Annotated in this window: 49 protein-coding genes and 1 tRNA gene (1 of these 50 cut by a window edge); 29 read left to right on the top strand and 21 right to left on the bottom strand. The window is 37.1% G+C overall.

Annotated elements, in window-relative coordinates; translation table 11 throughout:
- Together ACFO3O_RS04800 and gyrA are read right to left on the bottom strand one after the other, a co-directional pair.
- A protein-coding gene (locus tag ACFO3O_RS04800; RefSeq protein ID WP_379977406.1) for a tetratricopeptide repeat protein crosses the window boundary here: on the bottom strand, nucleotides 1-1,252 show its 5' portion. 23 nt of this gene lie to the left of the window's left edge; only the first 1,252 of its 1,275 coding nucleotides appear in the window; it begins with the start codon at nucleotides 1,250-1,252; its stop codon lies off the left edge, out of view.
- 60 nt (nucleotides 1,253-1,312) lie between these two features.
- A complete protein-coding gene (gene gyrA / locus ACFO3O_RS04795) occupies nucleotides 1,313-3,859 on the bottom strand; it encodes a DNA gyrase subunit A (RefSeq protein WP_379977405.1) in 2,547 nt (848 codons plus the stop codon).
- Nucleotides 3,860-4,114: 255 nt separating this feature from the next.
- Here gyrA and ACFO3O_RS04790 point away from each other — a divergent pair, with 255 nt between their 5' ends.
- The gene (locus tag ACFO3O_RS04790) at nucleotides 4,115-6,667 is read left to right on the top strand and encodes an ATP-dependent Clp protease ATP-binding subunit (protein ID WP_379977404.1); all 2,553 of its coding nucleotides are present in this window, start codon (nucleotides 4,115-4,117) and stop codon (nucleotides 6,665-6,667) included.
- Between the two features lie 246 nt (nucleotides 6,668-6,913).
- Nucleotides 6,914-7,285 carry a DUF7793 family protein gene (locus tag ACFO3O_RS04785; RefSeq protein WP_379977403.1) on the top strand — a complete coding sequence of 124 codons (372 nt, stop codon included), beginning with the start codon at nucleotides 6,914-6,916 and terminating at the stop codon, nucleotides 7,283-7,285.
- On the opposite strand, the gene hutH is transcribed toward ACFO3O_RS04785, so the two are convergent.
- The 4 genes from hutH to ACFO3O_RS04765 form a co-directional block, all read right to left on the bottom strand.
- Entirely contained in the window at nucleotides 7,278-8,789 is a 1,512-nt protein-coding gene (gene hutH / locus ACFO3O_RS04780) for a histidine ammonia-lyase (protein ID WP_379977402.1), read from the bottom strand. The two genes, ACFO3O_RS04785 and hutH, sit on opposite strands and share 8 nt — an antisense overlap.
- 166 nt (nucleotides 8,790-8,955) lie before the next feature.
- Nucleotides 8,956-10,254, bottom strand: coding sequence for an amidohydrolase family protein (locus tag ACFO3O_RS04775; protein WP_379977401.1), 1,299 nt, complete (start codon nucleotides 10,252-10,254; stop codon nucleotides 8,956-8,958).
- Nucleotide 10,255: 1 nt separating this feature from the next.
- Entirely contained in the window at nucleotides 10,256-13,231 is a 2,976-nt protein-coding gene (locus ACFO3O_RS04770; protein WP_379977400.1) for an amidohydrolase family protein, read from the bottom strand.
- 142 nt (nucleotides 13,232-13,373) lie between these two features.
- Nucleotides 13,374-14,450 (bottom strand): DUF3810 domain-containing protein, encoded by a 1,077-nt coding sequence (locus ACFO3O_RS04765; protein ID WP_379977399.1) that lies wholly within the window; start codon nucleotides 14,448-14,450, stop codon nucleotides 13,374-13,376.
- On the opposite strand from ACFO3O_RS04765, the gene ACFO3O_RS04760 reads away from it, so the two are divergent.
- The 3 genes from ACFO3O_RS04760 (at nucleotide 14,442) to ACFO3O_RS04750 (ending at nucleotide 17,608) form a co-directional block, all read left to right on the top strand.
- Nucleotides 14,442-14,600 (top strand): hypothetical protein, encoded by a 159-nt coding sequence (locus tag ACFO3O_RS04760; protein WP_379977398.1) that lies wholly within the window; start codon nucleotides 14,442-14,444, stop codon nucleotides 14,598-14,600. The two genes, ACFO3O_RS04765 and ACFO3O_RS04760, sit on opposite strands and share 9 nt — an antisense overlap.
- A gap of 634 nt (nucleotides 14,601-15,234) precedes the next feature.
- Nucleotides 15,235-16,041, top strand: coding sequence for a class I SAM-dependent methyltransferase (locus tag ACFO3O_RS04755; protein WP_379977397.1), 807 nt, complete (start codon nucleotides 15,235-15,237; stop codon nucleotides 16,039-16,041).
- Nucleotides 16,042-16,144: 103 nt separating this feature from the next.
- On the top strand, nucleotides 16,145-17,608 hold the full coding sequence (locus tag ACFO3O_RS04750) for a sodium:solute symporter (protein ID WP_379977395.1): 1,464 nt from the start codon (nucleotides 16,145-16,147) through the stop codon (nucleotides 17,606-17,608).
- Here ACFO3O_RS04750 and ACFO3O_RS04745 read toward each other — a convergent pair.
- The 3 genes from ACFO3O_RS04745 to ACFO3O_RS04735 form a co-directional block, all read right to left on the bottom strand.
- Nucleotides 17,579-17,983 (bottom strand): CoA-binding protein, encoded by a 405-nt coding sequence (locus ACFO3O_RS04745; RefSeq protein ID WP_379977734.1) that lies wholly within the window; start codon nucleotides 17,981-17,983, stop codon nucleotides 17,579-17,581. The genes ACFO3O_RS04750 and ACFO3O_RS04745 overlap by 30 nt on opposite strands.
- Nucleotides 17,984-18,670: 687 nt before the next feature.
- Nucleotides 18,671-19,291 carry a trimeric intracellular cation channel family protein gene (locus ACFO3O_RS04740; RefSeq protein ID WP_379977393.1) on the bottom strand — a complete coding sequence of 207 codons (621 nt, stop codon included), beginning with the start codon at nucleotides 19,289-19,291 and terminating at the stop codon, nucleotides 18,671-18,673.
- On the bottom strand, nucleotides 19,291-20,004 hold the full coding sequence (locus tag ACFO3O_RS04735) for an RDD family protein (RefSeq protein ID WP_379977392.1): 714 nt from the start codon (nucleotides 20,002-20,004) through the stop codon (nucleotides 19,291-19,293). Before ACFO3O_RS04735 ends, ACFO3O_RS04740 begins: the two co-directional genes overlap by 1 nt.
- 35 nt (nucleotides 20,005-20,039) lie before the next feature.
- On the opposite strand from ACFO3O_RS04735, the gene ACFO3O_RS04730 reads away from it, so the two are divergent.
- The 12 genes from ACFO3O_RS04730 to ACFO3O_RS04675 all read left to right on the top strand — a co-directional run bounded on the left by ACFO3O_RS04730 (nucleotide 20,040) and on the right by ACFO3O_RS04675 (nucleotide 33,242).
- The gene (locus ACFO3O_RS04730) at nucleotides 20,040-21,032 is read left to right on the top strand and encodes a stage II sporulation protein M (protein WP_379977391.1); all 993 of its coding nucleotides are present in this window, start codon (nucleotides 20,040-20,042) and stop codon (nucleotides 21,030-21,032) included.
- Nucleotides 21,033-21,968: a hypothetical protein gene (locus ACFO3O_RS04725; RefSeq protein ID WP_379977390.1), complete on the top strand. Its 936-nt coding sequence runs from the start codon at nucleotides 21,033-21,035 to the stop codon at nucleotides 21,966-21,968.
- On the top strand, nucleotides 21,958-22,734 hold the full coding sequence (locus ACFO3O_RS04720; RefSeq protein WP_379977389.1) for a DUF4129 domain-containing protein: 777 nt from the start codon (nucleotides 21,958-21,960) through the stop codon (nucleotides 22,732-22,734). Before ACFO3O_RS04725 ends, ACFO3O_RS04720 begins: the two co-directional genes overlap by 11 nt.
- Nucleotides 22,731-23,948: a DUF4350 domain-containing protein gene (locus ACFO3O_RS04715; RefSeq protein WP_379977388.1), complete on the top strand. Its 1,218-nt coding sequence runs from the start codon at nucleotides 22,731-22,733 to the stop codon at nucleotides 23,946-23,948. Before ACFO3O_RS04720 ends, ACFO3O_RS04715 begins: the two co-directional genes overlap by 4 nt.
- Before the next feature lies 1 nt (nucleotide 23,949).
- Nucleotides 23,950-25,041: an AAA family ATPase gene (locus tag ACFO3O_RS04710; RefSeq protein WP_379977387.1), complete on the top strand. Its 1,092-nt coding sequence runs from the start codon at nucleotides 23,950-23,952 to the stop codon at nucleotides 25,039-25,041.
- 1 nt (nucleotide 25,042) lies between these two features.
- Nucleotides 25,043-26,383, top strand: a complete 1,341-nt coding sequence (locus ACFO3O_RS04705) for a DUF58 domain-containing protein (protein WP_379977386.1) — start codon at nucleotides 25,043-25,045, stop codon at nucleotides 26,381-26,383.
- A gap of 99 nt (nucleotides 26,384-26,482) precedes the next feature.
- On the top strand, nucleotides 26,483-27,928 hold the full coding sequence (locus tag ACFO3O_RS04700; protein ID WP_379977385.1) for a Kelch repeat-containing protein: 1,446 nt from the start codon (nucleotides 26,483-26,485) through the stop codon (nucleotides 27,926-27,928).
- 212 nt (nucleotides 27,929-28,140) lie between these two features.
- A complete protein-coding gene (locus tag ACFO3O_RS04695; protein WP_379977384.1) occupies nucleotides 28,141-29,583 on the top strand; it encodes a Kelch repeat-containing protein in 1,443 nt (480 codons plus the stop codon).
- 187 nt (nucleotides 29,584-29,770) lie between these two features.
- Entirely contained in the window at nucleotides 29,771-31,114 is a 1,344-nt protein-coding gene (gene purB / locus ACFO3O_RS04690; RefSeq protein WP_379977383.1) for an adenylosuccinate lyase, read from the top strand.
- Nucleotides 31,114-31,353, top strand: coding sequence for a hypothetical protein (locus tag ACFO3O_RS04685; RefSeq protein WP_379977382.1), 240 nt, complete (start codon nucleotides 31,114-31,116; stop codon nucleotides 31,351-31,353). The genes purB and ACFO3O_RS04685 overlap by 1 nt, the downstream gene beginning before the upstream one ends.
- A gap of 76 nt (nucleotides 31,354-31,429) precedes the next feature.
- On the top strand, nucleotides 31,430-31,942 hold the full coding sequence (locus ACFO3O_RS04680) for an OmpH/Skp family outer membrane protein (RefSeq protein WP_379977381.1): 513 nt from the start codon (nucleotides 31,430-31,432) through the stop codon (nucleotides 31,940-31,942).
- A gap of 136 nt (nucleotides 31,943-32,078) precedes the next feature.
- The gene (locus ACFO3O_RS04675; protein WP_379977380.1) at nucleotides 32,079-33,242 is read left to right on the top strand and encodes a TolB-like translocation protein; all 1,164 of its coding nucleotides are present in this window, start codon (nucleotides 32,079-32,081) and stop codon (nucleotides 33,240-33,242) included.
- Nucleotides 33,243-33,547: 305 nt separating this feature from the next.
- Here the strand turns inward: ACFO3O_RS04675 and ACFO3O_RS04670 are convergent, their stop codons facing one another.
- Nucleotides 33,548-33,934, bottom strand: a complete 387-nt coding sequence (locus tag ACFO3O_RS04670; protein WP_379977379.1) for a pyrophosphohydrolase domain-containing protein — start codon at nucleotides 33,932-33,934, stop codon at nucleotides 33,548-33,550.
- A 328-nt stretch (nucleotides 33,935-34,262) separates the two neighbouring features.
- Between ACFO3O_RS04670 and ACFO3O_RS04665 the strand changes: the two genes are divergently transcribed.
- The 7 genes from ACFO3O_RS04665 (at nucleotide 34,263) to ACFO3O_RS04635 (ending at nucleotide 40,154) form a co-directional block, all read left to right on the top strand.
- Nucleotides 34,263-34,451: a hypothetical protein gene (locus tag ACFO3O_RS04665; RefSeq protein WP_379977378.1), complete on the top strand. Its 189-nt coding sequence runs from the start codon at nucleotides 34,263-34,265 to the stop codon at nucleotides 34,449-34,451.
- A 234-nt stretch (nucleotides 34,452-34,685) separates the two neighbouring features.
- Nucleotides 34,686-35,891, top strand: coding sequence for a hypothetical protein (locus ACFO3O_RS04660; RefSeq protein WP_379977377.1), 1,206 nt, complete (start codon nucleotides 34,686-34,688; stop codon nucleotides 35,889-35,891).
- A gap of 15 nt (nucleotides 35,892-35,906) precedes the next feature.
- The gene (locus tag ACFO3O_RS04655) at nucleotides 35,907-36,353 is read left to right on the top strand and encodes a hypothetical protein (protein ID WP_379977376.1); all 447 of its coding nucleotides are present in this window, start codon (nucleotides 35,907-35,909) and stop codon (nucleotides 36,351-36,353) included.
- A 29-nt stretch (nucleotides 36,354-36,382) separates the two neighbouring features.
- Nucleotides 36,383-38,158: an ATP-binding protein gene (locus ACFO3O_RS04650; RefSeq protein ID WP_379977375.1), complete on the top strand. Its 1,776-nt coding sequence runs from the start codon at nucleotides 36,383-36,385 to the stop codon at nucleotides 38,156-38,158.
- Nucleotides 38,159-38,319: 161 nt separating this feature from the next.
- Complete coding sequence (locus tag ACFO3O_RS04645; protein ID WP_379977373.1) at nucleotides 38,320-38,994, top strand: response regulator; 675 nt, start codon at nucleotides 38,320-38,322, stop codon at nucleotides 38,992-38,994.
- A 229-nt stretch (nucleotides 38,995-39,223) separates the two neighbouring features.
- Nucleotides 39,224-39,640 carry a hypothetical protein gene (locus ACFO3O_RS04640; protein WP_379977372.1) on the top strand — a complete coding sequence of 139 codons (417 nt, stop codon included), beginning with the start codon at nucleotides 39,224-39,226 and terminating at the stop codon, nucleotides 39,638-39,640.
- Between the two features lie 130 nt (nucleotides 39,641-39,770).
- Nucleotides 39,771-40,154, top strand: a complete 384-nt coding sequence (locus ACFO3O_RS04635; protein ID WP_379977371.1) for a response regulator transcription factor — start codon at nucleotides 39,771-39,773, stop codon at nucleotides 40,152-40,154.
- Nucleotides 40,155-40,198: 44 nt separating this feature from the next.
- Here ACFO3O_RS04635 and ACFO3O_RS04630 read toward each other — a convergent pair whose 3' ends face one another.
- A complete protein-coding gene (locus ACFO3O_RS04630; protein ID WP_379977370.1) occupies nucleotides 40,199-40,366 on the bottom strand; it encodes a hypothetical protein in 168 nt (55 codons plus the stop codon).
- A 70-nt stretch (nucleotides 40,367-40,436) separates the two neighbouring features.
- Here ACFO3O_RS04630 and ACFO3O_RS04625 point away from each other — a divergent pair, with 70 nt between their 5' ends.
- The gene (locus tag ACFO3O_RS04625; protein WP_379977369.1) at nucleotides 40,437-41,501 is read left to right on the top strand and encodes a vWA domain-containing protein; all 1,065 of its coding nucleotides are present in this window, start codon (nucleotides 40,437-40,439) and stop codon (nucleotides 41,499-41,501) included.
- Between the two features lie 67 nt (nucleotides 41,502-41,568).
- On the opposite strand, the gene glyA is transcribed toward ACFO3O_RS04625, so the two are convergent.
- A complete protein-coding gene (gene glyA / locus ACFO3O_RS04620; protein WP_379977368.1) occupies nucleotides 41,569-42,843 on the bottom strand; it encodes a serine hydroxymethyltransferase in 1,275 nt (424 codons plus the stop codon).
- 112 nt (nucleotides 42,844-42,955) lie between these two features.
- On the opposite strand from glyA, the gene fahA reads away from it, so the two are divergent.
- Entirely contained in the window at nucleotides 42,956-44,248 is a 1,293-nt protein-coding gene (gene fahA, locus ACFO3O_RS04615; RefSeq protein ID WP_379977367.1) for a fumarylacetoacetase, read from the top strand.
- Nucleotides 44,249-44,623: 375 nt separating this feature from the next.
- Here fahA and ACFO3O_RS04610 read toward each other — a convergent pair whose 3' ends face one another.
- From ACFO3O_RS04610 to ACFO3O_RS04575, 8 genes are all read right to left on the bottom strand, one after another.
- A complete protein-coding gene (locus ACFO3O_RS04610) occupies nucleotides 44,624-45,031 on the bottom strand; it encodes a hypothetical protein (RefSeq protein WP_379977366.1) in 408 nt (135 codons plus the stop codon).
- A 393-nt stretch (nucleotides 45,032-45,424) separates the two neighbouring features.
- Nucleotides 45,425-46,174: a LytR/AlgR family response regulator transcription factor gene (locus ACFO3O_RS04605; protein ID WP_379977365.1), complete on the bottom strand. Its 750-nt coding sequence runs from the start codon at nucleotides 46,172-46,174 to the stop codon at nucleotides 45,425-45,427.
- Nucleotides 46,167-47,909 (bottom strand): tetratricopeptide repeat-containing sensor histidine kinase, encoded by a 1,743-nt coding sequence (locus ACFO3O_RS04600; RefSeq protein ID WP_379977364.1) that lies wholly within the window; start codon nucleotides 47,907-47,909, stop codon nucleotides 46,167-46,169. The genes ACFO3O_RS04605 and ACFO3O_RS04600 overlap by 8 nt, the downstream gene beginning before the upstream one ends.
- Before the next feature lie 207 nt (nucleotides 47,910-48,116).
- A complete protein-coding gene (locus ACFO3O_RS04595; RefSeq protein WP_379977363.1) occupies nucleotides 48,117-48,566 on the bottom strand; it encodes a hypothetical protein in 450 nt (149 codons plus the stop codon).
- 328 nt (nucleotides 48,567-48,894) lie between these two features.
- Nucleotides 48,895-49,353 carry a hypothetical protein gene (locus ACFO3O_RS04590; RefSeq protein WP_379977362.1) on the bottom strand — a complete coding sequence of 153 codons (459 nt, stop codon included), beginning with the start codon at nucleotides 49,351-49,353 and terminating at the stop codon, nucleotides 48,895-48,897.
- Nucleotides 49,354-49,709: 356 nt separating this feature from the next.
- Nucleotides 49,710-50,264 (bottom strand): hypothetical protein, encoded by a 555-nt coding sequence (locus ACFO3O_RS04585; protein WP_379977361.1) that lies wholly within the window; start codon nucleotides 50,262-50,264, stop codon nucleotides 49,710-49,712.
- Nucleotides 50,245-50,568, bottom strand: coding sequence for an STAS-like domain-containing protein (locus ACFO3O_RS04580; protein ID WP_379977360.1), 324 nt, complete (start codon nucleotides 50,566-50,568; stop codon nucleotides 50,245-50,247). The genes ACFO3O_RS04585 and ACFO3O_RS04580 overlap by 20 nt, the downstream gene beginning before the upstream one ends.
- Nucleotides 50,565-51,587 (bottom strand): hypothetical protein, encoded by a 1,023-nt coding sequence (locus ACFO3O_RS04575; protein WP_379977359.1) that lies wholly within the window; start codon nucleotides 51,585-51,587, stop codon nucleotides 50,565-50,567. Before ACFO3O_RS04575 ends, ACFO3O_RS04580 begins: the two co-directional genes overlap by 4 nt.
- Nucleotides 51,588-52,040: 453 nt before the next feature.
- On the opposite strand from ACFO3O_RS04575, the gene ACFO3O_RS04570 reads away from it, so the two are divergent.
- Nucleotides 52,041-53,648: a M14 family metallopeptidase gene (locus ACFO3O_RS04570; protein WP_379977358.1), complete on the top strand. Its 1,608-nt coding sequence runs from the start codon at nucleotides 52,041-52,043 to the stop codon at nucleotides 53,646-53,648.
- 9 nt (nucleotides 53,649-53,657) lie between these two features.
- Nucleotides 53,658-55,391: a M14 family metallopeptidase gene (locus tag ACFO3O_RS04565; protein ID WP_379977357.1), complete on the top strand. Its 1,734-nt coding sequence runs from the start codon at nucleotides 53,658-53,660 to the stop codon at nucleotides 55,389-55,391.
- A 1,289-nt stretch (nucleotides 55,392-56,680) separates the two neighbouring features.
- On the opposite strand, the gene ACFO3O_RS04560 is transcribed toward ACFO3O_RS04565, so the two are convergent.
- A complete protein-coding gene (locus ACFO3O_RS04560) occupies nucleotides 56,681-57,193 on the bottom strand; it encodes an adenine phosphoribosyltransferase (protein WP_379977356.1) in 513 nt (170 codons plus the stop codon).
- A 95-nt stretch (nucleotides 57,194-57,288) separates the two neighbouring features.
- Here ACFO3O_RS04560 and ACFO3O_RS04555 point away from each other — a divergent pair.
- Nucleotides 57,289-57,362: transfer RNA gene (locus ACFO3O_RS04555), tRNA-Arg, on the top strand.
- The last annotated feature ends 309 nt before the right edge of the window (nucleotides 57,363-57,671 follow it).

The raw sequence follows: 57,671 nt of genomic DNA, 5'->3' as shown, positions 1-57,671 counted from the left end.
CTATTTTAGCTTTCATGGCATCTGCCTTTGAGGTTTCCCCTAATTGCTGATAGATTCCATATAATGTTCTTGATAACTCTAGAGAACGAGCTGGATTATCCTCTCCTGTTCTATTTTCTAATGCTTTTTCTAGATAGGGAGCTGCACTTCTGTATAATCCTTTGCGCTTTTCTTTAAGAACCTCATATTTATCATAATCTGCATTTGATGTCCCAAGACTATTCATTTCATCAACAATAGCTCTCTCTTCACTTAAGATTAATGCTCCAATGTTATTGTAAGCAGCAGCATATTTAGGGTTTAGAGAAATAGCCTTTTCATAATTTTTAATGGCTTCTTCCTTATTACCAAGCTTGTCTTCTCCTACACCTAAATTGTAATATATTTCAGGATTGTTAGGGTCTTTTTCAAGAACTTCGTTCATGGTTGCTTTATACTTATCAAGTTGTTCCATTTCTAAGTATATGTTTGCCTCAGAACGTATTAACATAATATCATCAGGGTTTTCAGCACGAGCAGAAGCCATTGCTTCTAATGCTTTTTCATTATTCCCTTGAGACATGTAGATTAATGCAATATTCTTTGCAATCTCTCCACGCTTAGATTCACTTTTTTTCTCTGTTGGGTTGATGTGCGTTTTAGTTAATACGGCTACGTCTCTATCTTGTATAGATGGAAATTTTTCTTCTTTGTTAGTAGTTGCATTAGTTGCATAATACAACGTCTCTATACCAGAAAATTTAAGTCCTGTAAGTTGATTATAATACTTTAATGCAGTATCATAATCTTTACCATTTACAGCATTAGACGCTGCATAATATAAATATATGGTGTCTTTTTTACTATAGTTATAGGCATCGGCAAGTTTGGATACGGCACTTTTATAATTTTGAGTATTTTGATCATCTATTGCTGAGTTTATCATTGCTACAACCACATTAGAAATACCTTTCTCTGCTTCTTCATCATATTTAGAACCTTTTAGCTCATTATAAGCTGCGGCGGCTACTTTTAAATCTGCTGCGTCTTTATTATCGACACCTAGATAAGCTTGTGCTTTTGCTAATAAAAAGTTTTCTTTTGTCTTCTCATCCATAGATCCTATTAAAGCTTCTGCTGCTCCAACAAGATTTTTTGCTTCTCCATAACTACCGCTTTTTATTGCTTTCTGTATGGCTTTTACTTCTTTCTTTTGTGCAAATGCTGAGATACCAAAAGCAAGCGCTATTACAAATAAAAATTTAGTCTTCATTATCTATTATTTAAAATTAAGGGTTTACAAAATTAATTAAAATTTACTCAACCCCATTATTTATTCTTCTTCTTCAGAAGCCTCATTGTTTGGAGTTGAATCAGTTTGTTGTTCAGTCGGTTTTGCTGCGTCTGTAACACCTTCTATATCATCTTCATCTATTTCGTCTTCATCGTGTTTTACTTTCGCGACAGCGGCAATAGAATCATTTCCTTTTAAGTTAATAAGTCGCACCCCTTGTGTGGCTCTTCCCATTACTCTTAAATCTGCTACTTCCATACGAATAGCAATCCCAGATTTATTAATGATCATAAGATCATCCTCGTCTGTTACATTTTTTATAGCAACTAATTCTCCTGTCTTTTCAGTTACAGAAATGGTTTTTACACCTTTCCCTCCGCGATTGGTAATACGGTAATCCTCAAGACTACTACGCTTACCATATCCTTTTTCTGAAACCACTAAGATATTACTCTCTACATCGTTTACAGACACCATTCCTACAACTTCGTCATTCTCGTTTGCAAGAGTTATGCCACGAACACCAGAGGCACCTCTACCCATAGGTCTGGTCTTGCTTTCTTCAAAGCGAATGGCCTTACCAGACTTCACAGCCAGCATGACTTGGCTTTCGCCATTGGTAAGCTTTGCAGATAATAACTCATCACCTTCTTTTATCGTTATTGCATTGATACCATTTGTTCTAGGGCGCGAATATTGCTCTAATGACGTTTTCTTTACTTGACCTTTTTTAGTAGCCATGATGATAAAGTTACTATTTACGTATTCTTCATCTTTAAGATCATTGGTAGTGACAAAGGCTTTTACCTTATCATCTTGTTCTATATTAATAAGGTTTTGAATCGCTCTTCCTTTTGAGGTCTTACTTCCCTCAGGAATCTCAAACACACGCATCCAGAAACATTTTCCTTTTTGGGTAAAGAACAGCATATACTGATGATTGGTTCCTACAAAAAGGTGCTCTAAGAAATCCTCATTACGTGTTGTTGATGCTTTTTGTCCTACGCCTCCTCTATTTTGAGTTTTATACTCAGTAAGTGATGTACGTTTAATGTATCCCGCATGAGAAATCGTAATCACCACTTTTTCATCAGGAATCAAATCTGTGATACTAACATCGCCTCCTGCATATTCTATGACAGAACGACGCTCATCCCCATATTTGCTTTTTACTTCAATAAGCTCCTCCTTAATAATATTCATACGACGCTCTTTGCTCGCTAGGATATCTTTTAGGTCTTCAATTGTTTTCATGATTTCCTCGTACTCTGCGCGTAACTTGTCTTGTTCTAGACCTGTTAACTGGCGAAGTCTCATTTCTACAATCGCTTTTGCCTGTATTTCTGAGAGTTTAAAACGCTCGATAAGGTTGGCTCTTGCTTCATCTGCATTAGAGCTGGCTCTTATGATCGCAATCACCTCATCAATATTATCTGATGCAATGATTAACCCTTCAAGGATGTGTGCTCTATCTTCTGCTTTCTTAAGTTCGTATTTTGTTCTACGAACGACTACCTCATGGCGATGCTCCACAAAGTGATGGATCATGTCTTTAAGGTTAAGCATTTCTGGTCTACCGTTGACCAATGCAATATTATTGACACTAAAAGAAGATTGAAGTGCTGTATATTTATATAAGGTATTTAAAACGATATTAGGAATTCCTTCTCTTTTTAATACGTATACGATACGCATCCCGTTTCTATCGGACTCATCACGTATCGCAGAAATACCATCGATTTTCTTATCGTTGATCATGTCTGCCGTTTTCTTGATCATATCGGCTTTATTCACCTGATATGGAATCTCGGTCACGATAATACACTCACGTCCTTTTACTTCTTCGATCGTTGCCTTTGCGCGCATCACAATGCGACCGCGCCCTGTTTTAAAAGCTTCACGTACGCCTTCGTATCCGTAAATAATTCCTCCAGTAGGAAAATCAGGAGCTTTTACGTGCGTCATTAACTCATCAATGTCTATATCGTTATTTTCGATATAGGCCACGATGCCGTCTACAACTTCAGAAAGGTTATGAGGAGGCATGTTGGTTGCCATCCCTACAGCAATACCAGATGCTCCATTAATAAGTAACCCAGGAACTCTGGTTGGTAATACTTTTGGTTCTTTTAAAGTATCATCAAAATTGAGTTGATGATCTACTGTATCTTTTTCAATATCGGCAAGCATATCTTCAGATATCTTACGCATACGTGCTTCTGTATAACGCATGGCAGCTGGGCTATCACCATCTACAGATCCAAAGTTACCCTGTCCATCTATAAGCATATATCGTAAACTCCATTCTTGAGCCATACGAACCATCGCGTCGTATACAGAGGTATCCCCATGTGGGTGATACTTTCCTAATACTTCTCCAACGATTCTCGCCGATTTTTTGTGAGCCCCACTGGCACGTATCCCGAGTTCATGCATTCCGAACAAAACTCTACGGTGTACAGGCTTCAAACCATCTCGTACATCAGGTAAAGCACGTGACACAATGACTGACATCGAATAATCGATGTACGCTGACTTCATTTCATCTTCAATATTAATTGGGATCAATTTTTCTCCTCCTGCCATATATAGATTGATTAAATTTTTATGTCGATTTTACTAGCTAGCAATATACCGATTTTAAAAGGTTTCTGCAGGTATACGCTTTCGCGAAAGCGTATTTTTTATTAACAATATTTAATACCGTATTTTTAATAACTACCCAACAATATACTTGGCAAACTGTCAGTTATTTTGTCTATTAGCTACTAAGTACTTCCTGCGGAATGATTTTTGAAGGATATTGCTTAAATTTACAAAGAACGTAAGGAGATCGAAATTATGGATGATAATTTTTCACCTAGAGTAAAAGACGTAATTGCCTACAGTAAAGAAGAAGCTTTACGGCTAGGTCACGACTTTATAGGAACAGAACATTTATTACTTGGACTACTAAGAGATGGTAGTGGTAAGGCTATTAATATATTAAGTGCTTTACAAATAGACTTAGAACACCTACGACGTAAAGTAGAAATCCTAAGTCCTGCAAATCCTAATAGTAGCTTACAAGGCAATGATAAAAAGAATTTACACTTAACAAGACAGGCAGAACGTGCTCTGAAAACGACATTTTTGGAAGCAAAACTATTCCAGAGCTCTTCTATCAATACAGCACACTTGTTATTGTGTATACTTCGCAATGAAAACGACCCTACCACAAAGTTATTAAACAGACTTAAGGTAGATTATGATAACGTAAAAGACCAATTTAAAGGTATGATGGCAAACGAAGATGATGATTATATAGAACCTATAAAATCAGAATTCAGTGATGAACAGGAATCAAGCAACGAAGGAGAAAAAGAAAATCCATTCGGAAATGCAGCTTCATCAAAAGGCAGTAAAAAAAGTAAAACACCCGTTTTAGATAATTTTGGGCGTGACCTTACTGCGATGGCAGAAGAAGGAAAACTTGATCCTGTTGTAGGAAGAACTAAAGAGATAGAACGCGTCTCACAAATTTTGAGTCGACGTAAGAAAAATAATCCTTTACTTATAGGAGAACCAGGTGTTGGTAAATCTGCCATTGCTGAAGGACTTGCGCTTCGTATTGTACAGCGTAAAGTATCACGTATCCTTTTTGATAAAAGAGTGGTCACACTTGATCTAGCTAGCTTAGTGGCTGGTACAAAATACAGAGGACAGTTTGAAGAGCGCATGAAAGCGGTAATGAATGAACTTGAAAAGAATGATGATATTATTCTTTTTATAGATGAAATTCATACTATTGTAGGCGCTGGAGGAGCTACGGGATCTCTAGATGCTTCTAATATGTTTAAACCTGCACTCGCTCGAGGCGAAATACAATGTGTAGGGGCTACTACCTTGGATGAATTCCGTCAACACATCGAAAAAGATGGAGCTTTGGAGCGTCGTTTCCAAAAAGTAATCGTAGAACCTACGACGGTAGAGGAAACCATAGAAATTCTCCAAAATATCAAAGAGAAATACGAAGAGCATCATAATGTAACGTATACAGACGATGCAATCGAGGCATGTGTGAAATTAACGAATCGATACATGACAGATCGATTCCTCCCAGACAAAGCAATTGATGCGTTGGATGAAGCAGGGTCACGTGTCCATATTACAAACATTGATGTCCCAAAAAAGATTCTAGAATTAGAAAGTAAACTAGAGGAAGTTCGCGAACTCAAAACAACGGTTGTTAAAAAACAAAAGTATGAAGAAGCAGCGAAGCTACGTGATGATGAAAAGAATCTAGAGAAAGAGCTCGCTATCGCCCAAGAACGTTGGGAAGAAGAGTCAAAACTTCATAAAGAAGAAGTGTCTGAAGATAATGTGGCTGATGTAGTAAGTATGATGACAGGTATTCCTGTAAATCGTATCGCGCAGACAGAAAGTAATAAACTCGCTGATTTGCCTGCTACCATCAAGAAAAATGTCATCGGACAAGATGAAGCGGTAGCAAAAGTAGCAAAAGCAATACAACGAAATCGTGCTGGATTAAAAGACCCTAATAAGCCCATTGGCTCTTTTATATTCTTAGGACAAACTGGGGTTGGAAAAACACAACTTGCCAAAGTCCTTGCTAAAGAATTATTTGATAATCAAGATGCACTCATCCGTATAGATATGAGTGAGTACATGGAGAAATTTGCGATCTCTAGACTGGTAGGAGCACCTCCAGGATACGTAGGATATGAAGAAGGTGGACAGCTTACTGAAAAAGTACGAAGAAAACCCTATTCAGTGATCTTACTAGATGAAATTGAAAAAGCACATCCCGATGTATTTAATATGCTACTTCAAGTGCTAGACGATGGATTCTTGACAGATTCATTAGGTCGTAAAATCGATTTTAGAAATACCATTATCATTATGACATCAAATATTGGTGCACGTAAACTAAAAGATTTTGGTCAAGGTGTCGGTTTTGGAACAGCAAGTCGAAAAAATCAAGTAGACGAAAATGCAAAAAGTGTCATTCAAAATGCCCTAAAAAAAGCATTCGCACCAGAATTCTTAAACCGTATTGACGATGTGGTTGTATTTAATGCTTTAGAAAGAGAACACATACACAAGATTATAGATATAGAACTTGCAAAACTATTCACTCGTATTAAAGATCTTGGTTATGACCTTCGCCTGACTGATGAGGCTAAGGATTATATCAGTGACAAAGGCTTTGATAAAGATTATGGAGCAAGACCTCTCAAGCGTGCTATTCAAAAATACATTGAAGATGCCCTGGCTGAAGAGATCATATCTTCAAAACTGACCGAAGGAGATGCTATTCTTATGGATTTAGATAAAAAGAGTGAAGAACTCACAATTACCATAGAAAAGGCAACGACAACGGAGTCTGAATAAATAAATGAATTATATATTTAAAAACAGGTATGCTGTGTGTATACCTGTTTTTTTATGCGCAATTTCACTACACTTTTATCTAATTTGTATTTCAAAAAACAACCTATAAACTAACAATCATTAGTTGTTTTCCTTCGCTATATACCTTATTACTAATCTTATTTAAATTTTATTTGATTGCTAAAATATTTTGTTGGAAATTTGATCTATAATATTGTTACTAATCCCCCTAACGAATAACAACTTTTGAATACAATCGAAACCAATTTTGACTTCGGAAAAGTCAAAATACAAGATGATATTGTGATTGCTGAAATGAAAGAAGGTATTACAATTGATATTAATTACAATAAGGAGTTTCTAGAATTTTGCGAAAATTATTTTAAAGGGAAACCTTATGGTTATATCTCTAATAGAATATATTCTTACTCCATAAATCCTACGGTATACTTAAACACTGCAAAAAACTCTAATATAAGAGCTATTGCAGTGGTATCATCAGACCCTGTTAATCAGAGAAATGTAATTATAGAAAAGCAGTTTTTTGAACACCCTTTTGAAGCTTTTGCTACCTTAGAAGAAGCGATTGCATGGATACATGGAGTGTTAGCTAATTAAAGAGCATTTCCGAATCCACTTGAATAGAATTCATAAATTCCTTGGTTTTATGAATGTCTATAGAAAACATTCTGTCTTCAGTGGCAAAAGGAACTTCACTTCGATAAGCGGAGACTATAGACTCTAAAAAAGGAGAGGTTTTTGACGGTGCTCTAAAGTGTAAAGCTTGAGAGGCATTCAAAAGCTCTATGGCTAAAATCGTTTCTAAGTTCTCTACGACTTTATAGAGCTTTGTAGCAGCATTTGCGCCCATACTTACGTGATCTTCTTGTCCGTTGGACGAGACGATAGAATCCACGCTTGCAGGTGTGGCCAGTTGTTTATTTTGACTTACAATACTCGCTGCCGTGTATTGCGGAATCATCATACCGCTATGTAATCCAGGATTATCTACCAAAAAAGGCGGAAGATCTCTAAGACCACTAATTAATTGATACGTGCGTCGTTCGCTGATACTCCCTAATTCTGCAATGGCGATGGCCAAGAAATCCAACGCTAATGCTAAGGGTTGGCCATGAAAATTACCGCCACTTATAATCTTATCCTCATCAGCAAAAATGTTAGGATTATCTGTGACACTATTCATTTCTGTTTTAAACGTCTTTGAAGCAAAAATAATAGCATCCTTACTTGCGCCGTGTACTTGAGGGATACATCTAAAAGAATACGGATCTTGTACGTTAACTTTTTCTGTTTTTGCTATTTCGCTATCGGCTAAGAAACCTTGTATTCGCTCTGCCGTTTTGATTTGTCCTCGGTGAGGTCGCACATGATGCACTAGAGGATCAAATGGTGATAGGTTGCAATTAAAGGCATCTATAGAGATGGCTCCGATCATATCGGCTAGATACGATAGCTTATGGCACTTTAATAGCGCATCTACCCCATATGCTACCATAAATTGAGTTCCGTTAAGTAAAGCTAATCCCTCTTTAGATTGCAGCTTTATTGGACGAAGATTATGTTTTTCTAAGATCGCTTTCGCGAAAGCGGGAGTATCCCCATCCCATACATAACCTTCACCTATAAGAGGTAGAGATAAATGCGCCAAGGGAGCTAAATCTCCACTTGCACCAAGGGAACCTTGTGTGTACACCACTGGAAGAATATCTAGATTATAAAAATCAACAAGACGCTCTACGGTGTCAATATGTACGCCACTATGACCATAGCTTAATGACTGAATTTTTAATAAAATCATTAATTTGACTATAGCCTTAGGTACATAGTCTCCAGTACCACATGCATGAGAACGCATGAGATTTTCTTGTAATTGAGTCAGGTGTTCGTTTTTTATAGCGACATTACATAAACTCCCAAAACCTGTATTAATACCATATAAGGGAGTGGAATTTCCTGCTATCTTTTGATCTAAATACCCTCTAGAAGCATTAATATTATGGCGACTTTCTTCACTAAGTTCTAGTGATTTATTTTCTTGTAGGATCGATGAAATCGTAGCCAGATCTAGGATTGCACTACTTATGTAATGAGTATCTCGCATAAAAATTATGATTTTTTAAAAGTATTGCAATTACGTAAAAATAAACAGCAATTACTAGCCTTTAAACAAAGTTCAAGCAAACTTAATCAAGTCACTCATTAGTAGTGAGGTACAAAAAAAGCGATCACTTACTAGTGATCGCTTTTCTGTGAGTTTAGTAAATCTATTACTTTTTGATTTCTACTTTTTCTGCATAGCGCTTCCAAAGTTTTGTTTGATGTGTTTCCAAACTAATATCTCTTCCTTGAATAAAAGCTCTCGTCAATTGATTTCCTCGCATATCAAGTGCATTCCCTTCACTTATAAACAAGGTAGCATCTTTTCCTACTTCTAAAGTTCCCGCTGAGGCGTCTAGTCCCAAAATCTTTGCAGGGTTTTCTGTAATTAATTTTAAGGCATCTGCATCACTCATTCCAAACTGTGTGACTTGACCTGCATAAAAAGGAAGGTTTCGTACTTGCCAATACTCGCCATCGTATCCTAAAGCGACAAGTACCCCAGCGTCTGTCAATAATTTTGGCAACTTATAAGGCAAATCATAATCATGATCATCCATCGCGGGTAAATCTTGAACACGCTGTAAAATGACAGGGATGTTGTTTGCTTTCAATTCCGCCGCTACTTTGTAAGCTTGATATCCTCCTACAAGAACAACATGAGGAATATTCATTTCATTTTTGAATGCAATCACATCACGGATTTGACGCTCATCATTAGCGCTAATAAATAAACGCTGACTTCCGTCAAAAACACCTTTCATCGCCGCAAAAGGGAGATTAACATCAGAATTTCCTTTTGAATATGCTTTTGCATTATTCATAAATGTTCGTAATTCATCTATATCCTTTGGATAGTTTTTATTAGGCTTAGAACCTGGATCTTCGCCTAACCACCATCTTCCTCTAGTCATACTAAGAGGCCAATTAGCATACACGCCATTATCTGCTTTTACAGCGGCATCTTCCCAGTTCCATGCATCGAGTTGTACCACTGATGAAGTTCCCGAAATTCTTCCTCCAAGAGGGCGTATTTGTGCCATCAGTACTCCATTAGGGCGCATACTTTCTACGACTTTAGACTCTGCATTGTATGCAATAATAGAACGAACATGAGGAATCATATCTCCAATCTCATCATCGTCATTAGTTTGACGTACTTGCCCTACTTCTACCAATCCTAGGGTGGTGTTTGTGGCGATGAGTCCTGGATAGATGTGTTTTCCTTCGGCGTTTATAATCTTACCTCTTTGAGCAATCTTAGTTGTTGTGGCATCTGCACAGACACTTATTTTACCATCTTCTATAATCAATATGGCATTATCGATGACAGTTCCGTTTCCTATGTGAGCTGTTGCTCCTATAATTGTATACACCTCTGTCTGAGCAGGTGCTGGTGTTTGTTGTCCTATAGCGACCGAAGCGATGCATACGAACGCTATCGTCATGTATTTTGTTAGTGCTCTCATATTAATGTATCGTTTCTGTAGTGTCACAATGTAAACGCTGCTTTTCTTTTTTCTTGGCAGGTTGCGTTTTTAACCCTTTTTTCTTTTCTGCGAGCATCATAGCAATCAATTTGCTTTTTTCTGCTTTTACAGCTTCTCTTAATTCTAGGTCTCTATTAATATCAAAATAAATAGTTCCTTCAATAATTGTTTGTTCTGCTTTTGCTTTGATAGACAATGGATGGTCAGACCATACCACTACATCACCATCTTTTCCAACTTTAATACTCCCTGAGCGATCGTCTAGGTGTAATAGTTTAGCAGGATTTAGAGTGATCATTTTAAGCGCTTCTTCTTCAGAGACTCCTCCGTATTTTACAATCTTAGCGGCTTCTTGATTCAGGCGTCTTGACATCTCCCCGTCATCACTATTAATCGCCACCACAACACCTGCATTATGCATAATGGCAGCATTGTAAGGAATCGCATCATTTACTTCATACTTATACGCCCACCAATCTGAAAAGGTAGATCCTCCTACCCCATGGGCAGCCATCTTATCTGCTACTTTGTATCCTTCAAGGATATGAGTAAACGTATTAATTCTAAAGTTGAAACGCTCTGCAACTTTCATCAACATATTGATCTCACTTTGTACATACGAGTGACAAGAGATATAACGCTCTTCATTTAAGATATCAACAACGATTTCCATCTCTTCGTCGATACGATAGGGTTTTCCGCTGTTTTTCAAAGCTTCGTATTCTTTTGCTCTGGTGAAGTAGTCTACAAATACTTGTTCAACACCCATTCGGGTTTGTGGAAAACGACTATAGCTTTGCCAGTTGGCCTGCTTTACATTTTCGCCGAGAGCGAACTTAATAAACTTCTTATCTTCTAGAAGCATCTCATCGATAGCAGAGCCCCATTTTAATTTCATAACTGCGGACTGTCCTCCTATTGGGTTTGCAGATCCGTGTAATAATTGAATGGCGGTAACTCCTCCTGCTAGGTTTCTATAAATATCACTATCATCTGGGTTAATCACATCCGACATACGCACCTCTGCGGTTGAGTTATGTCCTGCTTCGTTAATATCAAACGCTGCGATATGTGAGTGCTCATCAATAATTCCGGCAGTAACATGTTTTCCTGTACCATCAATCACTTTTGCTCTACCCGCTGAAAGGTTTTTACCGATCTTGCTAATCTTACCATCTTTAATAAGAACATCTGTATTCTCTAAAACGCCTTCCGCTTCACTCGTCCAAACCGTCGCATTCTTAATCAGAATGTCCTGTTGACTTGGTGGTTGTTCAAAACCAAAAGCAATATTAGGATACGTCATTGGCATGATCACTGGTGCTTTATCATCGTCTTTCCTTTTGTCTTTTCCTTTAGCATCTTTTGTCCCTTCAGTAGCTTTGGTTCTTTCGGTTGTAATGGCTTGCTCGTCACCATTAGGTAAAACGGCTTTTCCAACAAAACGATCATCAAGGACTTGCCCAACTAAACGTACAAACGTATTATCTCCTTTTGGAAAGGTAAGATTCACCCATGCATCGGCATAATTTCCATCACTTTTTACGTCATTTTCTCCTTCCATCAGAGTAAAATCAGTTTTTCCTTCTGTAGAATTTTTGATATTTAATGTATATGACGTTCCTCCTATACGCATCCCGTACGTACCATCTATATCAACGGTATTCATATCTTTTACAACTGTTTTCTGTCCTTGAATCCAGTGCTCATAAAGCATTGTTTTATCTTCAAAAAGTTCTCCAGAAGTAATCATAAAGTTTGCCCAGGCACCATCTTTTAAGCTTCCTATTTCGTTACTCTTTCCTAGTAATTGTGCAGGCACGGTGGTTAAAGCCGCTAATGCTTTTTCTTTTGAAAGTCCATGTTTGATGGCTTTCATGAGTTGTCCTTTGAACTCTTTTGGTGATTTTAACTTAAACGTTGTCAGCGCAAAAGGAATTCCGTTAGACTCAAATTGTTTTGGGTTAGTAGGCGCTTGATTCCAGTGACGCATATCTCCTAAGTCTATGTAGTTTGCAGCATATGGATTTTCTACATCATACGCATCTGGAAAATCTAGTGGTAAAACAAACGTTCTATTCAGGTTTTTAATCTCCCCGATTCGCTTATACTCGTCCCCTGCTCCAATGATCATATAATTGATTCCAAACTGATCTCCTATTTTGTCAATACGCATCGCATCATATACATCTTCTGCCTCGAAGAATTGCGTAAGGTTTTTATTTCGCGTAAGCGCTTCTAAAGAAAGATCTTTAGTCGTTACATTTCCTTTTTCATACCAATCTAAGTCATAATGAACTTGGCGTAATAAAGACGTGGCTCCCATTTTTGAGGTAGGATATGATTGTGAAGACGTATTACTCTTATCAAAAGAAAAATACTGTCCGAGGTTATTGTCAAGAACCCTGTTAGCTGTATTACCGTTTGTATTCAGGGCAATTAAAGCGCCTGTGCCTCTGGCAATCCCATCATGTTGATGGGTTGCAACAACCCCAAACCCAGCTTCTATAAAAGCTTTAGCGCTTTTGGCATCATATTTAAACGCATCAATTCCTTGCGTTTCTGGACGTATATGGTCATTCCAATAATAACCATCACGGGTATTATCATATTGAGAACCGCGACCACCCCCGCCCGAGCGCTTTGGCTTTTCGATTCCAAAACCAGTATACATATCAATAAACGAAGGATAGATGTGTTTACCCGATACATCGATGGTAATAGCATTACTTGGAACTGGAATTGATTTTCCAACACGTACTATTTTTCCATCCTTGACAATCAGTGTCCCGTTTTTGATAGTTTCTGTAGGTGAAGTGTGAATGGTTGCATTTGTGAAAACTGTGTAATTCTCATTCTTAGATTTTACACCGTCATTTGAAGGAAAATAGTCTTGCCCGTACATCGCAAACGAGCATGCAACTAATCCCACAATAAGGATTTTCTTTAAAAACATAGTATGTAGTGATTATTTAGTCCTTAAAGATACATCCATCAACAGCGGTCACCCCTGCTAATTAAGAGTTTTTTAACATCAAATAAACGCCAATGAAATAATGGTTTAATAAAATAATGTGGGAATTGCTGGGCGCTAAATACTATATCGCTAATGGAAAAGATTTGTTATAATTTACTAATAAGGCAACCATATAGCTGTAGCTTTTCATTCCTTCTGGTTGGTTATTTGCTTTCAAGTAATTGCTATAAAACAATTTAAAAAAAGGCTCTAGCGGATTATCCATCTCATCCCAAAATGCGCGAGACGCCGCATAATTCTTGAGAATCCCAGGGCGAATCTGATCACGTAGTTTTTCTCCTAGCTCGCTATCGCGGCGAAAAACGTCATTGATACAATACCGTAGGGCAAAAATGCTTCCAGAATATTGAAAGTATGGGTTCTCGTTATGAATCGTTGCGAGTACACCTATAAAATTGGCTTCGTTTTCCTTGGCAAAACCTAATTGATGTGCTTGTTCATGACAGCTTATCACTGGATGCCTGTGACTTGGCACGAGTCCGTTGATGTGTGCCTCATTAGTAATGGGATTTAAGTAGCCACTATATCCCATCACCGAAAGTGGATAACTCAATAAGGAGGTTTTGATGCTTTTGGGAGGATAATTGAGTTTTGGAAATTGTGATTGTAAGGCTTCATACCCTTGCAGCGTGTTCTCAAAAACTTCAGATTTTGAGAGTGGCACCTCCACCATCATGGTGTCATTGGTGGCCAACTGGTCGTACAATGTATTACTTTTTACGATTAGTTTTTCAGTTAAGGCAACCAATTCTTCGGTGGTATATTCACTTTCTATCGAAAGCGATTCGTGTAAAGGAGGTCGGTAATAATTCATACCCCACAGTAAATGAAACGCCCCATATACAATAGATGCTAGCGCAAGCGTACGAATACAAAAGGTTTTCCACTGACGGAAACGAGATTTGAACAAGTGTACGATTTCGCGCAAAGCGATAAAAATCAACACCAAATACATGATGTCCCCAAATGAAAATGGTAACCAGCCAAAGGCATATCGGAATCCTTTTGAGATCACAGGGTAAAGACCGTTACTGTAATAGTTTTCTATGAACTCCGGAAAAAGGGCAAGGATACGTACAATCCCCATTTGGACAACTAAAAAGAGACCGATAATCAGTAGAGGGCGGTTTTGTTTCATTGGGATAAAAATAAGGAAAAGGAAATCCAAACCGAAATCAAAGTCGAAATTGAAATTGAAATTGAAATTGAAATTGAAGTTAAAGTTAAAGATGAAGATGAAGATGAAAAAATATTAGGAGCGGGAAGTCTGAAGTGGGAAGTTCTATGAAACTTGCTGGATGCTGGATGCTGGATGTTGGATGTTGGATGTTGGATGTTGGATGTTGGATGTTGGATGTTGGATGTTAAAATAGAATACTTACTTTAAATAAAATACTACGCTATTTTATCATTTCTTTTATGCTTGCGCGAAACATCATAGCGAAGAAGTTGTTAGGGAGTGTCACACTGAGCAGTTAAAAGTCGAAATAGTTCACCTTTCTCCTCTGGTTTTTTAGAAATTTAATAAATTAAAACTTCTTGTAAATATATGATGCTAATCTAATAGCCTGTCGAAGTGCGTAGTAAAAGTATGAAAACGCACTCTTGTAAACTCTTTCCTTTAAGAATCTTCACACCCTAGAAAGGAGGGCTAAGGAGGTGTTTCACTAAGTTTCTAATAGCAAGGTGGATGTGTAAAAACGACATACAGACGGAGGAGAGGTTTGTTTCTTGTATGATTTCAGTTATTGTTTACCTTGACTTCTATAACAATTACAAACGTCTTTAATGATTAAAACATTAGGTGTATTTCATTTTAATACTTCCAAACAAGCGTTTCACCCTTTTTTAGCGTATTTTAGGTAACTTTATATACTCGTTGTACTTCATACAACCTGATAGATACGCTACTTTACAAACCTATGATTACCCATGTTTTTGCTTTCTTTCTTAACATTTCTCCTCGACTGAAACGAGCAGTTTGGAAACAACTATATCAGTATCTGGCAAATAAGTATCCAACACAAGAATGGACGTATATGAACTACGGATACGAGCCCAGCAACCAATCTATTAAAATCCCTCTGAAAGAAGAGGAAGAGAATGACCGGTATATGATTCAATTATACCATCATGTGGCAACAGCTGTAGATCTTACTAATAAAGACGTAGTAGAAGTTGGTAGTGGACGTGGAGGAGGTTCATCGTATATCAAACGGTACCTTATACCAAAGACCATGACCGGAATTGATTATTCTAAAAACGCCATCAAATTCAGCAATAACCATCATTCGGTAGAAGGATTGACTTTTATGCATGGGGATGCAGAAAACATACCGTTGGCTAGTGCAAGTGTAGATGCGATTGTGAATATCGAATCTTCACATTGTTACGGATCAATGAAAAAGTTTGTGGAGCAAGTCTATAGAGTGCTACGCCCTGATGGTCATTTTTTGTTTGCTGACTTACGTCCCTCAGAAGAGATGAATGAACTAGATACTATTTTCAATGCTGCAGGATTTGAAATACTCAAAAAGGAATTAATTTCGAAGGAAGTCGTCAATGCAATGGAGGCATTTCACGAATACAAATTGGCATTCTTCCAAAAGATGGTAAAAGGTTGGTTAAGAAAACCCTTAAATGATTTTGCAGGAGTGAAGGGCTCAAACATTCATAAAGAATTGAGTAATGGCGAGATGGTGTATTACCATTATGTCCTGAGAAAATGATACGCTTCTCCCTCCCAACAAAAGCTAAAAGCCAACAGCCAAAAGCTAAGACGAACAGTCGACAGCTAAAATTCCTATATTAGCGCCCAACAAATCCTAATATATGCAACCCTATCAAATCTTACTCCTTATTGCTGGTTACTTTGGTGTCTTGATGCTCATCAGTTATCTCACGGGTAAAAGTGGCTCCAATGCCGATTTTTTTAAGGCAGGAAAGCAATCGCCATGGTATCTCGTCGCCTTTGGGATGATAGGCGCTTCGCTCTCGGGAGTGACGTTTATATCGGTACCTGGGTGGATTGAAGCTTCCAGTTTTAGTTACTTTCAGGTCGTATTAGGATATACGGTAGGATATGCCGTCATCGGATTAGTGCTCCTCCCACTCTACTACAAGCTGAATTTAACGTCTATCTATACCTATCTCGATACTCGGTTTGGGAATGCATCCTATAAAACAGGGGCTTCCTTCTTTTTACTGAGTCGGATTGTAGGGGCTAGCTTCCGATTGTATTTGGTAGCAAACGTATTACAGTTATTAGTCTTTGATAAAATGTCATTTTTTGGTCAGGAAGGCGTTCCTTTTTGGGTCACCGTGACCATTACTATTTTATTAATTTGGCTTTACACCTTTAAGGCTGGTATTAAAACCATTGTATGGACCGATACGCTCCAAACCTTGTTTATGCTCATTGCCGTAGGTGTGGCTATTTACTACGTTTCTGAACAAATGGGCCTTTCAGGTGGTGAGATTATGAGCTTTGTTTCTGATAGTGATTTGTCTCAAGTCTTCTTTTTTGACGATTGGAAAAGTGGTGATTACTTCTTTAAACAATTTTTCTCAGGAGCATTTATAGCCATTGTAATGACTGGATTGGATCAGGATATGATGCAGAAAAATTTGACCTGCCGCAATCTGGAAGATGCCAAAAAGAATGTGTTTTGGTTTACGATTGTACTCACCATTGTAAACATGGTCTTTTTAGTTCTAGGTGTTTTATTAACTGTATTTGCAGCCCAACAAGGTATTGATGCTCATAAAGACCAACTCTTCCCGACCGTGGCAGTAGAAAGTGGATTGGGAGCCGGACTGGCAATTGTATTTCTCTTAGGGTTAATTGCTGCGGCATATTCTAGTGCCGATAGTGCCCTGACGTCTTTGACCACTTCATTTAGTATTGATATTCTCGATATCGAAAAAAAATACGAACCATCCGAGCAGATACGAATGCGTAAACGTATTCATGTATTGATGTCTGTCGTATTAATTCTCGTGATTATTACGTTTAAATATATTATTGCTGATGATAGTGTGATTGCTCGTTTATTCACTTTTGCAGGATATACTTACGGTCCTTTACTTGGTTTGTATGCTTTTGGACTCTTTACGTCTTGGAAGGTAAAAGACGCCATCGTTCCTGTAATTGCGATAGCATCTCCCGTGTTGGCGTATCTCATCAGTGATCTCTGTAAAGAATATGCAGGCTTTGATTTTGGGTTCTTTATCCTGATTCTTAACGGGGCACTTACCTTCTTAGGGTTAATATTGATTCGTACCCAAAAGGACTAACGTACAAGCGATTTCATACGCAATATTATTTTCTTTTAAAAGAACATAAAATGCAGGATTTTCAGTCCCTGGATTAAAAATGACACGTTTCGGTTTCAGCGAAATCACATAGTCCATATAAGCCTCTTGACGCGGCGGGCTCAAATATAAAGTAACCGTATCTATGGTGTTTGTATGGGTTTCCGCTCCTGCCTGCCGGCTAGGCAGGTTCGCGAAAGCGGACTCAAACGTGATCACTTCTTGACCATCAATGGTGCCTTCCTTCAAGCCCACAGCAATAATGGGATGCTTGTATTGTTGCAACCGACGGACGGCAATATTTGAATATCTGTTGGGTTTAAGAGAAACACCAAGAACGAGGGTGGGCTTTACTATCATAAAACAAAGTTAAAAAATAAAAACGCTGTAACACTCGGTAAAATAATTCGTCTATAGGATAAGAAGTTTACTTCCTACTGGCTAGACACCTTTTAATTCGTTTTGATGGTTAGTGTTAATTAGAAGAAATGTCTACCACAAAATCCCAGAGTCCGGACTCTGGGATTTTATTTGTAAAACGTAGTTTTGAAAAACCCGAGAGATGCATTCAAAACTACTAGTTAAACGAATCCCGCTGCTTACTGAACTCGTTTCAGTATCTAGTGGGATTTTTTATGTATTATCACAGATCAATCTCTATCGAATATGCCTTTTCCCGTCCCTAAAGAATGGATATATTCTCTTCTCTGCTCCCTTTAGAATTAGCAAAACAAAGCAACTCATACCCCTCTACGGGTTAAATAATTGTTAATCTAACCATTGAAATGAAACGTTGGCCAACTAATTGCGTCTATAAAAGTAACAATCAAAGATTGCTGAAAAAGATTTTATAGATTATTTGAATTAGCCTTCTTACTTATAAAATCTACTCAAAATATAGTTGATTGAATTAAGCAACATATAAAGCTCTCTACACCAAGAGAGCTTTTTTTATGGGGTTAAGTTTTAAATTTTGAGATAAGGTTTTAATTATAATTTTTAAGGATACTGTGTTCGCTTTCGCGAAAGCAAAATTAGTATTGATCAAGAAGTAACTTCTTTTTTATACAATCGTGGTAATTGCCAATGAAAAACCACCGCAAGAATACGAATGGTTATGATGATAGCACCTGAGAGTATCATGGCTAAGGTTTGTGTCATCGTAAATTCAATAAAGACTAAATAGGCAGCTGCGCCTGCAATACAAGCCGTTGCATAAATTTCTTTATGAAAAATAATAGGGATTTCGTTACACAAAATATCGCGTAACACCCCACCAAAACATGCCGAAACTGTACCTAATATCACACAAATAAGGGGATCTAATCCAAAGGCCAAACTCACTTGCACTCCCGTTACAGTATAAAGACCTATCCCAATAGTGTCAAACAAAAATAAAGAACGCCTAAAATATTTAAGCTTGCTTCGAAACAACACGGCAAATACAGCTGTAATAAAAATGACCGTAGGAAACACCTGATCTTGCATCCAGGTGACAGGTGTTTTTCCAATCAATACATCTCGCAAGGTACCGCCTCCAATAGACGTAATGAGCGCAATAATTAAAATTCCAAACGCATCCATACGCTTATTCATAGCCGTTAAGACACCAGAAATCGCAAATGAGATGGTTCCTAAAATATCAATGAGTGTAATAATTTCCATTATTGCTGTGTGTAGTAGTTATAATCTGTAATCACACGATCTACAAATTCAATATTTGTTTCTTGTGGATCGACAACCATTTTTTCTTTTAACCGTTCGGCCAACTTTACGATCACATTATGATTGCCATTACGCTTTGCGTCTGTATATAAGGTTTTGATGGTTTGTACATCTTGATCATTAAAAACAGTGACTTGTGGATAGGTGGGCACATAATTATCTGGAACTGTAACGAGTAAGCTTTGAGATAGGTTGACTCTCTTTTTTTCGCTTATTACGGTGGTACCTGCCGCAAGATCTCCCAATCGTTGTCCTTTGTCACTTATAAGTATACTCACAACAGCAACACCCCCAGTGGTAATGCTAATATCTACGATACGCATAAGCCAACGTGCAAAATAACTTCCAAAACCTGGTTTTGAACCGTCTAGCTTGACTACACGTAGTTTCATAGCAGCTTTTCCAGGCGATCGACCATTCCAAAAAGTTTCAAAAAATAAATGATACAAAAAGATCGGAAGACCAAGCACCATCATAAATACCCAAACATCATCATCATCTGTCCCTAAAGCACCTAAAAGGAAGATAGATAAGAGCCAATAAGAGAATATAATAAGTATATCAATGATATATGCCAGTATCCGATCTCCAATTCCTGCAACATTTTGATAAATACTTACATTTTGAGCGGTTTCTATTTGAAAATTATCCATTTATTCTCTTTCTTTACTTTTTAATTTTTCTGTAAATGCGTGAAGCTGCTTTTGTCAAGCAAAATAAGGATAAATGGTTGAAGTTTGAAAATGTTATTACTAACAAAAATCAAATACATCCAGATGAACTCTCTAATCTCTACATTGAGGTCACAGACCATCTTAGTTATGCGCAAACATTCTACCCAAAAAGTAAAACGTTAGAGTATCTAAATTATCTAGCGTCACAGTCACATCAAATCATTTATAAAACCAAACGAGAATCTAGTAAACGATTTATTACCTTTTTTACTAAAGAGTTTCCGCTTTTGATGTATGCCTATCAAAAGCAATTACTCATTGCGTTTTTAACCTTCATGCTTTTTACCCTAATAGGAGCATACAGTGCGGCACATGATGGTACTTTTGTACGATCCATTTTGGGTGACGGTTATGTAAACATGACGCTGAGCAATATAGAAAAAGGAGATCCTATGGCGGTCTATAAAGAACAAGGAGAACTCAATATGTTTTTAGGGATCACCATTAACAATATACGTGTTGCTTTATATGCTTTCATTCTTGGTATCCTGTTTTCTGTTGGTTCCTTAATGATTATTATGCGTAATGCCATCATGCTTGGGAGTTTTCAATATTTCTTTTTTGAGCAGGGTGTGGGATGGGAGTCGGTACGTACCATCTGGATTCACGGCACTATTGAGATTTCTGTAATCATCATCGCAGGTTGCGCAGGAATGGTCTTGGGTAATAGTATCTTATTTCCTGGCACCTACACACGGCTTACATCCTTTAAAAAAGGATTTATAAACGGACTTAAAATTGTCGTAAGTACCGTTCCGTTATTTATTGTTGCTGGCTTTTTAGAAGGCTATGTCACACGACATACCGAAATGCCAGATTGGTTGGCCATTCTTATCATAGCTAGCTCGTTGGGATTGATCATTTTTTATTATGTGATCTACCCAAGACAGCAATACAAACAACAACAACGCGACATCGCTAATACGCCAAAAATACCAACACTGTAAATGATACCATCTGATTATATAGAGTTTAACAAAAAAAGAGAAATTGGAGATATTATTACGGATACCTTCAAGTTTTTACGAAAGAACCTGAAGCCATTATTTTCTGTTCTTCTTAAAACTCTTTTAATACCCTTTATTTTGCTTGTGGTTGCCGTTGCTTATTATAGCATGGCAACAAGTGAAATGGACACAATTTATTTTCTACGTAATTATAATAATATTGCAAATATTATCATATCTGTTGTTGTACTCGCTGCAATGCTTATCATCTATTCTGGTATGCTCTATGGGACTGTAAGTGAATACATAATGGAATACAAAAAAACACAAGGAGTACCTACTGAAGAAACCATATTGCAGCAAGTTAAAAAGAATTCTGGTAGCTATATCAGTTTAAGTTTCTGGAATTTACTCTATATAGCTGGTTTTCCATTTTTATTGTTTTTCCTAGGGGGGATGATTGTTGGAGGTGTAGGATTTCTTGGGGTTCTTGTTATATTAGGAGCCTTAGTTTATATGATATATTTATATACAAGATATGCCGTTATTTTTCCTTCTTACATACATAAAAATACCACTATTACTAGTAGTTTTTCTTCGAGCACAGAACTCGTAAGAAATGAGTGGTGGAATACATTTTTGGCATTATTTTTATTAGGTCTTATTACAGCAGCCATCAGTTTTGTTTTTCAAATACCCGCACTCATATATGTTGTTTCACAAGAATTTGTAAATCCTGGAGAATATTCCTATGCTGAACCAACTACAGACTGGATACTTGTGATATTTCAAACTATATCTAGTTCTGTAGGGTATCTATTGTATATCATTCCTGCATTAGCAGTCAATTTTATATATTTTAATTTGAGTGAACGAAAAAACCAAACAGGTTCTTTGGAGAGAATAAACGCCATAGGAAGATCTGATGAGGAGTAAAACAATTTGGATCTTTATTTTTTTATTTTCGCTTTACGCGAAAAAAACCGATGCCAGCACACCTCCTGTTGTCACGATCACTATGCAAGATAGTACTGCCTTTAGTTTAGAAGAATTACAAAAAGACAACGCACCTCTATATCCCATCACCCTTGATAAAGAACACATAAAAGAATATCAAAATGACAGTGATTTTGATTATACCGAAGCGATAGAAGAAGACAATTGGTGGACTCGTTTTAAACAATGGGTGAATGATGTTTGGTCTAGCTTTATACGTTGGATTTTTGGAGGAGATGAAGTTTCAGGCACGGCTAGTTTTTTGATACAATTGCTTCCCTACTTAATCGTTGCTTCGCTGGTAGCACTACTTGTTTGGGTATTTCTAAAAATGGATTCAGGTCAATTAACTTTTGAAACAAAACAAACCGCACAAGCCTTTCTCTCAGATGACGAAGAACTGATTAAGCGAGATGACATACAAAACCTTATTGACAAAGCAATTGCCGAAGGAAATTACCGACTAGCCATTCGTTTTTACTACCTACTAGCACTTCAAAAAATGAGCGGAAAAGAACTCATTAACTGGCAAGTACAAAAAACCAATCACGAGTATATTTACGAAGTAACTGATCCTAACCTACGCAAGCAATTTAGACATGTAACAGACCTCTACGACTATATATGGTATGGGAATTTTGACGTAGATGAAGCTTCTTTTCAAAAAGCACAATCCTCTTTTGTTAACCTAACACGTCAATTATGAGCAATAAGTTAAAAATACTTGCTGGGATCCTATTGACGTTACTTGCGTTACTTGTTTTTCTAGAATCTAGTCAAAAAGCACCTGTCAATTGGTTTCCGAGTTATGCTAAGAAAGATAAAATACCGTATGGCTCTTTTGTGTTATACAACACCCTGAAAGAAACGAGGACAAACAAAGATTTTAAAGAAATTTCTAGACCCCCCTATGAGTTTTTAGCAGATAGTAATCATCAAAGCGGTACCTATTTTTTTGTCAATGATTATATCAATTTTGATGAAGCTGAATCATTACAACTCCTGGATTGGGTTTCGCGTGGTAACACATTGTATATAGGTGCTGGAGGTATCGGAAAAACAATTCTAGACACCTTATCTCTAGAAACAGAACTTTTTTATGACTTGGATAATATTTATAGAAAAACACCACTTCTAGAGTTAGTACACCCTGATCTTACCAAAGAACGCCCTTATAAATTAGACCAAAGCATACAGACCGTTTACTTTACTGAAGTTGACACCCTTCAAACAATTGTCTTAGGCGCCTACGATTACCAGAAAGGAGATGATTCCTTAAGCATACAAGAGCCAAAAGTGCATTTTATCAAGCAAGCCTTTGGCGAGGGAACCATCATCCTGCATTTAATGCCTGATGTGTTTACCAATTACTTTATGTTAGATCAAGAAAACTACACCTACACAGAAGCGGTCCTGCGATACATTCCAGATGATGTACCGATCTTTTGGGATAACCATTATAAAAATGGAAAAACTATCAATACCTCTCCTTTGTATATGCTCTTTAACAACAGATACCTTAAATGGGCATATTATATGCTGGTCATTGGTGTTATCCTATGGGTATTTTTTGAAGGAAAACGTAAACAAAGAGCTATTCCTATCATAAAACCCTTACCCAACCAAACGCTGGCTTTTACAAAAACCATCGCAGGAATGTATCTTGAAAAACAAGACCATAAAAGTATTGCATTACATCAAATCAATCACTTTATGGAATACATCAGGGAAGAATACCAGATGGAAACTGCAGATAGAGGACTTGATTTTATAGAACGTCTTGCTTCTAAATCTAACAATACACAAGAAGATACCAAAAGACTCATGGATTATATTACCTCCATCAGTCAAAAATATCCAATTACAGAAGAAGAATTATTAAAACTAAATAAGCTCATACAAGCTTTTAAAACTAAATAACATGGACGACGTAACAGGAACTGGAACACCAGAAGATGGAAAAGAAAACACGCCATTACCACAAGATATTCCTTCGGCAACTCCAGAAGAAATTATAGACGATACCACAAACGCAAACGAGAACCTTACGTTTACCAATAGAATTCCACTTGAAGAACTCCGCAATGTCGCCGATCAAATTCGAGAGGAACTTGCCAAAATCATTGTGGGACAATCTGAATTTATAGAACTCTTAATTGTAGCCTTACTTTCGGATGGTCATGTATTGATAGAAGGTGTGCCTGGAATTGCAAAAACCGTCACAGCAAAACTATTTGCAAAAACGCTTGATACGGAATTTAGTCGTTTGCAATTCACACCCGACTTGATGCCAAGTGATGTACTAGGAACCTCTGTTCTTAATATGAAAACCAGTGAATTTGAGTTTAAAAAAGGCCCTATTTTCTCTAATATTGTATTAATAGATGAGATTAACCGTGCTCCTGCCAAAACACAAGCTGCACTTTTTGAAGTCATGGAAGAACGTCAAATCACCATCGATGGAGAACGCTATCCTATGCCTCCCCCATTTATGGTGCTCGCAACACAGAACCCTGTAGAGCAAGAAGGTACCTATGCGCTTCCAGAAGCACAATTAGATCGTTTTCTGTTCAAAATAAAAGTTGATTACCCATCACAAGAGGAAGAAGTCAATATCCTACAAAGCCATCATGAACGCAAAGGCGTCATTTCTAAAAACACCATTAAGGCGGTCTTAAATCCTCAAAAACTAGCCACGTTTAGAGAGCAGACCCAAACGGTCATGATCGAAGAAAAAATACTGAATTATATTGCCGAAATTGTGATTAAATCGCGTAAACATCCGCATTTATATTTGGGGGGATCTCCCCGTGCCTCCTTGGCCATTATGAATGCGGCAAAAGCCTTTGCAGCTATCGCAGGACGTGACTTTGTGATTCCAGAAGATATCAAACGTTCGGTGGCTCCTGTCATGCGTCATCGGGTGATTGTATCTCCAGAAAGAGAAATGGAAGGAATGACCGCAGAACAAGTCATTGATATGATTGTACAATCCATAGAAATCCCAAGATAGATTGGCACTCATCCGTTTTATAAAATCTTTGTTTATAGGCAATAGAATTTTCTATGCCCTCACCATTATTGGCGTAGTGTATCTGCTTTCCTATTGGTTTCATGCGTTATTCCCTATCGCAGGCCTCCTAGCCTTAGGACTTACTGTACTCTTTTTTATAGACTGCTTGGTCCTTTTTCGCGGAAGCAAAACCCTGACAGCGCAACGCCTATTGCCCGAAAAACTTTCCAATAGTGATGTCAACGAACTCGCTGTGAGCATCCAAAATAACTATCCCTTTGAGGTTACTGTAGATATCATCGATGAGATTCCTGTGCAATTTCAAAAAAGAGATTTTAAAAAAACACTCCAACTTCCTGCAAAAGCGGCACAAGAATATACCTATACCCTCCGCCCTGTCGAACGAGGTGAATATATATTTGGTCACTTGAATCTCTACGTGAGCAGCCGTATTGGGTTTGTAAAACGCAGATTCCGTTTTGAAAAAGACCAGATGGTTAAGGTATACCCATCCTTTATCCAAATGAAAAAATATGCGTTCCTTGCGTTAGATAATAGATTGACGCTATACGGCATGAAAAAAATACGCCGTATTGGTCATACCATGGAGTTTGAGCAAATCAAAGATTATGTGATCGGTGATGATGCGCGTACTATTAACTGGAAAGCTACGGCAAAACGTGCGAGCCTAATGGTGAATCAGTATCAAGATGAAAAATCACAGCCTATTTATACCATTATCGATGCCAGCCGTGTGATGAAAATGCCGTTTAAAGGACTAACATTACTGGATTATGCGATTAATAGCACCTTGGCTTTTTCTAATATTGCACTCAAGAAAAAAGACAAAGTTGGACTACTTACGTTTGCAGAAAACATCAAAAACCATGTCCCAGCAAGTAGTAAAAAAACACATCTAAATACGATTTTAGAAGTCCTCTATAATGTCAACACTAAGTTTTTAGATAGTGATTTTGGAACCCTGTATGCACAAATAAAGCGCAAAGTAACACAGCGTAGCTTACTCTTGTTATACACTAATTTTGAGCATATCTCAGCATTAGAACGGCAATTGATTTATTTAAAAGCGCTTTCGCGAAAGCATGTATTGGTGGTTATCTTTTTTCAAAATACAGAATTGGACGAATTATTAGCGATGAAAACCGATAATCTCGCAGAAGTCTATCATAAAACCATCGCGCAAAAAACAGATTACGATAAGAAGGTCATGGTCAAAACCCTCCAAAAATACGGGATTCAGACCATTCTCACTAAGCCTGAAGACCTCACGGTAAATACAATAAATAAGTATCTAGAAATCAAAGCCAAGGGCCTTATCTAACAGTTACCAATTTCTAGCGTTTCAAAATTAAATTTCTTTTAGAACGCAACCTTTCTTCATCATTACAGATTAGTAGGTATACACTAATTAAAAAAACAAATGATGAAAAAACTAATGATATACTTCGCAACCTTTTTAATCATTAGTAGTTTTTATAGCTGCCAATCTGATGATGATATAGCGCCACCCATTACTCCAGAAACGGAAGAAGTAGAAGAAAACAGTAATCTAGAAACCATTATCGAAGAAATCGTAACCACCAATACTGATGGATGGAAAATAACTACTGCACGTCTATCTAACACAACTGTATCTGATCTTGATATTACAAACCTATATAATGTACAAGACGATCGATTTAAACTTTCGCAAGCAAGTGCTAGCAGTCTTACTATCAAGTGGCTGGAAGCATATCAAATCAACACCAATGCTATTGATATAACCACTGTAAAATCTGATAACTATAGAAGATCTTCACAAGTTACCGTTACCTCTTCTAGTACAGAAAGTCCATACATTTTTACAAGTAGCGCAGGAGATATTACTATTACCTATAATTCAGACACATCAACACTCACGGGCGAAATACAATATCAAAATGGATCAGAAACAATGGCTATGACACTGACTTCTGTGACCACTTCTGATTTTCAAAACATTGAAACACCTTCAAATTTTGATTTAATTTTTAGTGCAACAGCATCACAACCTCTTATTGGATTAAACTACTCATATGCTACCAATAGTTTATATGCGATAGCACACGATTCGCAGGAGTTATCTATTTATAAATATGATGAAGAAAATCAAACTACCTCAACCATAAGTATGACAGACAATGCTATAGGTAGTAATCAGTTTGAATTTATAGATGGGAAACTAAAATGGGTCTCTAACTTTAGCAGTGCAGAAGTTAGTTACGACCTTACAGAGGTTATCATTGGGGACGGGATTAATTTTACCCCAGACAGTCAGCATAGAACTACATTGGAAAATAACACTATGATTGCTGTTGGAGGAAATGGAGGTTATCTTTCTGATCAGATTACTACACTTTCTCCTTCAGGAACTAGTTTTCTAGAATTAGGAAATATGCCTTCAGAGAGAGTTCTCGCTGATGTGACTATTGTAGATAATGATCTTTATATTTTTGGAGGGTTTTATTTAGATTTCATGGGTAATTTCTCCTATTATGATTCTATTTTAAGGCATGATGTAACCACTGGAAACCTTCTTGAAACCATTCCATTAGGAGTAGATTTAATAGATAGCTATGTTTCTAGAAAAGGAGAACTCATCTACATTGCAGGTCGTGTTTTATTAACCAATTCAAGTAATGGGGGGATTGGGGAAACAAGACGTTATTTTGGAGTGTACAATACAATAACAGAAACTTTACAAGAATTAGATATAGACAGCCAACTCCCAACTGATCGTAGAATACGAGGGTTTGCAATTGCTGAAGATGCGATGTACTTTGCTTTTGATGAAATCAATACAGATACCGGATTCTGGAGAATGGATGTATACAGATCATCTTTATAATACAGCTATTATCAAAACGCTTATCTAATTGATTTTAAGAAAGTCCTAAACGCTTTTTTCAAGGAATAAAAAGACGAAGAAGTTTATACTGAGCTTGTCGAAGTACGAAATCGAGCTCGCAAGACCTGCCTGCCGGCAGGCAGGTTCACGACTGTAAGGAGAGTGAAACGGTAAAGCATACCCAATAACTATAACATAAAACAACATACATTATGAAAAAATCATGTATTTATATCGCAAGCCTATTCCTCATCATAAGTAATTTTTATAGTTGCAGTAATGATGAGGATAATACAATTACGCCTCCACCTCCCGTAAGTGAAACCGTAGACGTAGAAACCATTATACAACGACTTACAGGTGGAAGTTCTAAAACTTGGAAAATAGATGAAGGATTTGTGGTTCTAAATAATGGTACTTCTCCTGCTTTTGTAGATGAATACAATACAAGAGATGATGAATTTACATTCATATTAGAAAATGATGCTATTAGCATGATCTGGAAAAAAGGATTTGGAATGAACATAAATGTCGATACATTTCAAGAGTTTTTCTCAGATACAAATGAATCGTCTGTCACCTATCAAGTGACCGTAAATCCTGACACGGGAGCGTTAAGTCTTAATCAAAGTAATATTACGCTACAACTTGCTGAAAATATAGACATAAGTACTATCAATCTGATACAACCAGATGGACAAACAGATTTAAGTGTAAATCTAACTCCAAAAAATGCTGCTGATTTTGTGCAAATTCCAACAACCTTATCAACTCCTCAAGAACTATTTAGTTTTGATACAGGAATTTTTCGTGTAGGATTTAAAGTATCACAATCTCAAAATAGTATCTATCTGACCAATAGAAATGATTTAGCAGGTCTTGGAGCACAACAAGCGTTCAAATATGATTTGACATCAGATGCTGTTTCTTCCTTTACGTTTACACAACAAGACTTTGCTACAAAAAATATTGAATTTTTAGAAAACCAAATCGTGAGTATGGGTGGTAATCATTTTGAAAATATGGACTATGATTTTCTAGGTGTTTTTCCTTACACACTGGTTGATAATGCTGCTGTGAGTAATGGGACCGCTTCTTTAGATGATACAGCCTATCTGTTTGGAGGACTTGTAAACGGTAGTGAAACCGCGATTAGCACTTGGAATATGGGCAATGCTACTTTTCAAGATATAGCAACGCTTCCTGTATCTTTAAATGATATGGATGGAGAAATTGTAGATCAAGTATTATACATGTTTGGAGGTTGGGATACCCCTTCTTCGTCAGACGCAGGATCTAATAGTGTATATACTTATAATATAGACACAGGAGCTCAAGAACAAATAACTATTCCTGTAAATCTCAGAGAAACCTACACATCTATGGTAGAAAATATTATTTACGTGGGGGGGTTACAACCTATAGATACTAATAATGATGGTCAATTTGATGATTTGAATCCATATCTAGGCGCCTTTAATACCATTGACAATAGCTTTCAAGAAATCACACTAAATGTGGGAGCTGTTTTAGACAACAAACGCCTTGTACACTTGCAAGTAGTTGGTAACATCGCCTATTTTATTACCTCAGAAAATCTTGGAGCACCAGATGGCTATATCAATCGTGTGTATAAAGCCACGTTAAATGAATAGCCAAAGATTTTATCTGATAGTCATTTTATTAAAAAAACTATACTCAGACGATGTGTAGTCATTAAAATTAGTCACAGTTAGTATAAAAAAGGAGGTTCATCGTACAACCTCCTTTTTAATTACTTAATAATAGTTGTAGTACCTGTAGGGATTTTTTATCTTTGCCGCTTATTTAAAACTACATCTTATGTCGTTGTCACCATTACAAGCCATCTCCCCTATTGACGGGCGTTATGCATCAAAAACGGAGTCGCTTGTACCTTTCTTTTCAGAAGAGGCGCTTATCAAATACCGCGTTAAGGTAGAAATAGAATACTTCATTGCGCTTTGTGAACTCCCCTTACCACAATTAGAAAGTATAGATAAGCATCATTATATCGCTTTACGCGAAATTTATCTCGACTTTACCACCGAAGACGCGCAAGCGATTAAGGATATAGAGAAGATCACCAACCATGACGTAAAGGCTGTCGAATATTTCATCAAAAGAAAATTTGACGATTTAGAACTGGCCGAATACAAAGAGTTTATCCATTTTGGACTCACCTCGCAAGACATTAATAACACAGCCATTCCGATGAGTTTAAAAGATGCTGTAAACAATGTCTATATTCCACAATTACTAGAAGTAGTCGATCACTTAAAACAGCTTGTAGATGAATGGACCTCTGTATCTCTATTAGCACGTACCCATGGACAACCTGCTTCTCCTACTCGCTTAGGAAAAGAAATCGAAGTCTTTGTCGTACGTATAGAAGAGCAACTGAATTTATTAAATGATATTCCAAGTGCGGCCAAATTTGGAGGCGCTACCGGAAACTTTAATGCGCATAAAGTGGCCTATCCAATGATTGATTGGAAGAAGTTTGGGCATGACTTTGTTCACGATACCTTAAAATTACACTACTCTTTCCCAACCACACAGATCGAACATTACGATCATATGGCGGCATTATTTGATGGATTAAAACGCATCAATACCATTATCATTGATTTGAATCGTGATTTCTGGACCTATATTTCAATGGACTACTTTAAGCAGAAAATAAAAGAAGGCGAAGTAGGTTCTAGCGCGATGCCACATAAAGTAAATCCAATCGATTTTGAAAATAGCGAGGGAAATCTGGGGATTGCCAATGCTATTTTTGAACACCTATCGGCAAAACTCCCGATCTCAAGATTGCAACGCGATCTTACCGATAGTACCGTTTTAAGAAATATAGGCGTTCCTATTGGACATACCATCATAGGATTACTATCTACACTTAAAGGATTAAATAAATTACTCCTTAACGAACAAAAAATAGCAGCTGATTTAGAAAATAACTGGGCGGTAGTTGCCGAAGCGATTCAAACCATCCTTCGTCGGGAGTCCTATCCAAATCCGTATGAAGCGCTTAAAGATTTAACACGTGTAAATGAACGTATCACACAAGAATCAATTGCGACATTTATAGATACTTTGGCTGTCAGTGAAGGCATTAAAGCAGAATTAAAAGCGATTACACCAGATAATTATACCGGAATTTAATGAGACTGTTAAAACTCATTTGGGATTTTAGAGGCCCTGGGGCTGCACAAACGGCTATTCATCATGAAAAGCATCTGAAAGAGTATGCTTTCGCGAAAGCGTTAACCACACAAATCACAGGAGTAGAAGAACTTAGCGAACACCATACGATCGCATATCTTGTGGTAAAGGAAGACGAAATGAAACCCGTAAGAGACGCTTTAAAACCCCACCGAGGACAAGTATATACTGAAAAATAATAGTTCGGCACAGATATTGGTTTCGATCCCATATATTTGCATCCGCAAAGCTTAAAAAAATAATAAACAACATACCATGAAGAAAATGATTCTTATCGCATTTGTTGCCTTGTTTGCAACAACAACATTTGCACAAACTACAAAAGTAGGTACCGTAGATGCCGATTTTATCTTATCTAAAATGCCAGAATTAACGACGGCTCAAGAAGCCCTTAAAGTCTACAATAAAGATCTTGAAAAACAACTATCTGACAAACTTGCAAATTACGACAAAGTGTATAAAGCTGCAGAAGCTGCTTTTGAAGGAATGACGCCTGCTGAAAAGACGGCAAAACAAGAAGAACTAGGCGGATTAGAGAATGACATTGCAAAATTTCGTAACAACGGAACGCAATTAGTGCAATTAAAGCAAGAAGAGCTTTTAAGACCTCTTTACAAAAAAATAGGTGATAATGTCGCTATCGTAGCTAAAGAGTTAGGATACACGCAAATCCTAAACATAGGAAATAACAACAACCTTGCGTATATTGATCCTGCGCATGATATTACTGTTAAAACACTTGCTAAAATGGGAATTACGATCGAGTAATTTTTCAACTATAATTTTATATAAAATGCCATTCACATCGAATGGCATTTTTTGTGGAATGATACTAAGAGATTCGTATTTTAGAGAGCTATTTTGTCTTACTTTATGAAGGCAACTACCGCAACCCAAACACCTCATGAGAAAAAAAATATTCCCACTTCTTTTGACACTCTTACTGATCTGTTGCCAATCGGCAACCGAATCTGTTAACACCTATGGATACACAGTTCCAGATACTACGCCTGTGATTTTTGCCCCAGATGTGATTTCAATAAAAGGCAGATTAGAACATGGAATTTCATTTACACCAGACACAAAAGAAGTAGCCTTTGGAATATTGGATACAAATGATTTTAGCGGAATCATATATCATGCTAAAAAACATTCCAATACTTGGTCGAAGCCAACTGTTTTTGAACCGCTACAAGGAGAAAGTGTATTCCTCCCCTATTTCACACCCGATGGAACATCGTTATTGTATGCAAAAAACAAAACCACTGCAACTAATTACATCACTGACATTTGGACACTAGATAAGGATCAAAACATCTGGGCAAACCCCAAAAAATTAAAAATGCCTATCAGTTCCTTAGCTAGAGAAGCTTCGGCGTGTATGACATTAGATCGAACACTGTATGTGTCTTCAAATAGAGGTGAGAACGGGTTAGCTGATATATACACTTCATCACCTAATGATACCGCATACACCAATATTGAACGTATCGATGCTATAAGTTCAGAACGAGATGAAGAAAGTATTTTTATCGCTCCAGATGAGCGTTATCTTATTTTTAGCCGTTTTACTACGACAACGAATAGTCCTGATTTATTCATTAGTTACCAAGATTCCGATAAGAATTGGACCTCACCAAGCCCATTAGATATACCGATTACAACCTTATTATGGGAAAGAAGACCCTTTGTGAGTATAGACAACAAGTTCCTATTCTATACCAAAATGACTTTTAAGGAGTCAGCTATGATCGAATCAGATATTTATTGGGTCAACACACAGCAGGTATTTAAACCCTTTGTATATCGACCGATCCCAGAAAAAACCATCAAGGTAGGTGCCGAAACGACCATAGCCATCCCTGCTGATTATTTTAAGGATATAGATAACGAGAAATTAGACCTCCTTTTTGAGAGTAAAAACGTGGATTGGGCAACATTTGATAAGGAAAAAAGGATTTTAGTAATGCATCCCACAGAAATTGGAGCGTTTGAGTTCACATTTACAGCTATCGATGCATATTCAAACAAAACAAGCGACACCCTTAAAATCACCGTCGAAGAATAGTTATACCCAATTACGATACAGAGAACCTGATTAAAAAATAATTATTCGTAAGAAGGTATTGTATGAGTATGTTGACATAATGAAGTAACAAGGTACAAGCTATAAGAAATCATATAACAGAAAGTATTAAAACCAGCGTAGCTCTCTGTGCGATCTCTCCTACCGTCGAGATGATGACAAAACATCAATTTGCGCCAGCGAAAAGAACAAACTATCGACCAACCACCAAACATCATTTCGCGCCAGCGAAAATCAAACCAATGACCAACGACAATAGCTAACGACTAACAGCCACCAGCTAATCGCTACTTCTCAAGAATCTCCTTAATATTTGGTTTAAAATAATGAGGCCCTTTGAGTACTTTCCCATCTTCGCGATAGATAGGTTTCCCGTCAGCACCGAGTTTGCTCATGTTACTTCGTTGGATTTCGTTAAAAACCTCCTCGATTTTATCTTGCATTCCATGCTCGATGATCGTACCGCATAGAATATACAGCATATCCCCAAGCGCATCTGCCACTTCGACGAGATCTCCGTCATTGGCAGCTTCGAGGTATTCTTCATTTTCTTCTTTCATGAGATTAAAACGAAGTAAATTTCTCTCTTTTGTCAGTTGAGCGGTCGGTTTTTTTTCGATTCCTAATCCAAATGCGCTATGAAACGCATATACAGCAGCTATTTTGTCTTTCATATTTTATTATTTGCCCGCACTTCATCTACGCTCAGCATAAACTCCGGCGGGTATCCCTTTTTCATGCCCGTACACCAGTTACGCTGAATGTCACACTGAGCTTGTCGAAGTGCAAAAATTCTGACGGACATCTTATTAATAAAAATGTAAATCCTGAACCCAAATAATAATTCAAGTATCAAGGTATTGATCCCGCTAAAAAGCGGCATTAGTTCTACTAACAATTTTAAATTCGCCCTTCAGGCTTTTCAAAATAGAGTTTCACTAATAATTCATTCGTAAATATACGCGCTATGTCGTATTTTTGAAGTCTCTAAAATACCAAAAAATGTTTAGTACAGGTCAGCTTATTTTTGTGATTTTCTTTGTGATTGCTTTTGTAGCTTTTATGATCTATTCCTATCGTAAAGATGCTAGGCTTCATACCAAACAATATAAAGGTGCCAAATGGGTCTTGGTAGGTTTTATAGGCTTTATTATTTTACTCTTCGTTATTAAGTATACCCTTAAAGGCTAACGCTTTACCGTTTATTTACCGCTTCTTATCGATTTTATTTTCTGTGCTCATAGCATTTGTCTAGCTTGTTGAGGGAATATTTCCTGTATTTTACTGATTTTCAGGAAATATTAATACAATATACCCAGTAGTGGGTATGTTTTAGTGGAGATGATGGGGGTATGTTTGGAGGGTAGAAATTTAAAAAATTTATCCAATTAAACCAGCTAAAAAAATTAATACAATCACTTTAGAATGAAAAGTTATACAAGTATAGAACAAGCAAATGAAGTATTAGAGTATTATGAAAATTATATATTAAGATGTCCATACGTAATATACATAGCAGTAGTGGAATATAAAAAAGGATATACAATTGATATTGGAATTAATTATAAATACAAGGATTGTGTAAAACCAAGAGAAATTGATGAGTTTGAGGTATACTTTGGATTATTTAAAAATGATGAAATACCAAAGTACTTTCCTGTCCCATCTGAATATCTACATAAATTAAGAAATATTATCAAATTAAACTCGTACAAAATAGAAGATTTTTTTAAAATTCGAGACTATCACAATCAAACTAATAAATCAAGTCTTCTTTTATTTCAAGAAAGAATAAATAAATCTCATGATTTAAAATCTGATGTATCAAAAATTTCTTATAAGATAACTTATGGTTCAAATAATATTGATAGACAATTCTTAGCTGAAAAAAGCCCAATTAGAAGAAGTTATTTAATAAAAAACAAGTTTTCTAAACAAGCAACTTTAGGTTCTACTTTCAAATTACTCAGTTTTCCTAAAGATTATTTTGGCATAACTAATCAACATCTTTTCGATTACGAAAATGCAAAATTAGGTGATCCAATATATAATGATAACCATAAATTATTAGGTCATTTATTTTGGACATCAGATGACAAATATAGGGAAGTAGCCATTATTAAATTATGCGAAAATATTCCAGAAAGCCATTTTAAGTCTACATCAAATTTACAGATACAAGAACCAAGTATAGGTATGAAAGTTACTCATAATGGATTTGCAACTTTCCCAGATGAAATATCTAATATTTATAATTCCAAAATTATATCTACCAATGCTACTATTAGACATATTGATAGTAATACTCCGAATGGATGGAAAATATATAAAAACCAAATCTTAATAAAACATAATACAGATTATGGGGATTCTGGATCAATCGTAATTACAGAAGATAAAAATAAGCAACGGAAAGTAGTTGCACTAAATTTCGGAGTAACTATAGAAAGAGTATCTTTTAATGAAAAAGAGGAAGTTAAACACATTAAAAGTTTTTCAATTGCTAACAACATCTTAAAAATATTCAACAATGAATTTAATCAAAAACAAGAAATCTATGTTGATAAAATATCAGGTTTTACTCAGACCACATTAATCAACATATTTAAACTAAGTAATAATATTCTTTAATTAAAAAATAAAATTATGCCAAGACAACCAATTAGACAAGAAAGAACTTTAAACTCTAAAGAAACTAAAGAGTTTATTCTCTATAATGATTTTGAGATTAAATTATATGCAATATTTAAATGGGATGCAGTCTCCAATATTGAAAGTGTAGATTTAAAATTAATCAATTTACCTACTAGTTTAATAAAATATGAAATATGTCATATCCAAAGATGTATTAATGAATATCCTTCAACACCAGATTATTTGGTTATACACATATCTACTAGAGGAACACAAATCAAAAGTGAAAAAAGTTTTAACTTTCAAAATAAAGTTAAGTTTAATCAAAGTGGAGATCAATTCTTATTTTTATTTAAAGAAAGTAACCTTATCTGTACTACTCCTCCCGGTAATTATAATTGTCAATTTTCAGGAGGGACTCCAGATAGTAAAGATGGGACGATAATTATTAAAGCCTGATTATATATTTGAAAAATAAATACATAATAATGATAATCCTGATTGAATTAATTTCAGTCAGGACTATACATTCCCAAGAATTACAACTTGAAAAAATTGATTCTCTAATAGAGTCAAGGGATCTTGACTTTGCAAAAGAATATATAGAACAACTTGATGTAGTGAATTTTGATAGTCATCAAAAAGCTAGACTCTATTATTCATTTGGCAAACTATTATACTATCGAGATGAAAATTCAAAATCATACGATATTTTATTAAAAAGTAAATCGTTGATTACTAATACAAATGATTTAGAATTAGAATTTAAAATTAATGATCTCTTATATGATGTAATATCATCAACTACAAAACACCCAATAAAACCAATTAGCTTAATAAAAGAAAACTGTAAAATATCTCAAAAAACACAATTACCAGAACATTTATATTATTGTAAGTATTATTATATGAATAATGCTTATAAGAAAGGGGATTATCATAATACATTATCAATACTGAAAGAAATGTATAATATTGCTAATCAAGCTAATCTATATGCTAAAATGAGAGCTTGTCAAATAAATATGGGGTCTATTCATAATTTATTGGGTAATAAAGATTCTACTCTATATTATTATCGTCAAATGGAAAAATTGAACATTCATGTTAAAGACAGTCTTAATTTATCATATTTATATAATAATTTTGGAACATTTTACAGAGACAACATTCAATATGATTTAGCACTAGAATACTTTTATAAAGCTGACAGTATTCCTTTAAATCAAGAGGTAAGTTCAACAAAACTTATCTATATAGAGAACATAGCTGATGTCTACCTAAGAAAATTAGACTACAAGAATGCAGCTCTACAATTCAAGCGCTTTACTCAAATGTCTGATTCATTAAACAGATTTAAGCAATTAAAAGATATTAATGAATTAGAGGCAAAATTTCAGAATGCTGAAAAAGAAAAAATAATACTAGAACAAGAAAAAGAAAATCTTGAACTAGAAGTAAAAAACAAACGCTCACAAACCATTACTTATGGACTAGGTGCTTTCCTCCTCCTCGGCTCCATCATCGCCTTTCTCGTATACCGCAACACCAAACGTAAACAACGCATTGCAGAGCAGGATCGCGAACTCCAAATACAGAAGACCGAAACCATCCTGAAAGAAAAAGAACTGGAAACCATTAATGCGATGGTATCTGGGCAAGAAAAAGAACGCCTACGCCTTGCAGGAGAATTACATGATAATATAGGAAGTACACTTGCTACGGTGCGGATGCAAGTCGAAAACTTGGAGCGCAACCTCGATAAAGTAGAAAATCCGAAAGCCTTATTACAAAAAGCAAACCTGCTGATTAATGAAACCTACGAGAAAGTCCGTGGGATTTCGCATAAAAGCAATAGTGGAGTCATGGCAAAAGAAGGACTCTTACCGGCTGTGGAGAAGTTGGCGCGAACAGTCTCAGCGACCAATCAATTGGCGATAGACGTCCAAGATTTTGGATTGGAAAATAGAATCCCTAACGAGTTAGAAATTACTATTTTTAGAATCATCCAAGAGCTGGTGACCAATATTGTCAAACACGCCCAAGCCACCGAAGCCACGATCTCCCTTACCCAACACGATAACGAACTCAACATCATGGTCGAGGACAACGGGAAAGGCTTTAAAGTGGGTAAATTAGAAGAAAAAGACGGCATGGGATTAGGGAGTATCGAACGCCGTGTTGAGCATTTAGAAGGCACCATGGAAGTCGATAGCGCACAAGGACGTGGGACAAGTGTGAGCATTGATATTCCTATACAATGATTTTATGAAATAATGGAGGAATGAGATAACGATTTAATGGTATAATGATTTAATGAGATAATGGAGTAATTAAATAATGATGAAATGGAGTAATGAATCAATGATATAATGAGATACGACCATCAAAACTTTTAAACGCATAAACTTTTAAACACAAAAAAATGATCACCGTAGCCATTGCCGAAGACCATCAGTCGCTTATCGACGGAATTGAATTACTCTTAAAATACGAAGAGGGAATTTCGATTATAGGCACTTCCAATGATGGGCAAAAACTGTTGGATATTGTTCGCCTTAAACAACCGAAAGTGGTCATTATGGACATTCGAATGCCTAAATTAGATGGCATTGAGACCACCAAAATCATTACTAAAGAATTTCCACATATCAAAGTCATCGCCTTCTCTATGTTTGATCAGGATGAGGCGGTCATCCAAATGCGAGACGCAGGCGCCAAAGGCTATATCCTGAAAAACAGTCCGCTAGAGGAGCTTTTAAATGCGATTCATACCGTCATGCAAGGCAAGATGTATTATGATACTGGTATCAATCAGCGGCTATTTGATCATGAAGGTGTTCTTGATGACCAAGCTGGAGTTCATACTGAGCGAGGTCGAAGTACGAAAGCGAAAAAAACCAAATCGTTATTATCCAAAAGCGAACGAGAAATTTTAAAATTGATCGCTCATAACAAAACCTCTTCAGAAATTGCTGATGTTCGCTTTACAGCCGTTTCAACCGTAGAAAAACATCGCAAAAACATGATGCGTAAACTTGGTTTAAGTGGCAAAGGCGAACTGCTTAAATATGCCATAGAAAAGAAGTATGATTTCTAACATCTTATATCTTTACACTATTTTTTATTTTATGTATAACCAATGTTTTAAATGTATTTTACGGTAATTATAATTTCATAGCAGTACGGTAGTCTCTACCTCTCATTTGTTATCAAACTATAGCTTTTCCATAAAAATAGTATCTTGAAGACGTAAAGTCCCTGCTAAAAGGTATTTTTCTAAGCAAACCATTACTACTATTTTTAACAAGTAAAAACCCCTAACAACCATGAAAAAAACAATGCTACTTGCCGTATTTATTATGTTCTCAATAGTTCAAGGATTTTCTCAGGATCGAGATTTTGACGGTCTCTGGAAAGGAATTATGGAAAAAGAAAATGGAGAAAAATATTCGCTCACCCTATTTATTGAAGGTAATAACGTGTATTCAGTTACCGAAGATGAGGATGGTGATTTAATCAAAGACAGACAGTTTGAGGTCCAAAATAGTAAAGGATATGGTGAACATTTAAACTATTTCTGGGTAAACAAAGGAGGAGTTTGGACAGAAACACAAATGTTTTCTATCTCTTGGTCGTCTGAAAGTGAATTATCTGTTTTCCACATGCGACATGTGTCTAATAAATCTGATGAAATAGACGGAAATACAGATTGGGGCTATTTTGCCAAAGGAATTCTCAAGTAAAGAAGAAGAAACTATCATTCTAAAAGCGAGGTGTCTAAATAGGTATTTCGCTTTTATTTTAACTGTACTTTTATAGAAATACCTACTGATGGGTATTTTAAAACGATGGAAATCTGGGTAATTTTAACCTATGAATACGTCCCGAAAAATCATAGCGATCATTGAGAATGCTTGCTTACAACAACAAAAAATACCTACAAGTCAAACCTTAGAAATAATTACAGCCTACAGAACAATTTCAGATACTCCTGAGCTGATTGACAAGATCATTCTTCTGATTAAAATATATAGTAAACAAGAAGCCTTTTCTAGTGTATTGTCTCCTAGACAGAATCAAATATTTACTCTTATCGGATTGGATTTCTCTTCTAGGGAAATTGCCACCATGCTAGACATTAGTGAAGCGACGGTAAGTACCCACCGCAAAAACATCATTAAAAAACTACAGCTTTCTGGCACAGGCTCTTTACAGAAAATAGCGACCCAATATCTCCTCAAAAACAAGGAACGTTAAATACCTACAACAAGGTATGTTTTGGAGGGCATGCAAGCAGTATTTTAGGCATTAAAATGAGATGCCCTTATGGAAATAGAAGTATCACTTACTATTACAATTTCTTGGGTCTTACTAAGCGTTGATTTTTCTGTGTCTATTACTAAAGAAAGTGTATAAATACTCTCCTTTTGTATATGTTTGTCTGAGATTAATAACAGTGTTTTACTCATAAATACCTAGTAAGGGGTATTCTTTAGCTTTTGATCTATCCATAGTTTTGAACTATAAAATTATATAGTTATGAAGTTAAAATTCACTTTTTTCTTACTCATCGTCACTCTTTTTGTTTCTTGTGATGATGGATGTTTTTTAGGAATTATTGGTCCATGTGACGACACCGATGATATTACATCAGACAACCCAAATTCTGACGCTATCATTTATGCCGATTTTAGTAATGATGGAACTAATCAGAATCTTGAATTAGATGAATCTTTAACTTCCGGTCCAATACAAATAGAAAATGAAGTAACTTTTACAATCGATGGTTCTAGATTTAATTTTGAATTTTCTGGTGTAACTTTTATTCAAGGAGAAAATGTCTTTGAAATAGACAACATCATAAGTCAAAGGTTTGATGAAAACGAATGGCAACAAGACAGTGAAAACTTTTTAGATTTTGAGCCTTCAAAAAGCTTAGACATTGTTCTTGTGCTTGATGTAAGTTCATCCTTAGGTCAAAATCTGCAAGATATTAAAATTAGTGCCATAAGTGTTTTAAGCCAAATATTTAATAATAATATGAATGCAAAAGTTGCTATTGTAAAATTTTCTAGAGGTCATATTGTTGAGCAACTATCTTCTAATCAATTTGAATTACAACAATTCATATCGCAAAACACAGAATATAATGACCAAGAGCTAGGAGGTGGACTATACATTTTAGAAAATCAAAATGAAACAGCATTATATGAAGCAATGCTTGAAGGCATACATATTTTACAAAATTCTAACGCTAGAGGGCAAGGGTTAATAACATTTACAGATGGGGCAAATAACTTTCAATTTGATCCTCAAAACAGTGATAGATCCATCGTAATTGATGCACTTAACGCATCAGAAATTAGAAGTTATACCGTGGGGTTTGTTGGAAATGCAGACGAAGTAAATGATCAAGCCTTGACAGAATTAGCTATCAATGGTAATTTTTCAAAACCAAGCTCTATTGATGAATTAAATGAAGTCTTTACTGTATTTTCAAATTCTGTAGGGGCTGTTTATGATTTGATATATGATACAAACAATGCGCCTTTTAATGGACCAAAAACGTACCGTTTTTTAGTTGATTTAAATCAGATCAATTAAAATCGAATAATTAGCCATTAAAAAAGCCCCAAGTTGGGGCTTTTTTGATAGTATCTAATCCGAAACGTTATACTACAAACAAAGGCTTATCATGCATCATCGCATTCACCTTATCTGCAATCGCTTCTAGTGCGGCATCATCCGTATGATTCATAATCGCTTCATCTATGAAGTCAACGATGGTTTGCATATCATTTTCTTTCAGTCCGCGGGTGGTAATGGCTGCGGTACCAATACGGATACCAGAAGTAACAAACGGTGATTTATCATCAAATGGCACCATGTTTTTATTTACCGTGATATCTGCTTTTCCAAGCGCTTCCTCGGCAGCTTTTCCTGTAATATCTTTATTCCGAAGGTCAATCAGCATCATGTGGTTATCTGTACCTCCAGAAATGATATCGTATCCTTTTGCTACAAACGCTTCGGCCATGACTGCTGCATTTTTCTTTACCTGTACCATATAGTGTAAGAACTCGTCGGTGAGCGCTTCTCCAAAGGCAATGGCTTTGGCGGCAATAATGTGCTCCAAAGGTCCTCCTTGGTTCCCTGGGAAAATTCCGCTATCTAATAAAGAAGACATCATTCGTGGTTTTCCGTTTTTAAGGGTGATTCCAAATGGATTTTCAAAATCTTTCCCCATGAGGATGAGTCCGCCTCTTGGTCCTCTTAGGGTTTTATGCGTCGTAGTGGTCACTACGTGACAATGCGGAATTGGATCGGCGATAATTCCTTTGGCGATGAGTCCTGCAGGGTGCGCAATATCTGCGAGTAAGATGGCATTCACGCTGTCTGCTATTTCGCGAAAGCGGGCATAATCTATTTCACGAGAATACGCACTCGCACCGGCAATGATCATTTTTGGCTTTTCGCGCAAAGCGATCTCTTGAATTTTATCATAATTAAGTAGTCCTGTCTCCTGCTCTACCCCGTAAAAAACTGGGTTGTACAAACGCCCTGAGAAATTAACAGGCGATCCATGCGTCAAGTGTCCTCCATGGGATAAATCAAATCCTAAAAACGTATCTCCTGGCTTTAAACACGCATGAAAAACAGCCGTATTTGCCTGAGATCCTGAATGGGGTTGCACATTGGCATATTCGGCGCCAAAAAGCTCTTTAGCACGCTCAATCGCTATGGTTTCAACCACATCTACCACCTGACATCCACCATAATAGCGTTTTCCTGGGTAGCCCTCAGCATACTTATTGGTCAATACAGAACCTGCCGCTTCCATCACTTGGTCACTTACAAAATTCTCTGAAGCAATTAATTCTAAGCCGTCTAACTGACGTTCTTTTTCTTCTTGGATTAAATCAAAAATAACCGTGTCGCGTTGCATAATATTGTATAAATTAAAAAGAGTTGTAAAAATAACATAAACTCTTTATTGGGCTACTATAAAATCCTATATTTGGGTAGTATAATTACTAACATCTTATTAAGAACGATATATGCCACTAGCTGCGAACGACCCCACAAGAAAAACTTGGCTAAAAACCCCCAAGAACACTGACTTTCCCATCCAAAACATCCCCTTTGGTGTATTCCTTACCCGTGATGATGTGATTACCATTGGTACGCGTATAGGAAACTATGCGATTGACCTAGGGGCCTTACATCAATTAGGCTATTTTGAAGGAATTCCCCTTACGGATGATATCTTTTTACAAGATACCTTGAATGATTTTATAGCAGATGGTCGTAAAACATGGCGATTGGTTCGTAATCGTATTTCTGAGTTATTTGAAGAAAATAATCCCGCTTTACGCGAAAATAAAAAAGACCGTGCTACCGTTATTTTTGACCTGAGTGAGGTCGAGATGCAACTGCCAGTGCAGATTGGCGATTATACAGATTTCTATTCGAGTATTGAGCATGCAACCAATGTAGGTACCATGTTTAGAGGAAAAGAAAATGCACTGATGCCAAACTGGTTACACCTTCCTGTAGCGTACCACGGAAGGAGTTCGTCGATCATTCCCTCTGGAATTCCTATCCACAGACCCCAAAGTCAAAAATTACCCAATGGAGCGACAGAGCCGATTTTTGGTCCTTCGCGCCAAGTAGATTTTGAATTAGAAATGGCATTTATCACCACGGCAGCTAATAATCTTGGAGAATCGATTACGACAAAAGATGCTGAAGAAAATATATTTGGATTGGTCTTATTTAATGATTGGAGCGCCCGTGACATTCAAAAATGGGAGTATGTGCCTTTAGGTCCATTCCTATCTAAGAATTTTGCGTCTTCTATCTCTCCGTGGATTGTCACATTAGATGCCTTAGAGCCCTTTAGAACAGATAGTCCGAAGCCTCAAAAAGAACTTCTTCCTTATTTACAATATGAAGGAAAGAAGAGTTTTGATATCAAATTAGAAGTAGCATTACAACCAGACGGTAAAAAAGAAACCGTAATTGCCAAATCCAATTTCAAATATATGTATTGGAATATGAGTCAGCAGTTGGCGCATCATACCGTCAATGGATGTCCAGTCAATGCAGGAGATATGATGGGAAGTGGTACCCTTTCGGGTCCTACGCCAGATTCGTATGGATCGATGTTAGAATTGTCTTGGAAAGGCGAACGCCCAGTACGTTTAGACGAAGGGGGCGATCGTAAGTTTATAAGAGATCACGATACTGTGATTATCCGCGGACATTGTAAAACCAAAGAATACCCCCGTATCGGTTTTGGTGAAGTTTCTACCAAGTTACTACCTGTCTTCCAACCGAAAACAAAGTAAACATCTAACATAAAATATATACACAAAACCTTACTAAAAGGTATTAACTATAGATCCCGCTGAAAAAGCGGGATTAGTTCAACTAGCTATTTTGAATTCGTCCTTTGGACTTTTCAAAAAAGCGTTTAACTAAAAAAAGGCTATCTCTCCAGATAGCCTTTTCATCAATATAATTGTCCCTATAAGTAACAAATCATTATACAAATTATATTGATAAACAGGCTATACAATTCTAATTCACCCCTTATCAATTTCCTGAATTAAGTCAGTACGAAGGTGCCTGTTTTATTTTATTTCTTCTTTAATAGCTCCTGCCTAGCGCTAGACAAAAGCAAATACCTTAAACCCCTAAAAAGTATATTATTTTATTCCTATTTATAAATAGCATTCTACTCCCGAGTCATTAATATTAAGTGTCGGTCCTTCTGATGAAGAACAAAATCGTGTGGTATTCGTTCCATCAGGTCTCACGATAGACACAATAATGGCAAAAGATTTTGCACATCCTGGCGCTGGATCGGTGATGAGATTTGCATTAAGCGGAATCACACCTCTATTTTTAGAATTATCCAAAATTAGCTGTACCTCGTCGGTTACATTACATGCAGGGCGTGTAGAAGATCCTGGGGTATCCCAAGAATAAATAGCCGAATGAACTTTATATCGATATGCTCCCATAATCTTTTGCTGTAAATAAATACCTGTTTTTATTTCTAGATTAAAAGTACATAAGAAGTGGTGGTGATTATAAAAAAATAGCACCAAACGGAAATTCTTATCCATGAAACTGAAATAAGAGGGTATGAAAAAAGTGGGGTTTTATTGATTGTACGCTTTCTAGGAGGTATAACGACATAGAAGTTTATGCTGAGTTTATCGAAGTACGAAAGCAAAAACTAGCGTCACCAATATCAAATTTTTATTTCCTCGACCTATAAGGGAGTAAAAAAATTCTAAGCAGTCTTTTGTAGCATACGTCATCCTTTAGGGACGGTGAAAAACGTATTTGGCTTTAAAAAGCACAATTTTTGTTTCCCCAACCCTTTTTTAGCATAGTACGTTTACGAAAGTATGATTTAGGTAATGCGCAACATAACACCTCCCTCAATCCCTCCTTTCTAGGAGGGAAGCTCAAAATAACAGCTAACGACTAACAGCTAATGGCTACCCGCTCCATCAACGCAACGTGCGCATTCTTTTGACAATATCCTTGTAGGTTTCACTCAGTGTAACTTTATGATTTCCCGTCAATAAGATCAAATTATCAGCAAGAATGATTTCTTCAATCTTTTCGATATTGGCAATGTAATTTCTATGGGTTCGGCAAAACAGCGTATTGTCGAGTAGTTTTAAAATTTTAGTTAGTGAAATGAGAATCACAAACTTTTCCTTTTCGGTAATGATATTACAGTACTTCTCCTCCACTTCAATGTAGATAATGTCGTTGATTTGGACTTTTTTCAGGGATTTTCCTTTTTTGATAAATAAGTATTCTTCACTGATCACTGTATCTTCCTCATCTCCCAGAAACACGTCTTGTTGCGCATAAAACTTCTCGACCGCCATCTCAATAGCATATAACAATTCTAACTCATTAAACGGTTTTAATAAGTAACTAAAAGGCTGCGTTAACTTGGCGCGCTCAAAAATCTGCCGATCGGTAGCGCTGGTTAAAAACACAAACGGCTTGGACGCATTGGGAACTGCATTAATGGTCTCTGCAAACGCAATCCCATCAGGAACCCCGTTTAAGAAAATATCAATGATCACAATATCTATTTTTTGAGTTCCGTAAAATAACGCTAAGGCTTCCGTAAGACGGGTAGCCACCCCTGCCACGGCATAATTATGCGATTCTAATGTACGCACCAATCGATCGCTCTGTGTAGGCGTATCCTCGATAATAAGTACATTGATTTTATCCATCCGGTGCAATTTTAGGTAAAGATACAATCATTTTAGTGCCTTTTCCCAACGTACTTTCAATAAAGAATTTTCCGTTATTCTTTGTAATCATCGATCGGCATAACTGCATGCCTAAGCCCGAACCAATGATATCCTTATTCTCTTTTTCTGACGTTACAATCGTTTCTTTCAGCAAATTTTGACGTGTGGTTTCGCTCATACCGATGCCATTGTCTTCGATGATCAAGTCACAAAAGCCTTCTTTGGTATGTTCCGTATAAATCTTAATGGTTCCGTCAGGATTCGAAAACTTAATCGCATTATCAATGATATTTCGCAGAATAATCTTGAGGGATTCCTGATCGGCAAAAACAATGTCCTTTTTTGAGACCGTATTCTCCAGCGTTATGTTTTTTTCCTGTAGTAAAGCTTTGTAATTATGCGCGACCTGTTCCACTATAAAAAATAAACGTAGCGAGGCAATCTCAAAATAGGATTGTTTAGTTTGTAGGAGTGCCCAATTCAGGAGATTATCGAGGAGATTATACGCCCCATTCACTATCGCACTGTTAGAATGTACCAACGTAGTGACTTTATCCAAATCTTTGGCTTCCAGATGGTCCTCAAGCTCAGAAGTGCTCGTTTTTAATGCATATACCGATGACCGTAAGTCATGACTCACTATAGAAAACAGCTTGTCTTTGGTGGCATTGAGTTCGTCGAGATCTTCTTTTTGCGCACTGATGATGTTATTGCTTTTTACTTTCTCTCTATAAAAATACACGCCCGTTCCCAATAACGCCAAAAGGAAGAGCGACGAATACAGCAACCCGTCTTTTTGCGCTTCTTTAATCTTATTTTCGGCTTCGAGGAGGCTGACTTCTTTCTGTTTTTCTTTCACTGCAAACTCCTTTTCCTTTTGAGCTATAGCATACACTTTATTTTGGTCGTTAAGTGAATCCTTCCACTGCTCATATTCTTTTCGGTAGGCTAAGGCAGCTTCCATATTCTTGCGGTTCTCTTCTACAATCGCCATATTAAAAGCTGCATTACTTTTGGACGGAAAGTGACGCGTCTCCCGAGACAATTGATAGGCTTTTTCAAAATACGGAATCGCCTGTTTGTCCTTGTACTGCACATAGTAGATATTGGCCATATTCCCGTAGGTGCCAATTAATGTCAAGGTGTCGTTTCTAGCCTCTTTCAGGGCGATACTTTTAAGAAGGTAGGCCTCTGCTTTATCAAATTGTTCCAAGTGCATGTAGCAAATTCCGATATTCTCTTCGATATTGTCTTTTTGAATCCCCAAGAGATCCGTCTCGCTATACGCTTCAATTTCCTTAAAATACGTCAGCGCCTCTTCATAGTTTTGTTCTTCTAAGAGAATGGTGCCCAGTTTTAATTTGACTTGGTTATGAAAAGGAAATGCTTCAGAAATGGTTAAAAGGCTAGTTTTCGATTCGTTGAGCAACCCTTTTTCCTTAAACGCATAGCCTCTAAAAAACAGGCACAAATCCTCCAATCCTTTATCCGTGGCATTGGTCGTGAGTTGTTTCATAGAGTACACGAGGGTGGAGTCCCATTCTTTTTGTAAAAAGTAGGTATGCGCTTTCGCGAAAGCGGACTCCTTCATATACGGCGCACTCACCCGCTTGACTTCAGTATTAAAGTAGCTGGTGTCTGCGTCTTTTTTCTGCCCATAGAGCGCCACCGAAAGCATCGCAAACCCCAAAAACACCCCGTAACAGTTCCTCATTGGTATTGTTATTTTTTAAAATGAACATAAGTTATACGTATATTTTATCTTTTCTTCAGTATAACACGGGGGGTCGTTAACATTTTTGAAGTCTTGGTTATATACATCCAACTCACAGTAAATAATAAATCAATGTAGCACAAAAAAAAGTAGTACACAAATGGTACTACTTCCTTGTATTTCTATCTCTATAAGAAGACGTCGTGGTTACGTAGTGGGTGGCTGTACGGTGGTTTTTGTCCCTCTAGACGTTACAGGATCAACATCTCTATTGTAGAGAGTGATTTGATCCCCAGCGGCGAGTACGTGCCCTCCTCTTGCGTTGGTGTTGTCGTATGTTGCCTGAATTTGCCAATTGGTAAGCTTGGGGGCCCACTCTTCGGTGTAGTTATACTCCACATAAAACTCCTTAGTTTCCGTATTTACCCATAAGGTAGGGGTTCCAGTATAGGCAGCATCAATATCGACATTAAAGTTAAAAGAAACAGTGTTGTCGGTGTTTAGCGTCACGGCATTTACAGCAACGATGGGTGATTCTGGTTGAACATCGCCGACTGGCATCGGATTATCAACCTGAGCTCCTTTGGTAGCAGTACAGCTAATTTGTGTCAAACCAGCATTTGAATAATTTTCAATTGGTGTTGTTTTAGTGTTCATACGTAATAGATTTAGAGATTATTAATAAGTAGCTATTACAAATAAAAAGGAAACGATTTGATTTTTCAAGAAAAAATGGAATAAAACGCAGATTTACGGGTATAAAAACCACAAAACAGCGGAATAAAAGCCGTAATCGAAAGAAAAAACTTACAAAATTACAAAATACTCATACTAAGCTGCCTAACTCTTTATTCCCCCCGAAACTGAAAATGGGAATAAAAACAAGCTCCTCACCTCTCTGAGGGGAGGTGGCTGTATGAGGTACGAATACAGACGGAGGGGAGCCTAGCCCCCTAACCCCCAAAGGGGGAATAAAAATAAGCTCCTACCCTCCAAAATCAAGTTGTTTGCCTTCTTTCTTTGCTTTGGTATCCATAGACGTTCCTACCGCAATACCAATCACCATTCCAATGGGCAATCCAATGCCTAAAAGTCCCATGTTGCCTTGCGTGACTCCAAACACCGTTCCTAACGGAATACCAAACGCCGACATCCCCAACACCATCCACAAGTTGCGATAATAGTTTTTAGGGACGAGTTTAAGTTTCTTTTGGAGTAAGGCAATAATCTTGGACTGCCGTTTACGGAGTTCTTTAGAAAATGCCTTCGCCGACACCGTGACGTCATTAAGGGCTTGGATGTGTTCGTTGATAGCCATGACGACCTCCTCAGAGAGATTGCGCTCGCCCAGCTCACCTAACAGGTGTTGAAATTTGGTAATCCTATCGTGTAAGGTATCTCCCTCATGAACGGGTACATTGACTTCTAAAGGTAAAAGTTCCATAATGGCTAAGGTTGATGATTGTGATCATAGGTAGGGAAATATGGGGGTTTGTTACAGGGTTGGTGTTAAAGGTTTATAAGTTTTGTTCGCTTTCGCGAAAGAGGGCTATGATGATACCACTACGATCAAAGAGCTTACAGGGTTACCTATTTATGTGATTGGGGAGTTGTAGGCTTTTTGGTTGATAGGAATTGTGTTATTGTACGCATTCACGAAAAGATATATAGAGTTTTCAAATGAGTTAGAAATTATGGTCTTATTTCTTTTATTGTTTTAACAAAAGTTTTTTAGAGATAGTTTTGCTAACACTCTATCTAGGCTAAAAGCATTAGTTTAAATCTTTTCAAATAAATTTCTTATTCTATATTTTGAATAACTCTTAATACTTCAGAAAAAGATTTGTTAATAATCTTTATTTTATTATTGATTACATCCTTTTTTCCTGAATAATACTTAATATTTTCTTCAGTCTTTAAATCATCAAACAACTCTTCAAATTCGTCAAGTTCTACCTCTAAACGATCTATGCAACCACTATTAATTTCAGAACCATTAAAAACATTTCTTATAAAACCAAGCTGATGGATTATATCTTGACTAAAGCCTGAAAGTGTTTCTAAATCTACTTTATCATTTACACTAATAATTTTAGCTAATGACGAAAATTTAGTCCAACAAAGATCTAATTTACTTTCTAAAAAAGTGTATTTATTTTGATTTTTATTATTTTTGTTTTGAATATTATCAGCTATATACAGTCCAATACCTAAACCTAAAACACCCATAATTAAAGCGGGTACGTCAAGTTCTTTTTTTATTTCAAAATACTGAAATCTTGTAGCTATAAAGCAAATTAGAACTCCTGAGAAAAATGTTATTAATAAAATCCATTTATTTTTTTTCCATTGCATATAAACCTTTTTTTATACGTTCAATATATTTTGGTACTTCATTTGAGATTATAACTAATCTATCCCATACTTTATCAGCTCCAAATGCCTCACCTAAAAGCCTAAATGCTTCATTCAAAAAAGATGTTGTGTAACCATTTGAACCATCTAAAATAATTTTAAGTTTTACATCTTTACTCTTAGCTTTTTCAAAACCGTTCTTTAGAAGTTTATCAAAAAACTCTTGTCCTGAGAAAGGACCATCTTCATAAGTACGCCAACCTGGTGTCTTTGTGAAATCATTCGGTATATCTATTACTATCATAATAATGGGTAATGTGCTGGAGTACAGCTGTTATTTACTTTCCAAAAATAATATGTTCCTGAAAAAGGAATTTTAATTTCTTTAAATTTTTTCTTATCAAAATCTAAATAGACGTTGTTAGTTATAACTACTAAATTAGTTATTATATTGTCTGTATATAATTCATAAATAGTTGGTAATCCTTCACCACGCCAAAATAATCCTGTTTGTGATACAATACCTTTCTTATATGCATTTTCTAATATAGTTGCATTACTTTTAAAATGGTCTTTAACCTTTTGCCAATTGTTATCTTCATAATATTTATGAATAATACCTACACCATTATCTACAAATGAAAATTTAACAGTATTATCTTTTTCAAGATGAGAAATGCCTAAATGCCAAAAAACATTTTTGTCTGTTCGAAAAGCGTGGTCACAAGAGTTACGTAACATTTCTCCAATAACACCAAATAGTTCAGGACACCTAGCTTCAACACCCCAAACAGTCTCCATTGCTTGTGGCATGGCTGGCGCTAATTCCTCTTGAGAAGTTGTTATATCTCCTGTATGTATTATTATATTTTTAGTTTTCAAATTCTCTGGTGATACATAACCTCGCATATATTTAAAAAACCCTGACATCTCAAGTTTATTTTTTGCAATAGTATTAAATGGTTTTTCACCTCTTAGACTAATACCTGCATTAGTAAGTTCTTTCATTACAGACAATAACATTCCTATTGCACCTTCTCCAATATCTGTTACTTTATGTAGCCTAATATTTATAATATCTTCTGTTTTGCCTAATTTTTTTAAAAGAGCTATAAATCTTAATACTTCTTCCGAATACCCTAATTGTAGGGTAAGAATTTCAGGTGCAATTACCTCGGCGTACTTACTAAAATACTTTCTGTTTTGCCTTAGTTTAACATTCGAAATTCTATCTTTTCTTCTTTTTTCCTTTCTTCGCCTTACCCTTCTTTGTTCTTTCAACAAACGATTCTGGATAAAATCTTTATATCTTTTTTTATTCAATTGGTTAATTTAGTTAATACAGGAAAGACTAATTTACTTTAATCAATAGTCATACCATTACGTTTTTATAAAAATAATTCTAAAACAACTACAAATCACTGATAATCAATTACACCCAGCAACAATTAGTCATTTGACATACATTCCCAAAAATACCCAACCCTCAATCAACAACCTTACAGAAACCCGTAAAACCAACAAAAAGATTCTTAGTATGGTTTTTCGCAACAGCGAACCCAAAAAAAACACCCAACCACTACCCCACTTCCAAAATCTTACCTCTCTTAAAAATTCCTTAACAATTCGTCCTAATTTCCCATTTAATAGTACTTTGAACGGCATTAAAGGAATTCAACCAAGATCCCGCTGAAAAAGCGGGATTAGTTCAACAGCAATGTTGTGTGCGTCTTTTAGACTTCACAACATTGAGTTTCACTAACAAACCAATCATTCATGAAACAAAACTCACTATTCTCTCTAGTCCTCGTCTGTGTGATGTGCTTTAGTAGCCATGCACAAACCGACTACCGCAATGAACAACAAGTCACCGCGGCGCTGAAAAGCATGGCGTCCCAACACAGCCAAGCTCAACTTACCTCCTTGGTCAAAACTGCAGGGGGCAAAGACATTTGGATGCTTACCCTTTCTGATGGCGCTCCTGACAGCCATCCGGGAATCGCCGTAATGGGCGGTGTGCAAGGGGATCACCTACTCGGCACCGAACTCGCCCTTAACATGGCGAACAACATCCTCACCAACCATCGGGAGGTGTTGAAAAAAACAACCTTTTATATCTTTCCGAACCTGAGTCCTGATGCGACAGCGCAGTATTTTGCAGCGACCAAATTTGCCCGACACGGCAACGCGACCCAAACGGATGATGACCGCGACGGTCAAGTCAATGAAGACCCATTTGAGGATTTGGATGGAAATGGCATCATCACCATGATGCGTGTTGAAAACCCAACGGGGATTTATAAAATGCTAGAAGAAGATCCTCGAATCATGGTGATGTCCGACCCCAATCAAGGGGAACGCGGGAACTATGATCTCCTTACCGAAGGAAGGGATAACGATAAAGACGGGGACTTTAACGAAGACGGTCTAGGCGGTGTGGCATTCAATAAAAACTTTACGTTTAATTTCCCGTATTTCACTAAAGGGTCTGGAGAGCATCCCGTGTCTGAGCTAGAACATCGCGCGGTCATTGATTTCTTATACACCCAATGGAATCTGTATGCGATCCTGACCTTTAGTGAAGAGAATAACCTTTCCAAACCGCTCAAATACAATAAAGGCGGGGCTTCCAAAAGAGTGATTACAAGTATTTTGGAAGATGACGAATTGATCAACGAAATGCTTTCTGAAACCTATAATAAGCTGATTCCTCCCACCAATGCTCCTAATGGGAGCGCGCAAGGCGGAAGTGCTTTTGAGTGGGCGTATTTTCATTTTGGCAGACTCGCCATGAGCACACCAGGCTGGTGGCCACAAAAATTTGAAGGGGATTCTATTAACGCCGCACCAGAAAATGAGAAAGCTAATTTCCTTGCCTATGCCGAACAACAAGGCATTAACGCTTTTACCCCATGGAAAGAAATCCGTCATCCTGACTTCCCTGACCACAAAGTGGAAGTGGGCGGCATGCATCCGTTTGTGATGAAAAACCCTCCGTATGCACTCGTAGATAGCATTGCGGGCAAACACACCGATTTTATCTTAGAAGTAGCCGCCATGCAACCAGAATTGCAACTCGTGAACCTCAAACAGGAAAAAGTAGGGAATAATCTCACCAGAATTACCGTCGATCTTCATAACAATGGCCTGTTGCCTACGCATACACAAATGGGTGACAAATCGCGCTGGTTACGTAAGATTAATGTGTATCTAAAAACCAATAAGAACCAACAACTCATTTCGGGCAAACCTCGCCACGTGATTGAAAAAATAGATGGAGACGACTCGATCACCTTGAGTTGGCTGATCCAAGGCAGCGGCAATGTCACTCTTGAAGCAACCGTTCCGCAGGCAGGAACCGCTACTAAAACCATCAACTTATAAACGTATCTCATGAAAAAATATATCCTTACAACCGTATGTGTGCTGGTGGTTTTTGCTTTCGCGAAAGCGCAAACAGCCCAAGACATTTTTCAAGCGGCAGGAACACCGTCCAACCCCAAGGTGAAGGTCGCTTTTAACCAATATTACACCGCCGAAGGCCTCGCTGCTATTGGCAAGAAAATCGCCGAGGCACACCCGAATCTCGTGAAACGGATGTCCATTGGAAAATCGACCCAAGGCAGAGATATTTGGATGCTTGCCATCACCGATTACAGCACCGGAGACGCCGATAGAAAACCGGGTTTTTACCTGGACGGAAACATTCACTCCAACGAAATTCAAGGAGGTGAAATCAGTACCTACACGGCATGGTACCTCACGGAAAGCTTCGGCAAAGTACCGTACATCACCGAAATGTTACAAGACCGTGTGTTTTATATCGTAGCAACCATTAACCCGGATGCACGAAATAATTATATGAAAGAACCCAACACCGGAAGTAGTCCGCGTGCAGGGATGATTCCGCTGGATGATGATAGTGACGGACTTTTTGATGAGGATGGGTATGATGATTTGGATGGCGATGGTTCTGTGACCGAAATGCGTCGCAAGAGTCCGACGGGTGATTACATTATCGACCCACGAGATCCGCGAAAAATGATTCGTATTGGTCCAGATGATGTAGTGACAGCACAGCGGTATGAACGTTTAGGTCGCGAAGGTATTGATAATGACGGGGATGGTCAAATTAATGAAGATACCCCCGGATATTATGATCCTAACCGTGATTGGGGCTGGAAATGGCAACCGGATTATGTACAGCGTGGGGCGTATAAATATCCGTTCTCTGCTCCCGAAACCAGAGCTGTCGCCGATTTTGTGAAAGCCCACCCTAATATTGCAGGGGCACAGAGTTTTCATAACAGCGGCGGAATGATCTTACGCGGCCCTGGTGCCGAAGAGGATAAAGCGACTTACAACCGTGCCGATATTGCGATTTATGATGCGATTGGTAAAAAAGGAGAAGAGTTATTGCCTGGCTATAATTACCTGACGGTGTATAAAGATTTGTATTCGGTTTTTGGCGGCGAACTCGATTGGTTTTATGGTGGTAGAGGGATTTATACCTTCACCAATGAAATTTTTACAGGATTTGCTTATTACAAGGATAAAAATAGAGGACGTGATCAGATATATGATGCAGGCAAAGATTTGCTACTTGGCGACGGATTTACGCCATATAAGGCGTTCAATCACCCGACCTACGGCGAGATAGAAATCGGCGGCTTTAAAAAGAATGTCGGTCGTGCCACGCCAGGTTTTATGCTAGAAGAAGAAGCACATCGTAATATGGTATTTGTGTTTTACCATGCGTTTCACATGCCGCATTTATCGGTCGGTGATGTGACCGTAAAATCGTTACCAAATGGTCTTAAAGAAGTGACAGCAACCATCATCAATGATCGTCTCATGCCAACGCATGCGAGTCAGGATTTGCTGTATAACATTGAACGCCCAGATTACATCACCCTTTCAGGGGGAACTGTACTGGCAGGGATGATCGTAAAAGACGCCGATTTTAATGTGACCGAAGAGCAACTACACACACCAGAAACCATTAAGGTTAAAAATATTCCTGGGAATAGTACCGTAATGGTCCGTTGGATTGTTAAAGGTGGTAATAACTTCAAAGTCAAAGTCGATAGCGCCAAAGGTGGGGTTGTGGAGAAGAGTGTGAAGTAGTTCAAAAGCTTCTTTTGTCCGGTCGAGCGCAGTCGAGAACTTATCTTGATAGCACAACATATCGTAGTTCTCGACTGCGCTCGAACGGACAATAGCTTAAACAGACAGTAGATAGATGATAAAAAGTTCTTTAAAAGGCTCAAACGTAGGTTTCGATGGGCATCTCTAATTCCAACGTCCCTTTGAACCCGTATAAGCATTCATCCATTTCCGCGAAGGCGGAAATCTCACCCCGTTCAACGCGATTAGCAATAGTAAACGAATCTCCCTCTCTACTCAAAATGTCTCTCCAAGACGAAGGCGGAAATCTCACCCTTTACAACACTATGAGTATTACTATATGAGAAGATAGAAGTTCTATAGAATACGTTGACCTAAGAAAATTTTACGTAAAAAATGAATTGAAACGAAGGATAAACCCGCATTATGTAATAGAAAATCTATTACAACTTGAACAAGCTTCAAAATATACCGTTACACTGCTTTTTTGAGTTTAACCATAGCGATGCTATGCTAAAACTCAGAAAATGCTATATTTTATTGCCTCTTCAAGTCTCATCACGAAGTTCTATTACATAATCCGAGTTAAGCAAAAATTATCGCAACATAAAAGTCTCTACATGACTAAAGATATACCATAAACACAATAATTCTTAGAAGTCCATACCCTTATTTTTGTGCCGTAGTGAAAGAAATTTTTAGTAAAAGTTTCTTAAGTCTTGATTTTTTTGGTTCGTTTTTTCATCAAGGAAAAAATGAACAAAAACATCATTAGTAGTTAGACACCTTCGCTCCATATAAAAATTCATCCATTTCCGCGAAGGCGGAAATCTCACCCCGTTCAACGCGGTTAACAATAGTAAACGAATCTCCCTCTCTACTCAAAATGTCTCTCCAAGACGAAAGCGGAAATCTCATTCTTTACAACACTATGAGTATTACTATATGAGAAGATAGAAGTTCAATAGAATACGTTGACCTAAGAAAATTTTACGTAAAAAATGAATTGAAACGAAGGGTTAAGCAAAAATTGTCGCAACATAAAAGTCTCTACATGACTAAAAATATACCATAAACACAATAATTCTTAGAAGTCCATACCCTTATTTTTGTGCCGAGTGAAAGAAATTTTTAGTAAAAGTTTCTTAAGTCTTGATTTTTTTGGTTCGTTTTTTCATCAAGGAAAAAATGAACAAAAACATCATTAGTAATTAGACACCTTCGCTCCATATAAAAATTCATCCATTTCCGCGAAGGCGTAAATCTCACCTCGCTCAACGTTAGTTTAACTAATATGTAATCACTGCTTTAATATCCTGCCCTTGTAGCTTCTCTTTTCCTGACAAGAAACTCAGTTCGATTAAGAAATTACACTGCACCACTTCCCCACCGAGGGCTTCGATTAATTTGACAACAGCTTGAGCAGTTCCTCCTGTAGCAAGGACATCGTCATGTACTAAGACCTTGTCTCCAGGCTGAATGGCGTCTTTGTGAATTTCTAAGGTGTCGGTACCATATTCTAGTGCATAGGTCTGAGAAACGGTGGTATGAGGTAATTTTCCGGGTTTACGAACAGGCACAAAACCAGCGTTTAATTTTTCGGCGAGTACCCCTCCAAAAAAGAAGCCTCGGGACTCCACGCCTACCACTTTATCGATTTGCTGATCTCCAATGAGTTCGAGTAATTCTTGGGCCGCTTTCGCGAAAGCGGTCTTATTCCCAAGCAAGGGTGTGATATCTTTAAATAAGATTCCTGGGGTTGGAAAATCCTTAATATCGCGGATGTGATCAATTAGTTTCATTTTTTTTATAAAAAGTATTTGCCAGCAAGATAAAAAGAAATATATTTGCACCCCGAAACAAACAAATAATATTATTGGTTGTTTTGAAAAACAAAGGCCTCGTGGCGCAACTGAATAGCGCATCTGATTACGGCTCAGAAGGTTACAGGTTTGAATCCTGTCGAGGTCACGAATAAATCAAAAGCAAGCTAAAACAAATAGCTTGCTTTTTTGTTTTAGATAGGTTTTAATTTTCAAAGCGGAGCTTTGTCAGGATCACCGCAAATACTCCTGTTCGACAGGATGCCACCGCACCTCCTCGCACCTCATTATATAAGATCCTCAGGATCTTATATAACCATTCGGTCGTTGTCGAGGTCACGAATAAATCAAAAGCAAGCTAAAACAAATAGCTTGCTTTTTTGTTTTAGATAGGTTTTAATTTTCAAAGCGGAGCTTTGTCAGGATCACCGCAAATACTCCTGTTCGACAGGATGCC

This window comes from Dokdonia ponticola, from assembly GCF_042653865.1.
GTDB classification, from domain to species: domain Bacteria; phylum Bacteroidota; class Bacteroidia; order Flavobacteriales; family Flavobacteriaceae; genus Dokdonia; species Dokdonia ponticola.
This window is presented reverse-complemented; position numbering and strand designations above follow the sequence as displayed.

What these genes read in the sequence shown, in the direction of transcription:
- ACFO3O_RS04610 (WP_379977366.1), bottom strand. Translation starts at nt 45,031, where the DNA reads ATGGATAAGAATTTCCGTTTGGTGCTATTTTTTTATAATCACCACCAC.
- ACFO3O_RS04755 (WP_379977397.1), top strand. Translation starts at nt 15,235, where the DNA reads ATGATTACCCATGTTTTTGCTTTCTTTCTTAACATTTCTCCTCGACTG.
- ACFO3O_RS04770 (WP_379977400.1), bottom strand. Translation starts at nt 13,231, where the DNA reads ATGTTTTTAAAGAAAATCCTTATTGTGGGATTAGTTGCATGCTCGTTT.
- ACFO3O_RS04730 (WP_379977391.1), top strand. Translation starts at nt 20,040, where the DNA reads ATGCGTGAAGCTGCTTTTGTCAAGCAAAATAAGGATAAATGGTTGAAG.
- purB (WP_379977383.1), top strand. Translation starts at nt 29,771, where the DNA reads ATGTCGTTGTCACCATTACAAGCCATCTCCCCTATTGACGGGCGTTAT.
- gyrA (WP_379977405.1), bottom strand. Translation starts at nt 3,859, where the DNA reads ATGGCAGGAGGAGAAAAATTGATCCCAATTAATATTGAAGATGAAATG.
- ACFO3O_RS04565 (WP_379977357.1), top strand. Translation starts at nt 53,658, where the DNA reads ATGAAAAAATATATCCTTACAACCGTATGTGTGCTGGTGGTTTTTGCT.
- ACFO3O_RS04560 (WP_379977356.1), bottom strand. Translation starts at nt 57,193, where the DNA reads ATGAAACTAATTGATCACATCCGCGATATTAAGGATTTTCCAACCCCA.
- hutH (WP_379977402.1), bottom strand. Translation starts at nt 8,789, where the DNA reads ATGCGAGATACTCATTACATAAGTAGTGCAATCCTAGATCTGGCTACG.
- ACFO3O_RS04640 (WP_379977372.1), top strand. Translation starts at nt 39,224, where the DNA reads ATGAAAAAAACAATGCTACTTGCCGTATTTATTATGTTCTCAATAGTT.
- ACFO3O_RS04790 (WP_379977404.1), top strand. Translation starts at nt 4,115, where the DNA reads ATGGATGATAATTTTTCACCTAGAGTAAAAGACGTAATTGCCTACAGT.
- ACFO3O_RS04715 (WP_379977388.1), top strand. Translation starts at nt 22,731, where the DNA reads ATGAGCAATAAGTTAAAAATACTTGCTGGGATCCTATTGACGTTACTT.
- ACFO3O_RS04645 (WP_379977373.1), top strand. Translation starts at nt 38,320, where the DNA reads ATGATCACCGTAGCCATTGCCGAAGACCATCAGTCGCTTATCGACGGA.
- ACFO3O_RS04625 (WP_379977369.1), top strand. Translation starts at nt 40,437, where the DNA reads ATGAAGTTAAAATTCACTTTTTTCTTACTCATCGTCACTCTTTTTGTT.
- ACFO3O_RS04710 (WP_379977387.1), top strand. Translation starts at nt 23,950, where the DNA reads ATGGACGACGTAACAGGAACTGGAACACCAGAAGATGGAAAAGAAAAC.
- ACFO3O_RS04670 (WP_379977379.1), bottom strand. Translation starts at nt 33,934, where the DNA reads ATGAAAGACAAAATAGCTGCTGTATATGCGTTTCATAGCGCATTTGGA.
- ACFO3O_RS04735 (WP_379977392.1), bottom strand. Translation starts at nt 20,004, where the DNA reads ATGGATAATTTTCAAATAGAAACCGCTCAAAATGTAAGTATTTATCAA.
- ACFO3O_RS04595 (WP_379977363.1), bottom strand. Translation starts at nt 48,566, where the DNA reads ATGAACACTAAAACAACACCAATTGAAAATTATTCAAATGCTGGTTTG.
- glyA (WP_379977368.1), bottom strand. Translation starts at nt 42,843, where the DNA reads ATGCAACGCGACACGGTTATTTTTGATTTAATCCAAGAAGAAAAAGAA.
- ACFO3O_RS04685 (WP_379977382.1), top strand. Translation starts at nt 31,114, where the DNA reads ATGAGACTGTTAAAACTCATTTGGGATTTTAGAGGCCCTGGGGCTGCA.
- ACFO3O_RS04580 (WP_379977360.1), bottom strand. Translation starts at nt 50,568, where the DNA reads ATGATAGTAATAGATATACCGAATGATTTCACAAAGACACCAGGTTGG.
- ACFO3O_RS04700 (WP_379977385.1), top strand. Translation starts at nt 26,483, where the DNA reads ATGATGAAAAAACTAATGATATACTTCGCAACCTTTTTAATCATTAGT.
- ACFO3O_RS04775 (WP_379977401.1), bottom strand. Translation starts at nt 10,254, where the DNA reads ATGAGAGCACTAACAAAATACATGACGATAGCGTTCGTATGCATCGCT.
- ACFO3O_RS04725 (WP_379977390.1), top strand. Translation starts at nt 21,033, where the DNA reads ATGATACCATCTGATTATATAGAGTTTAACAAAAAAAGAGAAATTGGA.
- ACFO3O_RS04750 (WP_379977395.1), top strand. Translation starts at nt 16,145, where the DNA reads ATGCAACCCTATCAAATCTTACTCCTTATTGCTGGTTACTTTGGTGTC.
- ACFO3O_RS04600 (WP_379977364.1), bottom strand. Translation starts at nt 47,909, where the DNA reads ATGAGGAACTGTTACGGGGTGTTTTTGGGGTTTGCGATGCTTTCGGTG.
- ACFO3O_RS04635 (WP_379977371.1), top strand. Translation starts at nt 39,771, where the DNA reads ATGAATACGTCCCGAAAAATCATAGCGATCATTGAGAATGCTTGCTTA.
- ACFO3O_RS04650 (WP_379977375.1), top strand. Translation starts at nt 36,383, where the DNA reads ATGATAATCCTGATTGAATTAATTTCAGTCAGGACTATACATTCCCAA.
- ACFO3O_RS04680 (WP_379977381.1), top strand. Translation starts at nt 31,430, where the DNA reads ATGAAGAAAATGATTCTTATCGCATTTGTTGCCTTGTTTGCAACAACA.
- ACFO3O_RS04695 (WP_379977384.1), top strand. Translation starts at nt 28,141, where the DNA reads ATGAAAAAATCATGTATTTATATCGCAAGCCTATTCCTCATCATAAGT.
- ACFO3O_RS04765 (WP_379977399.1), bottom strand. Translation starts at nt 14,450, where the DNA reads ATGAAACAAAACCGCCCTCTACTGATTATCGGTCTCTTTTTAGTTGTC.
- ACFO3O_RS04720 (WP_379977389.1), top strand. Translation starts at nt 21,958, where the DNA reads ATGAGGAGTAAAACAATTTGGATCTTTATTTTTTTATTTTCGCTTTAC.
- ACFO3O_RS04665 (WP_379977378.1), top strand. Translation starts at nt 34,263, where the DNA reads ATGTTTAGTACAGGTCAGCTTATTTTTGTGATTTTCTTTGTGATTGCT.
- ACFO3O_RS04570 (WP_379977358.1), top strand. Translation starts at nt 52,041, where the DNA reads ATGAAACAAAACTCACTATTCTCTCTAGTCCTCGTCTGTGTGATGTGC.
- ACFO3O_RS04630 (WP_379977370.1), bottom strand. Translation starts at nt 40,366, where the DNA reads ATGAGTAAAACACTGTTATTAATCTCAGACAAACATATACAAAAGGAG.
- ACFO3O_RS04660 (WP_379977377.1), top strand. Translation starts at nt 34,686, where the DNA reads ATGAAAAGTTATACAAGTATAGAACAAGCAAATGAAGTATTAGAGTAT.
- ACFO3O_RS04675 (WP_379977380.1), top strand. Translation starts at nt 32,079, where the DNA reads ATGAGAAAAAAAATATTCCCACTTCTTTTGACACTCTTACTGATCTGT.
- ACFO3O_RS04740 (WP_379977393.1), bottom strand. Translation starts at nt 19,291, where the DNA reads ATGGAAATTATTACACTCATTGATATTTTAGGAACCATCTCATTTGCG.
- fahA (WP_379977367.1), top strand. Translation starts at nt 42,956, where the DNA reads ATGCCACTAGCTGCGAACGACCCCACAAGAAAAACTTGGCTAAAAACC.
- ACFO3O_RS04585 (WP_379977361.1), bottom strand. Translation starts at nt 50,264, where the DNA reads ATGCAATGGAAAAAAAATAAATGGATTTTATTAATAACATTTTTCTCA.
- ACFO3O_RS04605 (WP_379977365.1), bottom strand. Translation starts at nt 46,174, where the DNA reads ATGGATAAAATCAATGTACTTATTATCGAGGATACGCCTACACAGAGC.
- ACFO3O_RS04655 (WP_379977376.1), top strand. Translation starts at nt 35,907, where the DNA reads ATGCCAAGACAACCAATTAGACAAGAAAGAACTTTAAACTCTAAAGAA.
- ACFO3O_RS04590 (WP_379977362.1), bottom strand. Translation starts at nt 49,353, where the DNA reads ATGGAACTTTTACCTTTAGAAGTCAATGTACCCGTTCATGAGGGAGAT.